The sequence below is a fragment of the Streptomyces sp. CB02923 genome, assembly GCF_001905005.1.
GTDB lineage: Bacteria > Actinomycetota > Actinomycetes > Streptomycetales > Streptomycetaceae > Streptomyces.
The window spans coordinates 290,655-348,325 of record NZ_LWKZ01000024.1 but is presented as its reverse complement, the minus strand read 5'-3'; the positions used below and the strand labels follow the sequence as shown (position 1 = coordinate 348,325).

Here is a 57,671-nt window from a genome sequence, read left to right as displayed (position 1 = left end):
ACATGGACTGGGAAGACCTCGCCGACCACCTGGAAGGAGAGGCCGAGTTCCAGACGCCGCTCCTCGAACAGGCCACGGCCTGGCTGCGGGACCTGCTGACGGAACCGTCCGGCCCCGGCCCCGACGCGGTCCGCCGGGTACTCGACGTCGGCAGCGGCCCCGGCGTCACCACCTGCCTGCTCGCCCACGCCTTCCCGCAGGCCGAGATCGTGGCGGTGGACCCGACCGAGGCGCTCCTCGAACGCGCCCGGGACCGCGCCGCCCGCCTCGGCCTCGGCGACCGGTTCCGTACCCACGTCGCCGAACTGCCCGACGGCATCGACGGCATCGGGGACGCGGACCTCATCTGGTCCAGCAAGGCCCTGCACCACGTCGGCGACCAGGCGGCGGCGGTGGCCGCCCTGGCCCGCCGCCTGCGGCCCGGCGGACTGCTCGTCGTGTCCGAAGGCGGTCTCACGTCCCGGATGCTGCCCCGCGACTTCGGCATCGGCCGCCCCGGCCTCCAGGCCCGTCTCGACGTGCTGCTGGAGGACTGGTTCGCCGAGATGCGCGCCGCGCTGCCCGGCACCCGGGGCCTCGTCGAGGACTGGCCCGCCATCCTGACCTCCGCCGGCCTGCGGTCCCCGCTCAGCCGCAGCTTCCTGCTGGACCTGCCCGCCCCGCTGAACACCTCCCAGCGTGCCCAGGTCACCCGGCAGCTGTCCCGCTTCGCCCAGATGTCGGGCGAGATCCTGGACGAGGAGGACCGCGCGACCCTCGACCGCCTGCTCACCCCGGACGACCCGGCCGGCATCGCCCGCCGCCCGGACCTCTTCTGGCTCTCCGCCCAGACCTTCCACACGGCACGCGCGTCCTGACGGTCCGTACGGCGCGCGTCCTGCCCGTCCGCAACGGGCGCTCTGACCTCCCACACGGCACGCGTGCCCCGGCCATCCGCCCCGTCGTGCCACGCGAAGCGCGCCCGGCCCGCCCTGGGAGGGGCGGACGGGCGACCGCACCGGCCGGCCGCCGCCCCCCGTAGGCCCGTCCGTGCCGTACCGCTTCGCGCCCCCGTCGGCGTGCTCGCGTGCGGTCGGTGGTGTGGACGTGGCCGTGCGGCGGTCGGCCGGTGCCGGGCGGGGTGGTGGCCCTCCCGGGCCGGGAAGGCCCCCCCACCACCCCGCCGTGTGACCAGCTCGCCGGCCCGCGGCGAAGGGCGTGGCCGGGCCGGCGGGCCGGGACTCAGCAGTTCAGGTAGGCGCTGTGGATCCACACCCCGGTACGGCCGCCCCAGAGGTCACCCATGACCCAGGAGCCCTCGCGGCCCTTGGCGTTCATCTTCTGGCCCTTGTTCACCTGGCCCAGGACCGGGTAGCCGGTGCCCGGCCCGCCGCGGTAGTTGACGCCGTTGTCGTTGACGGTGCAGACGACGGCCTGGACCGCGGGCGACGCGGACTGCTGGGTGGCGGCCGGGCCGGCGGCGGTGGCCACCGTGCTGCCGGCGAGTGCGAACACGGCCGCGGTGGCCGCGAGAGCGGCGGCGCGAGGAATGCGGATCATCTGGGTCTCCTCCGTTGTGGTGCTCTTCGGTGCACCGGGGCCGTCGACTGCCCGGACCCGACACCCATGACCTTCGTCCCGCGCCGTACCGCGGGCCAAGGGGTTTCCCGTCCCCCGCGGGGCGCGGGAAACCGGGAAACCGGGCGTGAGCTGGGAGGGAGGAGACAGGAGGGGGAAGAAGAGAACGGCGCCGCCGCCCCGGGTGGGGCGGCGGCGCCGGAAGGTGGCACACCGGACCGGGGTCCGGGCGCGGATTCAGCCGTTCATGGTGTCCGGGTCCGGGCCCAGGCGCGTGCCCGAGTCCAGGCCCGCGAGGGCGGCCATGTCGGCGTCGTCCAGCGCGAAGCCGAAGACGTCGAAGTTCTCCTTGATCCGGGACGGGGTCACGGACTTCGGGATGACGACGTTGCCGAGCTGGAGGTGCCAGCGGAGCACGATCTGCGCGGGGGTGCGCCCGTACTTCTCGGCGAGCCCGGTGACGGTCGCGTCCTTCAGGAGGTCCTTGCCCTGGCCCAGCGGCGACCAGGCCTCGGTCGCGATGCCGTGCCGCGCGTGGAAGGCACGGGCCTCGGACTGCTGGAGCTGCGGGTGCAGCTCGATCTGGTTGACCGCGGGGACGACCGACGTCTCGCCCAGCAGCCGCTCCAGGTGGGCGGGGTGGAAGTTGGAGACGCCGATGGCCTTGGCCCGGCCCTCCTCGTAGATCTTCTCGAACGCCCGGTACGTGTCCACGAACGTGCCCTTGGCGGGCATCGGCCAGTGGATCAGGTACAGGTCGACGTACTCCAGTCCCAGCTTGGCGAGGGACGTGTCGAAGGCGCGCAGGGTCGAGTCGTAGCCCTGGTCGTCGTTCCACAGCTTCGTCGTCACGAAGAGCTCGTCACGAGCGATGCCGGAGGCGGCGAGCGCCTTCCCCGTGCCCTCCTCGTTGCCGTAGATCGCGGCGGTGTCGATGCTGCGGTACCCGGCTTCCAGGGCGGTTCCGACGGCCGAGAAGGCCTCGTCGTCCGGCACCTGCCAGACGCCGTAGCCGAGCTGCGGCATGGCGACACCGTTGTTGAGGGTGATGTGGGGGACCTTGCTCACGAGCGATGCGATCCTTAGGTCGACGTACATGTTCTCCGATGACAACGATCATCCGGTACGACGCATTCCCGCGCATCTTCAGCGATTCCCGTGCACCTTCAGCGAGCGGCGGGAGGGACCTGGGGCAGGCGGGCCGTCTCCGCCGCGAGGGTGAGCGCGCCGAGGCAGAGCACGACCAGCCCGGCGGCCAGTTCCAGGGCCCCCGCCAGGCCGCGGGCGGGGGCCTCGCCGCCGCCGGTCAGGGCGTCGGCCGCGGTCCACGAGAGCCACAGCGTTCCGCCCCACGCGAACACCGCGGCGGAGCCCACCCAGGCCAGGGCGAGCGGCACCCGCGTACGCAGCTGCCGCCAAGGCCCCCGGCGGGGAAAGAGCAGGGCGGTCAGTCCGGCCGCGCCGGCCAGCGACAGCAGGCCCAGGACGACGTCGGACGTGGCGGTGACGGAAGTCCGCGCGGGCAGCGCCGCCGCTCCGGCACCCGCGGGCATACCGAGGCCCCACAGCACGTGGACGGTGCCCAGCACGGCGAGGAGCAGCGCCGACGGGACACCGAGCAGCCGTCGCGCCGACCGTACGCCAGGGGCGGGAGCGGGTTCGGACGCCAGCCGCCGGCGCAGCAGCACGCCCCAGCGCCGGTGCGCGTACACCGAGAAGGCGCCCAGCAGGGTGCAGCCCTCGACGATGAAGGCGCCGTAGACGAGGACGAAGACCCAGGGCTGGAGGGCGTCGCCGGATGTGATCGGGTTGGCCGCGCCGGTGACGGCGGCGACGGCGGAGCCCGCCGGTACGGTCAGCATCAGAGGAGCGAGCAGGCCGGACGCCATCCACAGGGGCAGGGCGAGCAGCCAGGCAGGGGCGCGCAGGCCCGACGGGCGGGTGAGCGTGTACGCGACGGCGGCGGCGACGGCGTCCATCAGGAAGGTGACGGCGTTGACCGCGATCCAGGAGCCCCGGCTGGTCCCTGCCAGGTCCACGACGCCGATGTCGGAGCCCAGTACCCACAGCAGCTTGAGCAGGAGGTACGGGGCGCAGGCCGCGACGGCGATCCGGCCCAGGAGGACCTGGCGGTCCGTGCGTCTGGCGGTGTGCTCGGTGTGCTCAGTGCGCTGAGTGCGCTGAGTGCGCTTAGTGATCTCGGCGGTCCCGGCGGTTCCGGCGGTCTTGGCATTCTCGGTGTCCATGGCATACAAGCCTTCCGGCGGCCCGGGAAAGGCGCCTCCGGCCGGGGGACGAACCGCCTCCGCCGCACGGGGGAAGGGCCGACGGGCCCGCACCCCTCACGCCCGGTACAGCGCGTCCACCTCCGTCGCGTACGCCGCCTCGATGGCCTTGCGCTTCAGCTTGAGCGACGGCGTCAGCAGGCCGTGCTCCTCGCTGAACTGGTGCGCCAGTATCCGGAACGTCCGGATCGACTCGGCCTGTGAGACCAGCGTGTTGGCGGCGACGACGGCCCGCCGGATCTCGGTCTCCAGGTCGGGGTCGTGCACGAGGTCCGTCGGCGGCAGTTCCGGCTTGCCGCGCATGGCGAGCCAGTGCGCGACGGCCTCCGGGTCCAGCGTCACCAGCGCGGCCACGTACGGGCGGTCGTTGCCGACCACGATGCACTGGGCGACCAGCGGGTGCGCCCGTACCCGCTCCTCCAGGACGACCGGTGACAGCGTCTTGCCGCCGGAGGTGACGAGGACTTCCTTCTTCCGGCCGGTGATCGTCAGGTAGCCGTCCTCGTCGAGCGCGCCGAGGTCGCCGGTGGCCAGCCAGCCGTCGCGCAGGACGGCGTCGGTGGCCCGGACGTTGTGCAGATAGCCCTGGAAGATCTGGCCGCCGTGCAGCCAGATCTCGCCGTCCTCGGCGATGTGCACGGTCGTGCCGGGGACGGGGGAGCCGACCGTGCCGAAGCGGGTCCGCTCGGGCGGGTTGGCGGTGGCGGCGGCGGTGGACTCCGTCAGGCCGTACCCCTCGTAGATGGTCACCCCGGCGCCGGCGAAGAACAGTCCGAGCCGGCGCTCCATCGCCGAACCGCCCGACATGGCATGCCGTACCCGGCCGCCCATCGCCTCGCGCACCTTGCCGTAGACCAGCTTGTCGAAGAGCTGGTGCTGCACCCGCAGCGGGGCACTGGGCCCGGACGCGGTGCCGAACGCCCTGTGCTCCAGCGCCTCGGCGTAGCGGACCGCCACCTCGACGGCCTTCTCGAACGGGCCGAGCCGTCCCTCCGCCTCGGCCTTGCGCCGGGCCGCCGCGAAGACCTTCTCGAAGATGTACGGCACGGCGAGGATGAAGCTGGGCCGGAACGACTGGAGGTCGGGGAGCAGGGCGGCGGCCGACAGATCGGGCTGGTGGCCCAGCTTGACCCGCCCGCGTACGGCCGCGACCTGCACCATCCGCCCGAAGACATGGGCGAGCGGCAGGAACAGCAGGGTGGACGCCTCGTCGCCGGGCTTGGAGTGGAAGACCGTCTCGTACCGCTCGACGACGTTGTCGGCCTCCGCCATGAAGTTGGCGTGGCTGATCACGCAGCCCTTGGGGCGGCCGGTGGTGCCGGAGGTGTAGATGACCGTCGCCGTCGCGTCCGGGGTGACCGCCATCCGGTGGCGGTGCACCACGTCGTCCTCCAGATGCGCGCCCGCCGCGGTCAGTTCGGCCACCGGGTCGGCGTCCAGCTGCCACAGGCGGCGCAGTTGCGGCAGCCGGTCGATGACCGAGCCGATGGTCATCGCGTGGTCCTCGTGCTCGACCATGCAGGCCGACACTCCCGCGTCGTGCAGCATCCAGAAGACCTGCTCGGCGGACGAAGTGGGGTACAGCGGTACGGACTGGGCGCCCACGGCCCACAGGGCGAAGTCGAACAGCGTCCACTCGTAGCGGGTACGGGACATGATCCCGACCCGGTCGCCGAAGCGGACACCCTGGGCGAGCAGTCCCTTGGCCAGCGCCATGACCTCGTCGCGGAACTGCGCCGCGGCCACGTCCCGCCACCGGCCGGTGGCGTCCTTACGGGCCAGCGCGGCCCGGCCGGGCTCCGAGTCGGCATGGTCGAACACGGCGTCCGCCAACCCGCCGACGCGGGGCGCCGTCGCCAAAGGTGGGACGGTGAACTCGCGCAATGACCCAGCTCCTCGACGTGCTTCTCACAGGGCCGAGACCGTACCCCAACCGTACGGCGCGCGGGAGGGGCGTCCTGCCCGGCGGCCGGATGGCACAGTCGCTGGTCATCAGGCGAAAACGGGCTACTCCGGAGAAGCCCGGACATCGGCGGCGGCGTCTCGCCCCGACGATCACGACGCCGGGACCGGATCTGCACCAAATCTTTCCGAACACGGCCGGCCCCTGACCGCCCGGGGAGCGGCCGCCACGGCCCCGGCCGCACGAAGAGGCGAACTCCTCCGCCCCTGGCCGGATGAAGAGGTGAACTCCTCCGTCCCCGGCTCCGTATCCCAGACATCGGAGCCGCCGCAGCCCGGCTGCGTGCCGGGACGGCCGCTTCACGTACGAGCAGATGCGAGCAGTTACGGGCAGTACCGATCTGAGCGAACCGTTCGAGGGGGAGAAGGAGCGATGACACAGTCGACGGGGCAGTCCACACGGCGGCCCCGGCAGCCGTCCCGGTACGAGGCGGCCGCCGATCACGTCCGCTGGACGGAGTGCAACCGTGCTCTCTGGGACACCTGGACCGACGTCCACGTGCGCAGCGACCACTACGACGTCCAGGGCTTCCTGGCCGGGCGCGAGAGCCTGCAGTCCTTCGAACCGGAGGAACTGGGCCCCGTGGCGGGCCGTTCGATGCTCCACCTCCAGTGCCACTTCGGCCTGGACACGCTCAGCTGGGCGCGCCGCGGGGCCCATGTGACCGGCGTCGACTTCTCGCCGTCGGCCATCGCGCAGGCCCATGCCATCGCCGGGAAGGCGGAGCTGCCCGCCGAGTTCGTCTGCGCGCAGCTCTACGACCTGCCGCCGGGTTTCGACCACCGTTTCGACATCGTGTACGTCTCGTTCGGCTCGCTCGTCTGGCTGCCGGACATCGACCGGTGGGCGCGCTCGGCGGCTCGCTACCTGGCACCCGGCGGGGTGCTCTACGTCGCCGAGTACCACCCCATGGTGCACGTGCTGGACTTTGACGAGAACGCGGACGGGCCCCGGCTGCGCTACCCGTACTTCCACCGCGACGAGCCCGTCACGCACGACCTCGAAGGCGCGTACGCCGAGCCCGGGACGGACACCGCGGTCGCCGGGTACACCTGGGCGCACTCGCTCGGCGAGATCGTGACCAGTGTGATCCGGGCGGGACTGCGGCCGGAATTCCTCCACGAATTTCCCTCCGCGTGGTTCCCGATGCTGCCCTACCTGGAGCAGCGTGCGGACGGCAGGTACTGGCTGCCCGCCCGGATCCAGGGCGAGTGCCCGCTGCTGTTCACCCTGCGCGCCACCGCTCCGGCCGCCACCTGACCGCCGACGGTCCGATCACCCATGGAGTTGACGATGACCGGCACCACCCACCACCGCGGAACCGCCGACCTCCCCCACCCGACGACCGCTGATGACGCCCACCCCGCGACCACCGAGGATGTCCACCCCGCGACCGCCGAGGGTTCCCATCCCGTGACGGCCGAGGATGTCCACCCCGCGACCGCCGCCGTCCCCGCCCATCCCGGCCTGCGCGCCCTGGAACGCCGTATCGGTCCGGCCCGCGAGCACGTCCTGAGCCACCGCGTCTACGGCGAACTGACCAGCCTGCGCCGGGTCGCCGTCTTCCAGGAGCACCACGTTTTCGCCGTGTGGGACTTCATGTCGCTGCTCAAGAGCCTCCAGCGCGACCTCACGTGCACCGACCTGCCATGGGTACCGCAGGGCCCGTCCGTCAGCCGCCGCCTGATCAACGAGATCACTCTCGCCGAGGAGAGCGACGCCTTCGGGGACGGGTACACCAGCCATTTCGAGCTCTACGTGGACGCTATGCGCCGCACGGGGGCCGACACCGGGCCCATCGAGTCCTTCGTCGCCCTGCTGCGGGACGGCAACTCGGTGACCAAGGCGCTGAAGTACGCGGACGTGCCCCCGGGTGCGGCCGAGTTCACCGCCGCCACCTGGGACGTCATCGCCCACGCGCCGCTCCACTGCCGCGCCGCCGCGTTCGCCTTCGGCCGTGAGGACCTGATCCCCGACATGTTCCAGCGGGTCACCGGCATCGCGGGCGCCCAGGAGCGACTGGCGACGTTCAAGGACTACCTGGTGCGGCACATCGAACTCGACGGGGACGCGCACACGCCGATGGCCCTGCGGATGCTCGTCGAGATCTGCGGGGACGACCGGGAGAAGTGGGCACAGGGCGCGGAGACCGTGGTCGAGGCGCTGAGGGCCCGGCAGGCTCTCTGGGACGCGGTGTCCGCGTCGTCGGCGGGCCGGTGACGGGCGCGCCTCCTACGGAAGCTGCAACCGGTCGCCGCCCGCCAGTATCGCGTCGGCCAGGGCGTCCGCCGGGCCCTTGGCCGCGCCGTCCCGCTCCCCGTACAGCAGGACGAAGTCCACCCCGCCGAGGTCCGGCAGCCCGGCCCGGGACGGCATCCGGACCAGGCCCGGCGGGATCATGCCGAGGCTGTGCGCCATCACGCCCAGACCTGCCCGGGTGGCCGCGACCAGACCGTTGAGGCTGCCGCTGGTGCAGGCGATGCGCCAGTCGCGGCCCTGCCGCTCCAGCGCCTCCAGCGCGCGGGCCCGGGTCACCGCGGGCGGCGGGAACACCACCAGCGGGACCGGCTTGCGGGCGTCCAGACGCAGCCGGTCCGTACCGACCCACACCAGCCGGTCCCGCCAGACGAGCCGGCCGGTGGGCGCCTCGGCCCGGCCGCGCGCGGGGCCGGGGCGGCGTTTGGCCAGGACGAGGTCGAGGCGGCCGGCCGCCAGCAGCTCGTGCAGGGTCCCGGACAGCTCGACCGTCAGCTCCAGATCCACCTCGGGGTGATCGCGCCGGAACTCCTCCAGCACCTCCGGCATCCGGGTCAGCACGAAGTCCTCCGAGGCCCCGAACCGCAGCCGGCCGCGCAGCCGCGTGCCGGTGAAGAAGCCCGCCGCCCGCTCGTTGGCCTCCAGGATCGTGCGCGCGAAGCCGAGCATCGCCTCGCCGTCCTCGGTGAGGTCCACGGCATGGGTGTCCCGGGCGAACAGCCGCCGCCCGGCCGCGTCCTCCAGCTTGCGCACGTGCTGGCTCACGGTGGACTGCCGCAGGCCGAGCCGGTGCGCGGCCTGGGTGAAGCTCAGCGTCTGCGCCACCGCGAGGAACGTACGCAGCTGTACGGGATCGAACATCACCCCAGCCTAGCTGCCCATCACGAACCGTGATGACAGTCACCACGGTAAGAGGGGTTCCCGATGGCTGTGGTGCCAGGCAGGCTGGAGAGGGCACCGTCCGCCCCGGCCACCCGCACCGACCCGAAGAGAGAACATGCGCCGCCCTCAGCTCAAGATCCCCTCCTGGCTCCCCGTGGACGGATTCATTCTGGCCCTGGTCGGCACCGTCGGCCTCGCGGCGCTGCTGCCCGCCCGCGGCACGGCCGCCACCGTCGCCGACGACGCGTCGACCGGAGCCGTCGCGCTGCTCTTCTTCCTCTACGGCGCCCGGCTCTCCACCCGCGAGGCGATGGACGGGATGCGCCAGTGGCGGCTGCATCTGGCGGTGCTGGCCTGCACGTTCGTGATCTTCCCGCTGCTGGGCCTGGCCGCCCGCGGCCTCGTCCCGTACGTCCTGACGCAGCCCCTCTACACCGGTCTGCTCTTCCTGTGCCTGGTGCCCTCCACCGTCCAGTCCTCGATCGCCTTCACCTCGATGGCGCGCGGCAACGTCGCGGCGGCGATCTGCGCCGGGTCCTTCTCCAGCCTCCTCGGGATCGTGGTGACGCCGCTGCTGGCGGCGCTGCTCCTGGGCGGTGACGGCGGCGGGTTCTCGGCCCACTCCCTGGTGTCGATCGTCCTGCAGCTGCTCGTGCCGTTCCTCGCAGGTCAGCTGCTGCGCCGCTGGATCGTCGGCTTCATCACCCGCCACAAGAAGATCCTCGGCTTCGTCGACCGCGGCTCGATACTCCTGGTCGTCTACACCGCCTTCAGCGCGGGCATGGCCGCGGGCATCTGGCACCAGGTCTCCCCGTGGCGCCTGCTGGGTCTGCTGGCCGTCGAGGCCGTCCTGCTGGCCCTGATGCTGACGGTCACGTCCTACGGTTCCCGGAAGGCCGGCTTCGTCCGCGGCGACCGGATCGCCATCACCTTCGCGGGGTCGAAGAAGAGCCTGGCCGCCGGGCTGCCCATGGCCAGCGTCCTGTTCGGCGCCCAGGCCGGGCTGGCCGTACTGCCGCTGATGCTGTTCCACCAGATGCAGCTGATGGTCTGCGCGGTCCTCGCGAAGCGGTACGCCGCGCAGGCACCCGGCGAGCCGGGAACCGGGGGAGGGGACAGGGCAGGGGCAGGGGCAGAGGCTGGGGCTGGGGTCGAGTCCGGGGCGGCGGCGGACCGGGACCGGCTCGGAACCGGCCCGCGGGGAGCGGGCGGGACGCCGCGGCAGCGCGGTGAGAATGTGGGTGCGGGCAACTCGCGCTGAGGAAGGGGACGTTCGCGGCCTCGGCGCGATAGTTCCCTATCCGTTCCCGCCAGTTCCCGTCCGTCCCTGCCAGCTCTCGTCCCTCCTCCTCCCTCCCTGCCCCTCCTCGTCCGTTCCCGCCCGTTCCCGTCAGTCCTCGTCGTGTACGTGGTTCAGCGGCAGGTGCAGGACGACGGGGCCGCGGACGCGCGCGTTGTCCTGGCGTACGCGGGCCAGTTCGTCGTCGTCCAACGCGCGCCCGTACACCCGTACTTCGTCCAGGTCGCCGGACAGCTGCGAGCGGCTGTCGGGTTTCTGGCCCGCGTGGACACCGAAGACCGAGTTCCGGCTCACGGAGCCGGGCACGTCGGGGACCGTGCGGGTCTCGGCGCCGTCGACGGTGAGCGTCAAATGTCCGCCGGTGCGCCGCAGCGCCAGGTGGTGCCACCGGTCGTCGTTGTACGCGGTGCCGGAGGCGACCTCGGCGGTGGCGGGCGGCCGGGCTCCGTCGAGCGCGGTGACGAAGGCGCTGACCCGGTTGCGGGCGGGGTCGCCGCGCAGCGCCACCTGAGGGCTGCGGCTGCCCACCCCGCCCATCCACAGGAAGGGCTGTTCCCCGGAGGTGGCGCGGTAGCGGAACCAGAGGCTGCACGTGAAGTCGCCGCTGCCGAGCGGCAGTGAGCTGCGGAAGGGGAGGCGTACGGCGTCGTCCCGGCCGTCGAAGGAGAGCCCGTCGCCGAAGCGGCCCGGCACCGGCCGGGCGCCGCCCAGGACGAGCGCGGGCCGGGCGTGCCGCCCGTGGTCGGGGGTCGTCGGGTCGGGGGCGCGGCGCGGGCCGAGCCAGCCGTCGGTGAAGCGCGCGAAGCGGATCTCGTCGCGGGCGTCGGCCGCGCCGCCCTCGTAGAGCAGGCCGGTCAGGCCGGGGGAGACGGACACCAGGTCCGAGTAGCCGGACCAGTCGGCGGTGACCCGGGCGCCCCGGTCCACGCCTTCCCAGGTGCGGCCCTCGTCGTAGGAGGAGCGGATGGTCATGGTGCGGCGGCGGTCGGGGTCGGCGGGCGCGGCGAAGAGCGTACGGCCCGGCCCGCGGGAGTCCCGGGGCGGCAGCCGCAGCACGGAACCCTGCACCATCGGCGCGTACAGGCCGGGCAGGGCGCGGAACGGCCGGGCGAAGGACTCGCCGCCGTCGTGGCTGACGGCGGCCGTGCGGTGGCCGAGGTCGGTGCCGTCCTGCTCGCGCCCGTTGACGTACACCGAGCCGTCGGAACGTTCGAGCAGGCTCATCTCGGACGGCTTCTGGCGGAAGGTGCCGTCGGCGGCGGTCGGGTAGCTGTCCACGGCGCCGACCCGCCAGGAGTCACCGCCGTCGTCGCTGAGCATCAGCGCCCCGTGGTTGGCGATTATGCGGCCGCCCCCGTAGCTCTCCGCGTTGACGGTGAAGACCAGCCGTCCGGCGTGCCGTCCCCGGGCCAGCTGGATGCCGTGTACGGGGCCGGTCGCGTACCAGGAGTTCCATCCGGGGGGCCGGAGCTCGGCGGTCAGGTCGCGCGGTGCGGACCAGGTGGCGCCGTCGTCGTCGCTGTACTGGAGGTGCGGGGTGCGGTCGCAGGGGACGTCGCAGTTCCCGGCGTCGGGGCGGCCCTTGTTGTAGGTCTCCGCGAGCAGGACGCGGCCGGTCTCACGGTCGACGACGGGGGCGGGGTTCCCGTGGGTGTCCCCGCCGCCCTCATTGACGACCTGGAGAGGGCCCCACGTACGTCCGCCGTCGGTGGAGCGTTTCAGTACGAGGTCTATGTCGCCGGCGTCGCCGCAGTTGCGCACCCGGCCCTCGGCGAAGGCCAGCAGGGTGCCGCTGGTGGAACGGACGATCGCCGGGATGCGGAAGCACGCGTATCCGTGCTCCTGGGACCCCTTGAACAGCACCTGCTGCTCGAAGCCGGTGGCGGCGGGGGAACCGGCGGACGGGGTGGCCGCGGGGCGGGCCTGGGCGGTGGCCACCGGGACCAGGACAGCGGCGGCCGTGGCGAGTGCGGCCAGTGTGCGGGCCTGTGGCCGGGGGCCGCCGCGGGCAGGGCCGCTGGTCCCGGTGGCGGGTCTGCCGCGGTGGCCGTCGTGCGTGCGGAATCGTGACGTCATGATCCGACCTGCCCTTCGAGGCATCGGCGAGGCGTCGGAGGCGGAAGAGAACGGGACATGACCAGACATCCCACGTCCTACGTAGGATGTCCGATGTCCTTGCTCCGGTGCGCAGGAAGCTACTGGCCCCCCGGCACTGTCACAAGCCACGCGCGGCGCTTCTTCGCGCCCGGCCGGATTTCCCCCGTCCGGAGCACGCCGGGCACACCCGTGCGGGCTGCCTGCCCGGGGAGGCGGTTCAGGGCAGCAGGACGACCTTGCCGAGGTTGGCGCGGGCCTCGATGATCTCGTGGGCGCGGGCGGCCTCCGCCAGCGGGACCTGAGCGTGCACCGCGGCCCGCAGGCGGCCTGCGAAGAAGTGGTCCCACAGCTCGGTGCCGTGCCGCTCGTACAGCTCCGGGCGGGTGGCGGCGAAGCGCGCCATGGTGAGCCCGGTGATCGTCTTCGAGCCCGCGAGGAGGGCGTGAGCCGGAACCGTGCCGCCCCCCGAGTTGAAGAACACCAGACGTCCTCCGGGTACGAGAGCCGCCACCGCCCGCGGCAGCAGGTCCCCGCCTACCCCGTCGAGGACGATGTCGGCGGGCGCGCCCCAGGTCTCGTCGTCGTACGTCACGACCTCGTCGGCGCCGAGCCCGTACAGGAAGTCCGCCTTGGCGGCGGAGCCGACGGCCGCCACCACCCGCGGCACGCCCCGCAGCTTGGCCAGCTGCACCGCGAGGTGCCCGGTGGCGCTGGCAGCACCGGTGATCAGGACCGACTCCGGGCCGGTGGGCGCGGCGGTGGCCAGCGCGGCGAGGGCGACCTGCCCGCCGCGGACCAGGGCGACGGCGTCCACGCCGGTCGCGGCGTCCGGTATGCGGGCGGCCAGTGCGGCCGGCACGGTGGCCGCTTCGGCGTACGAGCCGGTGAAGGAGATCGAGGTGACGCGGTCGCCGACCGCGAAGCCGGTGACGTCCGGGCCCAGGCCGGTGACCTCGCCGGCGACCTCACCGCCGAGTACGGCGGGCAGCGGCACGCCGCCGCCCTTGCCGTCGCCGCGGGTCCGGCGCACGGACGGCAGGCTCACGCCGATGGCCTCCGTGCGGACGAGCAGTTCACCGGGGCCCGGCGCGGGGGCCTCGGCCTCCTCGATGCGCAGCACTTCCGGGCCGCCGTACGTATGGAAGCGGACTCGCCGCATGGGGACCTCCGGGGGAGTGGGCGGGCCTGGGCAAGGCGGGGTCCAGTCCGGTCGGGACCGGACCGGTCAGGGGCCGAGGGACCGTTGGGTGCCCCAACGGTAGCAGCTTTCGTTGGGTGTACCAATGGTTTTCCGGATAGGCTGGTCCCATGGCAGAGACTCCCTACGCCCCCGCCCGCATCCGCGCTCTCCCCAGCTGGCTGCTCGGCCGGGCGGCAGCGCGCGGCCACCGCCTCGTCGCCGAAGCGCTGGCCGAGGAGGGGATGCGGATGACGCACCATGCCGTGCTGTCGGCCGTCGGCGAGCTGGGGCCCGTCTCCCAGGCGGAGCTGGGCCGCAGCGTGGGCATCGACCCCAAGGACATGGTCGCGGCCGTCAACGACCTCCAGGCCGACGGGCTGGTGACCCGCACCCCCGACCCCACGGACCGGCGCAAGAACGCCATCGAGATCTCCGCCGCCGGGGAGCGCAGGCTGCGCCGTACGGAGAAGCTGGGCGACCGGGCGAACGAGGAGCTGACCGCGCGGCTGACTCCGGAGGAACGCGGTCAGCTGATGGCGCTGCTCGCGCGCGTCGTGGAGCCGGGACCGGGGCCGGGGCCGGGATCGAGGCCGGGGTCGAGGCCAGGATCGGGATCAGGACCGGGACCGGGGCCGGGTCGACGGTCTGCTCCGTGACCGGCCGTCAGGCCCGGCCCGCCTCCGCGCCCAGCGCGATCCGCTCCTCGCCCGCGTACACGTTCATCGACGTACCCCGCAGGAACCCCACCAGCGTCAGGCCGCTCTCGACGGCCAGATCGACGGCGAGGGAGGACGGCGCGGAGACGGCGGCGAGCGTCGGGATGCCCGCCATGACCGCCTTCTGGACCAGTTCGAAGGACGCCCGGCCCGAGACCATCAGAACGGTGTCGCGCAACGGCAGCCGGTCCTCCTGGAGGGCGCGGCCGACGACCTTGTCGACGGCGTTGTGGCGGCCCACGTCCTCGCGCACGTCGAGAAGCTCACCGTCGGCACCGAAGAGCGCGGCGGCGTGCAGCCCGCCGGTCCGGTCGAAGACGCGCTGCGCGGCCCGCAGCCTGCCGGGGAGGGCGGCCAGGGTGGCGGGCGTGATGCGGGCCGTGGCCTCGGCGGGCGGGTCCAGGCGCCAGCGGGCGGACGTGCGGACCGCGTCCAGGCTCGCCTTGCCGCACAGCCCGCAGGACGACGTCGTGTAGACGTTGCGTTCCAGCGAGATGTCCGGGACGGGGACACCGGGCGCGAGCTGTACGTCCACCACGTTGTACGTGTTCGAGCCGTCCTCGGTGGCGCCCGCGCAGTACACGATGTTCGCCAGTTCCCCGGCGCTCCCCAGCACGCCCTCGCTGACGAGGAAGCCCGCGGCCAGCGCGAAGTCGTCGCCCGGCGTGCGCATCGTGATGGCGAGCGGCTTGCCGCCGAGGCGGATCTCCAGCGGCTCCTCGCCGACGAGGGTGTCCGGGCGCGTGCTCACGGCTCCGTCGCGGATGCGGATGACGCGGCGTCGCTCGGTGACCCGTCCCATGTCTGATCAGTCCCGTCCGTCCTGGTGTACCGGCCCGTGGCAGCGGTCCGGCCTCGGCCGTTCCATTGTCCGGTACGCGTTCGGCCGATCGGTGCGGCACCCGGCACCCGCCCCCCCTGCCGCCTCCTACCGCTCCGCGACGCCCGCGGCGGGACCGCGCGCGCCCGGCAGTTCGCGCCCGCCGAATGCGCTCGGACCCGCGCCCGACCACAGCGCGTCCAGCTGTCCCTGTTCCACCGTCCGCCAGTCCGGGCTGCGCAGGACGAGGGCATCGCCCAGGCGGCGGCCGAGTTCCACCATCGAGGCGCCCACGGGGCCGCGCGCGGCGTCGTACGCGGCGGGCACCTCGGACCAGTCGGCCGCGGCGGCGAAGGCCGTCTCCAGGGCGGTGGCGTCCTGGAGGGCTTTCACCGCGCCGCCGCCGGTGTGCGGGCGGGCGACCGTGGCCGCGTCTCCGGCGAGCAGCAGGCGGCCCGAGCCGTAGTGGGGCGCTGTGAAGTCGTACATCGGCTGGATGAACAGCTCATCGGGCTGCGTCAGCTGGAGCAGACCGCCCCAGTAGGGCGGCAGGAGTTCGCCCGTGACCTGCGCGAAGGAGGCGTGCAGTGCCTCGCCGAGCGTGCCGGGCGGGAGGCTGGTGGGCGTGTCCAGCCCGAGGTCCAGTTCCGGGGGAGGGACGGTGTACAGCACCCAGTTGACGCGGTGGCCGCCTTCGCCGTCCGGGATGCGGTAGATGACCGCATGGCCGCCGGGGAAGACGGCGAACACGCAGTCCTCGACCGGCCATGCGGTGTCCGGGTCCGGGCCGAGCGCGGTCAGCCGCCCGGCGGGGTACGCGCCGCGCCAGGCGACATAACCGGCGTACGCGGGCCGTACGCCGGGGAAGGCGGCGCCGCGGACCACGGAACGGTAGCCGTCCGCGCCGATGACCAGGTCGGCGCGGTGGGCGGAGCCGTCCTCCAGGCGCACCGCCGCGCCGTCGGGCGAGGTCTCGACCGTACGGACCGGGCTGTTCCCGCGGAACACGGTGGTCGCGGGCAGCCGGTCGCGCAGCTCGCGCCAGAGCGGCCCCCAGGTGTAGGTACGGAACGGTAAGGGCAGTTCGCCCACCTGCCGGCCGAGCGGCAGGGAGCCGTCGCGTGTGTACCAACGGCGGCGGGTGAGCTGGAGGCAGGGCATATCGGCGTCCATGTAGCCCGCCGATTCCAGTTCCGCGTAGCGGGCGTTGTGCATACCCAGCCCGGCGCCGTAGTCCGCCAGGTTGTCGGACCGTTCGTACACCGTGACTTCTCCCGCGCCGCCCCGGTGTGCGGCGAGTGCGGCGGCGCATCCGGCGATGCTCCCGCCCACGACGGCGACCGTTCCTCCGTGCATCGACAACCCGCTTCTGTCGGCGGCTCCCCGGAGAACCGCGGTGGTCTGAGGTGGTTTAAGCGGTTGTAGTCTCGCAGGAGTTGACGCTGACGGGTGTCTGCGCAGAGATTGTCGCTGCTTTCTTGGCGTGTCTCACCTGCCTCCCGGTAGCCGCGGGCACCCGGTCGTCCGGCCGCCCGCGCGGGATCTCCCGTCCGGCCTGCTGCGCGGCGCACGGGCCGCGGACTCGGCGGGCAAGTGCAGGAATCCGCTGTTCAGGTTCATGATCGGCCGTTGGGCGGGCGAAGGGGAAAAATTCGGAAAGGATTTCTTCACGGTCGTGTCGAGAAGCCTCCGACGGCTCCGATGTCTCCTGCGAGAGGCGCCCGGAACGCCGGGAGCCGACGAGATCAGCGAGGGAGCTGAACACCGTGAAGTACCTGGTCATGATCTACGGCACGCAGGCCGACTACGAGGCCATGAGCGGAAAGGCCGCGCCGGGCTCCCCGGCCTGGACGCAGGACGACCTGCGGAAGATGTTCGCGCACATGGAGTCGCTCAACAACGACCTCGCCGAGTCCGGCGAGATCGTCGACGGCCAGGGCCTGAGCGCCCCGAGCCAGGCCATCGTGGTCACCGGCGGCCCGGACGGCTCCACGGTGGTCTCCGACGGCCCGTACGGCGAGACCAAGGAGGTCCTGGCCGGTTACTGGGTGCTGGACTGCGCGAGCGAGGAGCGGGTCGTCGAGATCGCCAAGCGGGTGAACGAGTCTCCGGTGCCCGAGGGCAGCAGGCCCAGCCAGGTCGTCATCCGGCAGATCATGGAAGCCCCGCCCGCGGGTGACTGAACCCGCCCCGCGCGACGACTTCCACGTCCCGCCTCCGGGGGAGGCGTGCCATCCGTCCGAGGACGACACCGTCACGCTGCTGTTCCTGTGCTGCCACCCCGAGCTGAGCCGGACCTCGCGGATCGCGCTGACGCTGCGCGCGGTGGGCGGCCTGACCACCGCGGAGATCTCCCGCGCACTGCTGGTCCCCGAAGCGACCATGGCGCAGCGCATCAGCCGGGCCAAGAAGACGCTCAAGAACGCGGGCGTCGGCTTCACCCGCCCCGAGGGCGAGGAGTACGCCAACCGCCTGACGGCCGTCCTCCAGGTCCTCTACCTGATCTTCAACGAGGGCTACACCGCCACCTCCGGCACCGCCCTGCACCGCGCCGACCTGGCCGCCGAGGCCATCCGCCTCACCCGCGCCGCGCACGCGCTGCTCCCCGGTGACGGCGAGACGGCGGGCCTGCTCGCGCTGATGCTGCTCACCGACGCCCGCCGCCCGGCCCGCACCGGCCCCGGCGGCGAACTGATCCCGCTCGCCGAGCAGAACCGCACCCTGTGGGACCACGAGCGCGTCAACGAGGGCATCGCCCTGATCAGCCGGGCGCTCACCACGGCCCCGGTCGGCCCGTACCAGGTCCAGGCCGCCATCGCCGCGGTCCACGACGAGGCCGGCGAAGCCGCGACCACGGACTGGCCGCAGATCCTCGGCCTGTACAACCTGCTCCAGCGCCTGTCCCCGGGACCGGTGGTCACCCTCAACCGGGCGGTCGCCGTCGGCATGGTGGACGGCCCCCGGGCGGGCCTCGCCGAGCTGGACCCGCTGGCGGACGACCCGCGGATCGCGGACCACCACCGCCTGGAGGCCGTGCGCGCCCACCTCCTGGAACCGGCGGGAGAGCGAGACGCCGCCCGCGTCGCGTACCGGGCGGCGGCGAGCCGCACCCTGAGCGCGCCGGAGCAGCGGTATCTACGGCTGCGGGCGGCGCGGTTGGCGTGACACAACGGGTGCGAGGCGAACCTGGACCGAAGCCGGGCTGGGCGCCGGAACGCCGGTGGTCTGCGTAGCGGTCTTCTGCGCACCGGCGGCCCGTGGTCGGTAGACTGTAGACGATAACCAATCGGTCGCCCGCGGGCCGGCCGCCGCGTGCGGACACCGTCCCGGTCGCGTCCACGGAGGGGATCTCGATGCTGTCCACAGGGCTGCCGCAGGGCGCCGTACCGAAGCTGGAACGCCCCGGCCCGCTGCGCGAGCGCGTCTACGAAGCGCTCCTCGAACTGATCACCACGCGTACGCTGCGCCCCGGCCAGCACCTGGTCGAGAGCGAGCTTGCGGGCCACCTCGGCGTCTCCCGGCAACCGGTCCGCGAGGCACTCCAGCGGCTCAACACCGAGGGCTGGGTCGACCTGCGCCCGGCGCAGGGCGCGTTCGTGCACGAGCCCACCGAAGAGGAGGCCGACCAGCTGTTCACCGTACGGACGCTCCTGGAGGCGGAGGCCGCCCGGCTCGCCGCCGCCAACGCCGGATCAGCCGGCATCGCGGAGCTGGAAGCGCTGTGCGACAAGGGCGAACAGGCGGTACGGGACGACGCGGTGGAGACCGCGGTCGCCACGAACGCCGAATTCCACGCCAAGGTGATGGCGCTGGCCGGCAACGCCGTGCTGACCGGCCTGGCCGCGCAGGTCGGGCGACGGGTGCGCTGGTACTACACACCCGTCGCCCGGCAGCGCGGCAAGCAGTCCTGGGCCGAGCACCGCGAGCTGATCGCGGCGATCACCGACCGGGACGAGGCGCGGGCGACCGCGGTCATGCGGGCGCACACCGAGCACACCCGGCGTACGTATCACGAGCGCGACCGGGACTGACGCCGCGCGGCGCGGACCGCGGACTCAGTCGGCCGCCACCGCGTTCAACGGGCTCATCGCCACGTCGTTCACCGGGTCGACCGCGGGGTCGACTGCGGGGTCATTCACGGGGCGGGTGGTGACGGCAGGCGTCTCGCCTTGAGTGGTGGTGGGGCGCTGGTTGTGCGTGGTGGTGGGGCGCTGGCCCTGAGCGGTGGTGGGCTGCTGGGCTTGAGTGGTGGTGGGGCGCTGGTTGTGCGTGGTGGTGGGGGTCTGCTTCTGGGGGGTGCCCGGAGTCTGCTTCTGAGCGGTGCCCTGGGGCTGCTTCTGAGCGGTGGTCGGAGTCTGCTTCTGGGGGGTGCCCTGGGTCTGCTTCTTGGGGGTGCCCGGGTTCTGCTTCTGAGGGGTCGGGGTTCCGGGGGTCTGCTTCTCTGTGGTGGCCGGGGGCTGCTTCTGTGCGGTGGCCGGGGTCTGCTTCTGCGCGGTGCCGGTACCGGGTGACGTGCTGCCGGCTGCCTGGTTGGCGAGCCGTGCCGTGCCGTCCCCGTCGAACACCCGCTGGCCCGCGGCGAGCGGCGAGCGCCCTTGGAAGGTGCCGCGGAAGGCGGCGGCGCCGCGCTCGGTGAGGGTGAAGGACATCCGGGCCCGTACCTGCCCACCGCCCATCTTGATCCGGTTCGGGTCCACGCGGAACGCCAGGAAGTCGGCCCGGCGCGCCTTGGAGCCGCCCACGTTCGCGGTGAGGCGCGAGGTGGCGAGTTCGCCCCGCAGCGCGTCGACCCTCAGGTGGCGCTTGTCCTTGCGTACGAAGTCGAAGCCGCCCCCGAAGGCGAGGTGCCCGGAGGTGAAGCGGGTGTTGAACGCGCCGCCCGAGATCGGCGCGGACACGCACCGGCGCCCGGCCGGGCCGGTGAGCTTCGCCGGGGCGACCGCGGTGAGGCGGATTCCGGCCTTGGTGAGCGCGCGGGTGGCGTCGGGGGTGAGGCAGAAGTCGGCGGTGCCGGTCCCCACCCGCACCGTCGATTCGCGGGGGTCCTGCGGCGCGGTGGTGTGCGCGCGCCCGGAGGCGGTCGCGGGGGAGGCGGCGAGGGCGGCTCCGGCGCCCAGTGCGGCGGCGAGGGCCAGGGCGCTCGCCGAGGCGACGGGGAGCAGACGGCAGCGGTCCGTGGGCAGGGGCATGGTGTGGTGATCCGTTCTCGTGCGGGACCGGCCGCGGCCGGCGGCACCGGCCGCGGCCGGTGCGGGCTCTTCCTGTCAGCAGACGTATTGACGGTGGAGCGTCTGCTGTTACGGCCGCGCGGGCGAATCACCCGGATAGCTGGGCCGCGGCAGCGACCGGCCCCGCGCGAGCGGAGCGGGCGTACGGCGGATCGTGTGTGCGCAGCGCGCGCGGACGGCGGACCGGGCTCAGCTGCGGGTATGGCTGTGCAAGTGGGATGCAGGCGGGATGTAGGCGGCGTGTAGGAGGCGGCTGCGACGGTCGTGTCACTGTCCCGCACAGCGCGCGCCGGGGCCCTGCGCGCGCTGTGCGTCCCTCGCGCCACCGCCGTAGTCGGCCGGTGGCCGGTCCCAGGAGACGCGATGCAGCAGCAGACATCCCAGTCGGCACCCGAGCAGACCCCCGAGCAGACATCTCAGCCGACATCCGCGCAGACCTCCGCCCCGACACCCCAGCCGACCCCCGAGCCGGCCCCCCTGCCGGTCCGGTACATCCGAACCACCGCGGTCCGGCGGCTCTCACCGCACATGGTCCGCGTCACCTTCGGCGGCCCCGGCCTCGCCGGATTCCGCCTCGACGCGCCGGACCAGCAGGTGAAGCTGTACTTCCCCCGGCACGGGCGGAGCGCCCCGCGCCTCCCGGAGCCGTCCGCCGACGGCGACCTGATGCGGTGGTACCAGGCGTTCCAGGCGATCCCCGAGGACGAACGGCCGTGGATGCGCAGCTACACCGTCCGCGCGCACCACCCAGCGGACGGCACGATCGACATCGACTTCGTCCTGCACGGTACGGCCCCGGCGAGTGGCGGCCCGGCGACCCGCTGGGCCCGCGCCGCCGCGCCCGGGGACACGCTCGGCATGTTCGGCCCCTCGGCGTACTTCGCCCGCCCCGTCCCCCTCGACGCGGCCGACTGGACGCTGCTCGCCGGGGACGAGACCGCGCTCCCGGCCATCGGCACCCTCGCCGAGTGGCTGCCGGCGGGGGCCCGCGCGGTGGCGTACATCGAGGTCGCGGACGCGGCGGAGGAGCAGACCTTCGACACCCGCGGTGACCTGACCGTGCACTGGCTGCACCGCGGACCGGACCGGGCCCGGCCCGGCGAGCTGCTCGTCGACGCGGTGCGCGGGGCCCGTTTCCCCGCCGGGTCGGTCTTCGCCTGGCTGGCCGGGGAAGCGGGCGCGGTGCGCGCGTTGCGCCGGCACTTGGTCGACGACCGGGGCCTGGACAAGCGGGCCATCGACTTCACCGGCTACTGGCGCCGCTCCCTGTCCCAGGACGACGCGCCGACGGAGGAGGACCTGGCGGAGGCCCGGGAACGGCTGGCCGAGGGGCGGTGAGGCGGATACCGGTCAGTTGATGGGCGGCGAGGCGGACCGGTCAGTTGATGGGTGGTGAGGTGTACCGGTCAGATGAGGGGCGCTGAGGCGGGTACCGGTCAGATGAGGGCGGCGGCCTCGCGCACCGAGAGGCCGCGGCCCCCGGCGTGCGCGCTCTCGTACGCGTCCGCCGCCAGCACCGCCCGCAGTGCCGCCTCGGCCCGCCGCCGTACCAGGGCCTCGGCCGCGGGTGGCAGCGGCTGGAGGCCGAAGCCCTCGGACGAGGGCGCATGCCGGTCGTACGCCCCCAGCAGGCGCGCCCCCTCCTCGGCCGCCCCCAGGTGGGCCATCGCCCAGGCCGCGGCGAGGAACTGGTGGGCGATCAGGTACGGAGCCACCAGATGGGCGAGGCTGTCGAGCTGCCGGACGGCCCGGCGAGCGTGTTTCCGGGCGCCCGGGAAGTCCCCGTCAAGGCAGTCCAGCCAGCCGTGGAGGCCTGTCACCAGGCCCGTGAAGAGGGCCGGCGTGCTGGTGGTGAACGCCTGCTGAGCTTCGTGCAGCTGCTCCCGGGCGAGACCGGTGCGCCCGGTCCGCCCGTAGTGGCGGGCCAGCAGCAGCCGCGCCGTGCTCAGCGTCTCGCCGGAGGAGGGCCGGGACTGCGCCACGGCCTCCAGCAGCAGCTGCTCGGCCTCCTGCACCCGGAGAGAGAGGGGTGAGCCGCCCGCCGCGGCCTCGTCGTCTCCGCGCTCGTCCGTGCCGTACGTACCTTCCAGCCGTACGGCCGCCAGCCTCGCCTTGAACTCCGGTACCTGCGCGTGCGCGCCGATCCGCGCAGACGTATGCATGGCGCGCTCGAAGTCCGCGTCCGCCAGTGCGTACTGCCCGCGCTGCTCGTACGTTCCGCCGCGCGCGGACAGGGACTCGGCGATGCCCCACAGGTCCCCGGCGGCCTCGAACAGTTCCAGCGCCTCCTGTGCGTCACGCGCGGACCGGTCCAGCCTGGCGGGCCGGCTGTCGAGCAGCTTGGTGCGCAGCAGCAGCGCCAGGCCCAGGTCCCAGCCGTCACCCAGTTCCCGGCAGTGGTGCACCACGGCGTCGACGGCCTCGTCGAGCCCGGCGAAGTCTCCGGTCATCAGCCGGGCGAAGAACCACATGACGCCCGGCTGCCGCACGGTCTGCGGCAGCCCCGTACGGTACGCGGCCACCACCGACTCAGGGCGCACCGGGCCGGACGGCCCCGCCTCGTCGCTCGCCAGCACCAGCAGCCGTACCCCGCGCCGGGCTTCGCGCAGCCGCTCCCCGGCCCAGGGCAGCGGGGCCGCCGTGCACCGCTCCGCCAACGGTTCGGCGGGCCGTACGGGGGCCGCGAAGGGGTCGGGGCCGAGGCCCGCGACGGCTACGGACCAGTGCCGGGCGTCCGCCTGATGGTTGCGCAGCTGCCAGAACCAGCTCATGGACAGCGCCAGGCACAGCCCTTCCTGCTCTTCCGCCCGGCCGACCGCCGTGCGCAGCGCGGACCGTACGTTGTCGTGCTCGGTCTCCAGGCGTTCCAGCCACTGCGCCTGTCGCGGTCCGCGCAGTCCGGGCTCGCCGGTACGGGCCAGCTCCCGGTACGCCGTCAGGTGCCGCAGCTCCACGGCCGCCCGCTCCCCGGAGTCCGTCAGCCGCTCCCCGGCGTACTCGGCGACCGTTTCGAGCAGCCGGTAGCGCATCCCGCGCGGGCTCTCCGGGGCCGCGGTGACCAGGGACTTGTCGACGAGGGAGGCGAGGACGTCCAGGACGTCGGCGGGGGTACGGGGGCTGTCGGCCGGTGCCGGGACGGCGCACACGCTCTCCGCCTCCGCCGCCTCGCAGCCGCCGGAGAACACGGACAGCCGGCGCAGCACCGCGCGCTCGTCCGCCGTGAGCAGGTCCCAGGACCAGTCCACCACCGCGCGCAGTGTCTGCTGGCGGGGCAGCGCCGTCCGGCTGCCGCCGTTCAGGAGCCGGAACCGGTCGTCCAGCCGGTCCGCGATCTGCCGTGGGGTCAGTGCCCGCAGCCGTGCCGCCGCCAGCTCGACGGCGAGCGGCAGCCCGTCGAGCCTGCGGCAGATCTCCGCGCACGCTGCCGGGTCGTCCTCCGTACGGAACCCGGGACGCGCGGCGGCGCCCCGCTCGGCCAGCAGCCTGAGGGCGGCCTGCGTCGGCAGCGGCTCGACGGGGTGTACGGACTCGCCGGGGACGCCGAGCGGTTCGCGGCTGGTGGCCAGTACCGTCACACCCGGACAGCGGGCCAGTACGGTGTGCGCCAGCTCCGCCGCCGCGCCGATCACGTGCTCGCAGTTGTCGAGCACCAGCAGCATCCGCCGCTGCCCGCAGTGCTCCACGAGCCGGCCGAGGGAAGTGGCGGGGCCTTCGGCGGTGCGCAGTTCATCGGCGCCGGGCCCCCGCACCTGTGTCGTACGCCCGCCGAGCGCCGTCAGCACGGCTTCCGTCACGTTCTCATCGCCCCGTACGGGGGCCAGCTCGGCGACCCAGACGCCGTCGGGCCACTGCCCGCTCTGCCCGGCCTGCTGGCTTTGTCTGACCTGCTCGCTTTGGCCGGTCTGCTGGCTCTGCCCGGCCTGCCAGCTCTGCCCGGCCTGCTGGCTCTGGCCGACCTGTCCGCTCTGCCTGACCTGTGCGCGGGCGTTGTCCGCGGCCTCCAGGGCCAGCCGGGTTTTTCCGACGCCGCCGGTGCCCAGCAGCGTCACGAGGCGTTGCGCGGACAACTCCGCTGTGAGGGCCGCGAGTTCGGTGGACCGGCCCACGAAAGAGGTGATGCGGGCGCGAAGGTTCCCGGGCGGTGCGGACGCGGCGGGGACCGGTGCCGTGGACGGTTCCGCTGTCCCGGCCAGCAGGTGCGCGTGGAGGGCGCGCAGTTCGGTGCCGGGGTCCGTGCCCAGCCGATCGGCGAGCCCGGCCCGTACCTCCTCGTACGCCTGCAACGCCTCGGCCTGCCGCCCCGCCGCCCACAGCGCCCGGACGTGCAGCGCTTGCAGGGGCTCGTCCAGGGGCTCCGCCGCGGCCAGCGACGCCAGCTCGGCCAGTGCGTCCGCTGCCCGGCCCGCCGCCACCTCGGCCGCCAGCCGGGTACGGCGTGCTTCGCCGTGCCGCCGTTCGGCCCGTACGGCGAGCGGGTCGCCGTCCCGCCCCGGCAGGTCGGCGAGCGCGGGACCCTGCCAGAGTGCGAGGGCCTCGTCCAGCAGGCGGGCCGCGGTCGCGGGGTCGCCCGCGCGCAGAGCGGCCGTCCCCTCGGCCGCCAGCCGTTCGAAGCGGAAGAGGTCGACGGCGTCCGGTCCGGCCGCCAGTCCGTAGCCACCGGGCGACGAAGTGACCGCCGGGCCGCCGAGCGCCCGGCGCAGGCGGCCGACCAGCGCCTGGAGCGCGGCCGAGGCGTCCGCGGGCGGCTCCTCGCCCTCGCCCCACACCTGGGCGATCAGCTGAGCCGCGGGCACCGGCCGCCCGCCGCCCGCCGCGAGCGCCACCAGCAGGGCACGCAGTCGAGCCCCCTTCAGAGGCACTTCGGTGCCGTCGGGGCGGCGCGCCTGTACGGCGCCGAGCACGCGGTAGCGGTAGTTCACCGGCCCATTCTCTCCGGACCGCCGCTGGATGCCTGCGGCCGGATGCCTGTCACTGGATGCCTGTCGCTGGATGCCTGTCGCTGGATGCCTGCGGCTGGATGCCTGCGGCCGGACGTCTGCCGCTGGATGCTTGCCGCCGGATGCCTGCCCGAAGGCTTTGTCCTCGTACAGGAGAAAGTCGGTACGGATCCGGTCCGAACTTCTTCCCCGCCCGGACAAGCGCTGCTACGTTCCCTTCGAAAGCCCCGGCGCCGCTCGGTGCCGGACCACGTACGGCCGACGACGGCTGGAGGGGTGGCGTGAGGCGGATGACGGCGAGGCCGGCCAACGCGCACCAGGCGCGGCTCCTCCGCCTGCTCCGCGACCACGGCCCCAACTCCCGAGCCCAGCTCGGCGACCGGGTCGACCTCTCGCGCTCCAAACTGGCGGTGGAGGTGGACCGGCTACTGGAGACCGGGCTGGTCGTCGCCGACGGCCTCGCCGCCTCCCGCGGCGGCCGCCGCTCGCACAACGTCCGTCTCGCGCCCGCGCTGCGCTTCCTGGGCATCGACATCGGCGCCACCTCGGTCGACGTGGCCGTCACCAACGCCGAACTGGAGGTGCTGGGCCACCTGACCCAGCCCATGGACGTCCGCGAGGGGCCGGTCGCCGTCTTCGAGCAGGCCCTCGCACTGGCGGGCAAGCTGAAGGCGAGCGGGGTGGCCGAAGGGTTCGACGGCGCGGGCATCGGCGTGCCGGGGCCGGTCCGCTTCCCCGAAGGCGTGCCGGTCGCGCCGCCGATCATGCCGGGCTGGGACGGCTTTCCCGTACGGGAGGCGCTCAGCCAGGAACTGGGCTGCCCCGTCATGGTCGACAACGACGTCAACCTGATGGCGGTCGGGGAGCAGCACGCGGGCGTCGCCCGCACCGTCCAGGACTTCCTCTTCGTCAAGATCGGTACGGGCATCGGCTGCGGCATCGTCGTGGGCGGCGAGGTCTACCGCGGTACGACGGGCAGCGCCGGCGACATCGGCCACATCCAGGTCGAACCGGACGGCCGCCCCTGCGCCTGCGGCAACCGCGGCTGCCTGGAGGCCTACTTCGGCGGCGCCTCCCTCGCGCGCGACGCGGAGACCGCCGCGCGCGGGGGCACCTCGCCGGAGCTGGCGGCACGGCTGGCGGCGGCCGGCTCCCTCGGCGCGCCCGACGTGGCCGCCGCTGCCGCCGCCGGGGACCCCGTCGCGCTGGACCTGATCCGGTCCGGCGGCACCCGGACCGGCCAGGTCATCGCCGGGCTCGTCAGCTTCTTCAACCCGGGGCTGGTGGTGATCGGGGGCGGGGTGACCGGCCTCGGCCACACCCTCCTCGCCGCGATCCGCACCCAGGTCTACCGCCAGTCGCTGCCGCTGGCGACGAACAACCTGCCCATCGTGCTGGGGGAGCTGGGACAGGTGGCCGGTGTCACCGGCGCCGCCCGCCTCATCAGCGACCACCTCTTCTCACCCGCCTGACCGCACCGGCGCCACCCGCCGCATCACCGCACGCACCCCATCAAGCGCCCGCTTCCGCACACCACCCGAGCCGCGCGCCGAGCATGCCGTATGTCCGTACCGCAGCGACTTCGCAGCCAGAGGCCGTCGTTCCGCCCCTGTTGCGCCGTACCGCTGTCGTTTCGTCGTTCCGCCTGCGTTCCGTCGTTCCGCGCCCGTCCCGTCGTACCGCTGTCGTTCCGTCGTACCGCCCCGTTTCGTCGTACGTCCCGCACGCGTCACGTCCGCCCGTGGCGCCCGCACCGCACCGCACCGCGCCCGCTCAGCCGGTCCGCTCACCGACGTCGTCGAGGAGGCTGCCCGCCATGGCACCAGAGCGCCACCCGGACCCGCCGGCCCCGGCCGGTGCGGCGGCCTCGTCCGGCCCGCCGCGATCCGGCGAACCCCTGCTCCCCCTGCTCAGCCTGCACGGCATCACCAAGACCTTCCCCGGCGTACGGGCCCTCGACGGCGTCGACCTCGACCTGACGGCCGGCGAGACGCACTGCCTCCTCGGCCAGAACGGAGCCGGGAAATCCACCCTGATCAAGGTGCTGGCCGGGGCCCATCAGCCCGACGCGGGAGAGATCCGCTGGCAGGGCGCGCCGGTCGTGCTGAAGTCCCCGGCCGCCGCCGTACGACTCGGCATCGCGACCATCTACCAGGAACTCGACCTGGTGGAACACCTGTCGGTGGCCGAGAACGTCTTTCTCGGGCACGAGCGGGCCACCGTCGGCTTCGTCCGCTCCCGCGAGGCGCGGACCGCGACCGCCGCGATCCTCGGCCGCCTCGGCCACCCGGAGATCGACCCGTCCGCGCCGGTCGGCTCGCTCTCCGCCGCCGGGCAGCAGATCGCTTCCATGGCACGCGCCCTCTCCCACGACGTACGGCTGATCGTCATGGACGAGCCGTCCGCCGCCCTCGATCCGGACGAGGTGGGCAACCTCTTCCGCATCGTCACCGACCTGACCGGCGCGGGCGTCGCCGTCGTGTACATCTCCCACCGGCTGGAGGAGATCCGCCACATCGGCGACCGCGTCACCGTCCTCAAGGACGGCCGGGCCGTGGCGCGCGGACTGGACGCGCGGACGACGCCCACCCGCGACATCGTCACCCTGATGACGGGCCGCACCGTCGAACACCCCTTTCCCGCCCGGCGGAACGCGGCCACCAACACCGCAGCTACCGACACTGCCGCCACCGCCACCGCGGCCACCGCCACTGCCGCCGCCGCGGCCCCCGTCCTCACCGTCCGAGGGCTCGCCCGCCGCGGCGAGTTCGCGCCCCTGGACTTCGATCTGTACCCGGGCGAGATCCTCGGGCTCGCCGGGCTCGTCGGGTCAGGGCGCTCGGAGATCCTGGAGACCGTCTTCGGCGCCCGCCGCCCCACCGCGGGCCGCGTCCTCGTCGACGGGCGTCCGCTGCGCCCCGGCAGCGTCCCCGCCGCCGTACGCGCGGGACTCGGCCTCGCCCCGGAGGAGCGCAAGTCCCAGGCGCTGCTGCTCCTGGAATCCGTCAACCGCAACGTCTCGGTCTCCTCGCTGCCGCGCTTCTCCCGCGCCGGATGGCTGGACCGCGCGGCGGAACGATCCGCCACCCGCGCCGCCGCCCGGGACCTGTCGCTGCGCCCCGACGACCCGGACCGGCCGGTACGGACCCTGTCGGGCGGCAACCAGCAGAAAGCCGTCCTGGCCCGCTGGCTGCTGCGCGGCTGCCGGGTGCTGCTGCTCGACGAGCCGACCCGCGGAGTGGACGTCGGCGCGCGTGCCGAGCTGTACGCGCTGGTCCGGCGGCTCGCCGACGACGGCGTGGCGGTGCTGCTGGTGTCCAGCGAGATCCCCGAAGTCCTGGGCCTGGCGGACCGCGTGCTCGTCCTGCGCGAGGGCCGGGTCGTCCACGAAGACAACGCGGCGGCGCTGGACGAACACCGGGTGCTCGACCTCGTCATGGCGGGCAGCGCCACCCAAGGCACCCGGAGCGCCATGAGCACCGGGCGGCCCGGCGACGTAGAGCGGCCCGGCGACGTCGAGCGGTCCGGAGGGCCTGGGCAGTCCGGAGAAGCCGGGCGGTCCGGAGGCGCCGAGCCGTCCGGAGAAGCCGGGCGGCCCCGCATCGCCGGACGGCCCCGAAGCGCCGACACCTCGCGAGGAGACCGACCGTGAACACCTCCGGAGAGAAAGTGCCCCGCCGCCCCGGACCGCCGGACGCCGCCCGGCCCCCGGCGCCTTCCCCTTCCCCTTCCCCTTCCCCTTCCCCGCCTCCGTCTCCGTCCCCGTCCCCTTCCCCCGTCCCGGAAGCGCCCGGCGCCCGGCCGTCCCGCACGCCCGGCGTACGCCACCGGTTGCGCGTCCGTGCCGACGTACGCAACCTCTCCCTGCTCGGCGTGCTCGCCGCGCTCGTGGCCGTCGGCGCCCTCACCCGGCCCGAGCAGTTCCTGAGCGTGCAGAACCTGCAACTGGTCCTCACCCAGGCGTCGGTGATCGGCGTGGTGACCGTCGGCGTCACCTTCGTGATCATCGGGGGCGGCATCGACCTGTCCGTAGGCGCGATGGTCGCGCTCGCGACCGTCTGGGCGACCACGGTGGCCACGCAGGAGTACGGCCTCGGCGGCATCCTGCTCTGCACGCTGCTCGTCGGCCTCGGCTGCGGGCTGGTCAACGGGCTGCTGGTCTCCTTCGGCGGCATGGTGCCGTTCGTCGCCACGCTCGCCATGCTCGCGGCGGCCCGCGGCCTGGCCCTCCAGATCAGCCAGGGCGGGACACAGATCGTGTCGGTCGCGCCCGTACTGGAACTGGGCCGCCGCGACGCGTACGTCCTGGGCGTCCCGCCGATCGTGCTGGTCTTCGCCGCCGTCACCGTCACCGGCCTGCTGCTGCTGAACCGTACGACCTTCGGGCGGCGCACCGTGGCCGTCGGCGGCAACCCGGAGGCGGCGCGGCTGGCGGGCATCGACGTACGGCGGCAGCGGCTGCTGCTGTACCTGCTGTCCGGGCTGTGCTGCGGCATCGCCGCCTTCCTGCTGATCGTACTGACCGGATCGGGCCAGAACACCAACGGCAACCTCTACGAACTCGACGCCATCGCCGCCGCGATCATCGGCGGCACCCTCCTCAGCGGCGGCCGCGGCACCGTCACCGGCTCGGTGCTCGGCGTCCTCGTCTTCACCACGATCACCAACCTGTTCGCCCTGAACAACCTGGAGACCGCCGTCCAGCAGATCGCCAAGGGCGCCATCATCGTCGTCGCCGTACTGGTCCAGAAGGGGCACAAGCCATGACCGACAGCACGCCAGGTCCGTACGGCACGCAGGCGGGTGCCCCGGCCACCCGCCGGAACATGCTCTTCGGCGCGGCAGCCGTCTCGGCCGGCGCCCTGCTCACCGCCTGTACGAGCAACCAGCGCGGCGACGCCTCCGCCGGCGCCACGCGGCAACAGGCGGGCGGCGCGGACGACCGGCCCGGCAAGAGGGTCACCATCGGCTTCGCCGGACCGCAGGCCGACCACGGCTGGCTCAACGCCATCAACCAGAACGCCAGAACCCGCGCGAAGCGCTACCAGGACGTCACCCTCGACATCACCGAGGGCTCCAACGACACCGCCCAGCAGATCGGGCAGATCGAGACCCTCATCAACAAGAAGGTCGACGTCCTGGTGATCCTCCCGGCCGATGGCAAGGCCCTCACCCAGGTCGGGCTGAAGGCCATGCGGGCCGGCATCCCCGTCGTCAACCTCGACCGGGTCTTCGCCTCCCCGCAGGCGTACCGCTGCTGGATCGGCGGCGACAACTACGGGATGGGACTGAACGCCGGGCGCTACATCGGCGAGCAGCTCAAGGACAAGCCGCACGCGACGGTCGTCGAACTGGCCGGCATCGACACCCTCGAACTGACCCGGGAACGCACCAGAGGCTTCGACGACGCCCTGAAGAACTACCCCAACATCCGCAAGGTGGGGCGGCAGGCCGCCGAGTTCACCGTGGAGTCGGGGCAGGCGAAGATGGCCGGACTGCTCCAGGCGCACCCCTCCTTCGACGCGGTGTGGAACCACGACGACGACCAGGGAGTGGGCGCCGAACGTGCCATCGACCAGGCCGGGCGCGACGGCTTCCTGATGGTCGGCGGCGCCGGCTCCCGCCGCGTCATGGAGACCATCAAAGCCGGCCACTCCGTGCTGCGGGCGACGGTCCTCTACCCGCCGACCATGTCCGCCTCCGCCATCGACCTGGCCCGCGCCCTCGCCCAGGGCCGGGGCATCTCCGGCACCGCCGAGCTGGAGATCCCCGCCTCGGTGACCCTCTACTCCGCCGTCGTCACCAAGGAGAACGTCGACGACTACCTCTCCACCGGCTTCAACTGAGCAACACGACTGCGCAGTTCCGCAGTTCCGCAGTTCCCCGGAAGACCGCCGACCACGGCCGACCGACGAGGTGATGCATGGATGACCACGGCGACCCCGACAGCCACGATGTCCCCGACAGCTCCGATGACCACCAGGACCACGACGACCACGCGCAGGAACCGGCACCGCACTCCGCGCGCCTGGTTACGGAGGTGACCCCGCCGCCCCGGCAGCCCCCGCCGCCCGGCCCGCGAGCGGAACTGGGCATCGGCATGGTCGGATACGCGTTCATGGGCGCCGCCCACTCCCAGGGCTGGCGCACCGCGGGCCGGGTCTTCGACCTGCCGCTGCGCCCCGCGATGAACGCGGTGTGCGGCCGGGACCGTGACGCCGTCGCCGCGGCCGCCGCCCGGCACGGCTGGGCCGCCGCCGAGACCGACTGGCGGCGGCTGCTCGACCGCGACGACGTGCAGCTCGTCGACATCTGCACGCCGGGCGACAGTCATGCCGAGATCGCCGTCGCCGCGCTGGCCGTGGGCAAGCACGTACTGTGCGAGAAACCCCTGGCCAACTCCGTGGCGGAGGCGGAGGCGATGGCCGCCGCCGCCGAGTCCGCCCGCGCCCGCGGACGGCTCGCCATGGTCGGCTTCAACTACCGCCGTACACCCGCCGTCGCGCTCGCCCGCCGTATGGTCCGCGACGGCCGGATCGGCGCTCTGCGGCACGTGCGTGCCAGCTACCTCCAGGACTGGCTGGTCGACCCCGAGGCGCCCCTGACCTGGCGGCTGTGCCGGGAACGGGCGGGTTCGGGCGCGCTCGGCGACCTCGGCGCGCATATCGTCGACCTCGCCCAGCACCTGGCGGGGGAGCGGCTGGCGGGCGTGTCCGCGGTCACCGGCACGTTCGTACGGCGACGGCCGCTGCCCACGGGCGGCCGGGGCACGGTCACCGTTGACGACGCCGCGCTGTTCACCGGCCGCTTCGCCTCCGGCGCGCTCGCCTCCTTCGAGGCCAGCCGGGTCGCCGCGGGCCGCAAGAACGCGCTGCGCATCGAGCTGAACGGGGAGCACGGCTCGCTCGCCTTCGACCTGGAACGGCTCAACGAACTGTCCTTCCACGACCACACCGAACCGGCCGTGGCGGCCGGGTTCCGCCGGATCCTGGTCACCGAACCCGGCCATCCGTACCTGGAGGCCTGGTGGCCGCCCGGCCACGGCCTCGGCTACGAGCACACCTTCACCCACCAGGCCCGTGACCTCGTGCACGCCATCGCCGCCGGTACCGAGCCCGAACCGTCCTTCGCGGACGGGCTGCAGGTGCAGCGGGTGCTGGCGGCCGTCGAGGACAGCGCGGCCGGGAACTGCGCGTACACGCCCGTACCCGTGGCGGTGGCCTGACTTCCCCACCTGACGCACCCCTCCCTCTTGTCAGCCGCGGCCACCGGCCGGATCGTTTCCTCGCGGCCGTCCGCCGCTCCATCCCGCTCTGTTCCATTCCGCGCAGCTCCGCACCCTCGTACCTCCCCGCACCCCGTACCTCTCCGCCCCCCTGTACCTCTCCGCCCGCCCGTACCGAGGAGACCCGTATGGCCAGACCGTTCACGCTCTTCACCGGACAGTGGGCGGACCTGCCCCTGGAGGAGGTCTGCCGGCTCGCCCGCGACTTCGGGTACGACGGTCTGGAACTCGCCTGCTGGGGCGACCACTTCGAGGTGGACCGGGCGCTGGCCGAACCCGGCTATCTCGCCACCCGCGGGCAGCTGCTCGACAAGTACGGCCTGAAGTGCTGGGCCATCTCCAACCACCTGGTGGGCCAGGCCGTCTGCGACGCGATCATCGACGAGCGGCACCGCGCCATCCTGCCCGCCCGGGTGTGGGGCGACGGCGAGCCGGAGGGCGTGCGGCGCCGGGCCGCCGCCGAGATGGCGGACACCGCACGCGCCGCCGCGGCCTTCGGCGTACGGACCGTCGTCGGTTTCACCGGCTCCGCCATCTGGCATCTGGTCGCCATGTTCCCGCCCGTACCGCCCTCGATGACCGAAGCGGGCTACGCGGACTTCGCCGAGCGCTGGGGGCCGGTCCTGGACGTCTTCGACGCGGAAGGCGTGCGCTTCGCCCACGAGGTGCACCCCGGCGAGATCGCGTACGACTACTGGACCACCCGCCGCGCCCTGGAGGCGGTCGGCGACCGGCCCGCCTTCGGCCTCAACTTCGACCCCAGCCACTTCGTCTGGCAGGACCTCGATCCGGTCGGATTCCTGTACGACTTCCGGGACCGGATCTACCACGTGGACTGCAAGGAGGCGCGGCGCCGGCTGGACGGCCGCAACGGCCGCCTCGGCTCCCACCTGCCCTGGGGCGACCCGCGCCGCGGCTGGGACTTCGTCTCGGCCGGGCACGGCGAGGTGCCCTGGGAGGACATCTTCCGGATGCTGCGCTCGATCGGCTACGAGGGCCCGGTGTCGGTCGAGTGGGAGGACCCGGGCATGGACCGCCTCCAAGGCGCGCCCGAAGCCCTCGCGCACCTCAAGTCGTACGACTACGAGCCGCCCGCCGCCGCGTTCGACGCGGCCTTCGGCACCGGCCCGTCTGGCCCGTCCAGCCCGTCTGGCCCGTCCGCCCCGTCCGGGAGTTGAGAACGCGCCGGGCCGCGTGGCCGGGCGGCATCCCTTCGCCCATCCACCCGCAAGGGAGGCATCATGCACCGAAGATCATGCCGGGGCGGACCGCGCCCGGCGCTCACACTGTTCGCGAGCGCGCTGCTGGCGGCCACGTCCCTGTCCCTGGCCGGCGTACCGGACGCCGCGGCAGCACCGGTCGCGGAGGCACGGGTCGCGGCGGTACCGCCCGTATCGGTACCGCCCGTATCGAAACCGAACGCGTCAGCACCGGCCGCCGCCGAGGACTTCCAGCAGGTCACCCTCGCCAAAGGCGAGCCCGAAACGGGCGAGCCGATGACGCTCGCCGTGCTGCCGGACCGGTCCGTGCTGCACACCTCGCGCGACGGCACGGTCCGCCTGACCGACGCGGGCGGCACCACGAAGGTCGCGGGCAAGCTGTCCGTCTACAGCCACGACGAGGAGGGCCTCCAGGGCGTCGGCATCGACCCCGGCTTCACCGCCAACCGCTTCGTCTACCTCTACTACGCGCCCCGGCTCGACACCCCGCCGGGCGACGCCCCCGACGAGGGCACCGCGGCGGACTTCGCGAAGTTCGACGGCGTCAACCGGCTCTCCCGCTTCGTGCTGAAGCCCGACGGCACCCTGGATGCGGCCGGCGAGAAGAAGATCCTGGACGTGCCCGCCTCGCGCGGTACCTGCTGCCACGTGGGCGGCGACATCGACTTCGACGCGCAGGGCAACCTCTACCTGTCCACCGGGGACGACTCCAACCCCTTCGCCTCCGACGGCTACACGCCCATCGACGAACGCGCGGACCGCAACCCCGCCTACGACGCCCAGCGCAGCGCGGGCAACACCAACGACCTGCGCGGCAAGATCCTGCGCATCAAGGTCGCCGCGGACGGCTCGTACACCGTCCCCGACGGCAACCTCTTCCCGGCCGGCACGGCGAAGACCCGCCCGGAGATCTACGCGATGGGCTTCCGCAACCCCTTCCGGATGAGCGTCGACCGGCCCACCGGCACCGTCCACGTCGGCGATTACGGCCCGGACGCGGGCGCCGCCGACCCGAAGCGGGGCCCGTCGGGACAGGTCGAGTTCACGCGCGTCACCAAGCCCGGCAACTACGGCTGGCCGTACTGCACCGGCGCCAACGACGCCTACGTCGACTACGACTTCACCACCGAAACCTCCGGCGCCGCCTTCGACTGCGCCGCGCCCCGGAACACCTCGCCGCGCAACACCGGACTGACCGACCTGCCCGCCGCCCAGGCAGCGTGGATCCCGTACGACGGCGGATCGGTACCCGAATTCGGCACCGGATCCGAGTCCCCGATGGCCGGACCCGTCTACCGCTACGACGCCGCCTCCACCTCGCAGGTCAAGTTCCCGCAGGCGTACGACGGGAACTTCTTCGCCGGGGAGTTCGGGCGCCGCTGGATCAAACGCATCGAGCAGGCCGCCGACGGCACGGGCCGGACCATCAACGCCTTCCCCTGGAAGGGCACCCAGGTCATGGACATGGCCTTCGGCCCGGACGGCGCGCTGTACGTCCTGGACTACGGCACCGGCTACTTCAACGGCGACGAGAACTCCGCCCTCTACCGCATCGAGAACGCCACCGGCGGCCACTCGCCGGTCGCCGAAGCCAAGGCCGACCGGACCTCCGGCCAGGCGCCCCTGCGGGCGGGATTCAGCGCCTCGGCCACGGACGCGGACGGCGACGCGCTGACGTACACCTGGGACTTCGGCGACGGCGCGACCTCCACCCAGCAGAACCCCGCCCACACGTACCGCAGGAACGGCACCTACACCGCGACCGTGACCGCCAAGGACCCGGGCGGCCGGACCGGTACGGCGAGCGTGTACCTGACCGTCGGCAACACCGCGCCGAAGGTCACCCTGCGACTCCCCGGCGACGGAGAACTGTTCACCTTCGGTGACAAGGTGCCGTTCCAGGTCGAGGTCACCGACCCCGAGGACAAGACCATCGACTGCGCCAAGGTCAAGGTCACCCACATCCTCGGCCACGACAGCCACGGCCACCCCGTCACCTCCGCCACCGGCTGCTCCGGCACCCTCCAGACGTCGGCGGACCACGAGCACGACCCCAACGCCAACATCTTCGGAGTCTTCGACGCCGAGTACACCGACCGCGGGGCCAACGGCCAGCCGCCGCTGACCACCCACGACCAGGCGGTCACCCAGCCCCGGCACCGCCAGGCCGAGCACTTCGGCACTTCCCGGGGTGTACGGATCGTCACCCACACACCGGCGCACGGCGGCCGGACCGTGGGCGACATCCACCACGGCGACTGGATCGCATTCAAGCCGTACCTCGTCAAGAACGCGAAGAACTTCACCGCACGGGTGTCCTCCGCCGGAACCGGCGGCACGCTGGAAATCCGTACCGGCCGGGCGGACGGACGGCTGCTCGGCAGTGTCAAGGTGCCGGTGACCGGCGGCTGGGAGACCTTCGTCGACGTCGGCACCGCCCTGAACGGCAGCCCGCCGGGCGGCACCACCACGCTGTACCTGGTCTTCAAGGGCAGCGGCACGGGCGCCCTCTTCGACGTGGACGACTTCACCTTCACCACCGGCTGACCCTAGGTGGCCACCGGAGCGGGCGGTCGGCGGTACCGCGTCCGGTCGTCCCGGGCGTCGCCCGCCCGCCCCGTGGCCGCTCCCGAAGCCGGCCCCGGGGCCGGAGCGAGGAGGACCGACATGCCGCACGTCGAGGGCGAACGGCTGCGCGTCCACCTCAACGGACGCAAGATCAACGACTTCACGAACACGGCCCCGGCGCGCAGCCCGCGTCAGGGCCACATCGGCATCCAGAACCACGGTGACGAGGACCGGGACTCCTTCCGCGACATCCGGGTGAAGGAGTACGAGGCAGCGGCGAAGGGCGGCAGACGATGACGGGGCCGGAGCGGGCGGCGATGGGGCGGACGGATGAGTCAGGGGTGGCACGTGGAGATGGGGATGGGCGTGGGGATGGTGGGCGTGGGGACGGTGGGCCTGGGGATGGTGGGCGTACGGGGGTGTGGTTGATCGGGGCGCGTGGTTCGGTCGCGACGACCGTGATCGCGGGCTGTGCCGCCGTCGCCGCCGGGCTGCACCCGCCGACCGGCATGGTCACCGAGACCGCGCCGTTCGACGGCGTCCCGCTGCCGCCACTGTCCTCCCTCGTCTTCGGCGGTCATGACACCGCGACGTACCCGCTGCTCAAACGGGCCGAGGAACTCGCGGCGGGCGGCGTACTCCCGTACGGCCTACCGCACGCCGTACGCGCCGAACTGGCCGCGGCGGACGAGGAGATCCGGCCCGGTGGCCCGCTCCCCGGCGACGGCCGCGGCGACCGGGAACTCGTCACCGCTTTCACCGCCGACCTGCGCGCCTTCGTAGAGACGCATGCCTTGGACCGCACTGTTGTCGTCAATGTCGCTTCGACCGAGGCGTGGGTGGAGGGCACGGGGGCCGGGGGCCCGGATCCGGGCGTGGGTGTGGGTGTAGGCGTGGGTGTGGACGAGGGCGGAACCGGGGGTGACCGTCTCCCCGCCAGTTCCCTCTACGCGCACGCGGCGCTGCGCGCGGGCTGCCCGTACGTCAACTTCACGCCGTCCGCCGGCCTGCACCACCCGCTGATCCAGCAGATGGCCGTGTGCAGCGGCCTGCCGTACGCGGGCCGCGACGGCAAGACCGGCCAGACCCTCCTGCGCTCCGTACTCGCCCCGATGTTCGCCCAACGCGCCCTCCCCGTACGCGCCTGGTCGGGCACCAATCTGCTCGGCGGCGGCGACGGCGCCACTCTGACCGCCCCGGGGGCCGCCGCCGCCAAGAACGCGGGCAAGGCACGCGTCCTCGCCGACAACCTCGGCGCCACTCCGCCCGGCGAGGTGCACATCGACAACGTCCCGGCCCTCGGCGACTGGAAGACCGCCTGGGACCACGTCGCCTTCGAAGGGTTCCTCGGCAACCGCATGATCCTCCAGACCGTCTGGCAGGGCTGCGACTCGGCGCTCGCCGCGCCGCTGGTCCTCGACCTCGTGCGCTGGATCGCAGCCGCGCACGCGGCCGGCCTCTCCGGGCCCCTCCCCCTCGGCTTCTACTTCAAGGACCCCGACGGCGGCCCCGCCGCACTGGCCGGCCAGTACGCCGAACTCCTCACGCTCGCGCACGCCCTCCGGACCCGCCGATGACCCACACACCGCCCCCGGACCCGGCCCCGGCTACCGCCTCGGCCACCACCGCACCCGGCCGCCCGAACACCCCTGAAACCGCCGTCTCTTCTGCCTCCTCTACCCCTTCTATCCCCTCTACCCCCTCTGCCTCTCCTGGCTCTCCCTGGCTTCAGCTTCTCCGTGTATCGGCCGTGCTCAGTGTCCCGGGGGACCTGCTGGCGGGGGCCGCGGCTGCCGGATTCCGGCCCGGCCGCCGTACCCTCCTCGCCACCGGCTCGTCCCTCTGCCTTTACGAGGCGGGCATGGCGCTCAACGACTGGGCCGACCGCGACATCGACGCCGTCGAACGCCCCGGGCGGCCCATCCCGTCCGGCCGCATCTCACCGGCCGCAGCCCTCGGCGCGGCCGCCGGACTGACGGCGGCGGGCCTCGCCCTGGCGCGAGCAGCGGGTCGCCCGTCCTTCGCCACCGCCACGGCGCTCGCCGCCACAGTCTGGGCCTACGACCTCCACCTCAAGAACACCCCGGCGGGCCCGCTCGCCATGGCCTGCGCCCGCACCCTCGACGTGCTGCAGGGCGCCGCGTCGACGCTACCCGCGCGGGGTCGGGCGCGGGGCGAGGGGCGGGAGCAGGGACTGGAGCCGGGACGGGGATGGGCGTGGGGGCGGGCGATGGGGAGGGCATTGCCGTCGGCGGCGCTGCTCGGCGCCCACACGCTCGCGGTCACCACCGTCTCGCGCCGCGAAGCCCAAGGCAGCTCCCCGGCGTTACCACTGGCTGCGCTGGGGATTGTGGCAGCGATCGGCGGGACGGTCGGCTCGACCGCATCCGCCGCATCCGCCGCATCCGCCGCATCCGCCGCATCCGCCGTGCCTGCCACATCCGCCACATCCACTACACCCGCAGTTCCTGCCACATCCACTACACCCGCGGTTCCTGCCACATCCACTACACCCGCCGCAGCCATTGCCAGGGTGGCCGCCGCCAGGGCCGCCACCGGTACGGCCGTCGCCGGGGCAGCCCCTGGTACGGCCGTCACCGCTGTCACCAGCAACAGCCCCGCTGCCCCTGCCCCCGCTGCCGCTGCCGCCGTCGCCAGGGCTGCCGCGGTGGCCTACGCCGGGGCCGTCGCGCGCCCGCTTTTCCACGCGGCCCTCAACCCCTCGCCCTACCTGCTCCAGCGCGCGGTCGGCAGCGGGATCCGCGCCATGATCCCGCTCCAGGCGGCCCTCAGCGCACGCGCCGGCGCGCCCGGAACGGGCGCCGCGCTCCTGGCCCTGATGCCCGCCGCCCGGCGGCTGTCCCGGAAGGTCAGCCCGACATGACCACGACGAGTCCGCTGCGCCTGGCCTACGGCACCAACGGCCTGACCGACCTCCGGCTGACCGACGCGCTGGCCCTCCTCGCCGACCTCGGCTACGACGGTGTCGCCCTCACCCTCGACCACATGCACCTCGACCCCCGTGCCCCGGACCTCCCGTCACAGACCGCCCGACTGGCGCGCCGCATACACACCTTGGGCCTGTCGGTCGCCATCGAAACCGGCGCCCGGTACATCCTCGATCCCCGGCGCAAACACCACCCGTCCCTCCTCGACCTCGACCCGGACGCCCGCGCGGCCCGCATCGACCTGCTGCGCACCGCGGTCCGCGTCGGTGCCGACCTGGGCGCCACGGCAGTCCACTGCTTCAGCGGGGCCCGTCCGCCCAGCACGCCGGAACCCATCGCCTGGCAACGTCTCGCCGGTGCCCTCACCCCCGTACTCGACGCGGCCACCACCGCCCGTATCCCGATCGCCATCGAACCCGAACCGGGCCACCTCCTCTCCGACCTCGCCGGCTTCCACCACCTGCGCTCCACACTCGCCGCCCCCAACAGCCGGCCCACCCCGGACCGGCCGGACGTGACAGCGTCGGCCACCCCCGCCACCCCCGCCACCCCCGCCATCCCGGCCATCCCGGCCATCCCGGCCATCCCGGCCATCCCTGCCATCCCTGCCGCACCGGGCGCCCCGCCCTCCGATGTCCTCGGCCTGACCCTGGACATCGGCCACTGCCAGTGCCTGGAACCCGACCCGCCCGCCGCGTGTGTCCGCGCGGCCGCGCCCTGGCTGCGGCACGTCCAGATCGAGGACATGCGGCGCGGCGTGCATGAACATCTCCCGTTCGGAGCAGGAGAGATCGACTTCCCGCCGGTCCTGGCAGCGCTCCGGGACATCGGCTACCAGGGCCTGGTCAGCGTCGAACTGCCCCGCCACTCCCACGCGGGCCCAGCCCTCGCCCGCACCTCCCTCTCCTTCCTCCGCACCGCCCAACCGGCACCCCCGCCCACCGCCCCACCTCACCCGCCCCCCGAACCGGCGCGCCCCACCGCCCCATTGCCCCCATCCGCCCCGAGTGCAGGAGGCCCCCGATGCTGACGCCGGAGGACTGGATGGCCCAGCTCGACGCGGCCCTGCGCGACCGGCTCGGTGGCGCCGCACGTGCCTGGCTCGACGTGGCGCTGGACGAAGCGCACGCCGAAGCCGTCCTCACCGCCCGCCACGCCCCCGGCACGCCTGAGCAGCCCTCCACGAACTCCGATACGCCCTGGGCGCCCCCAGCCCCCGTGGACACCGCGAACAGCGGAGCCCGCTCCTACACCGCTTACGCCCTGCCCGTGTGGGAGATGCGCTTCGCCTCGGCGGGCCGGTACTGCATCCGCCGTGAGCCGCCGCACGCGCGGGACCAGGAAGCGGCCGAGGCCGCCCGCATCCTGCTCCTGCACACGGCCCGTGCCGACGCCCGGACCGTCACCCGGCTCTACGAGCACGGCACCGCCGCCGAACGCCGGGCCGTGCTCATGGCGCTGCCCCACCTGGGCCTCGGCCCGAGCGCCCGGCCGCTCGTCGAGGACGCGCTGCGCACCAACGACACCCGGCTGGTGGCCGCCGCCGTGGGCCCGTATGCCGCCCGTCACCTCGACGCGCACGCCTGGCGGCACGCCGTACTGAAGTGCCTGTTCACCGGCGTCCCGGTGACCGCGGTGGCCGGCCTGGCCGAACGTGCCCGCGGTGATACGGAGCTGGCCCACATGCTCGCCGAGTACGCCCGTGAGCGCACCGCTGCGTACCGCCCCGTACCCGCCGACGTTCAGCGCGTCCTGGACCTCACCGCACCGACCGCATCCGCCACCGCCCCATCCGCATCCCCCTTCCCAGCCGATTCCCCAGCCGATTCCCCAGACGCAGGTACAGCCGCCCCCGCGCCCCGATCTGCACCCACGCCCCCGTCCGTACCCCCACCCGCACCCCCATCCGCACCTGCGCCCTCACCCACACCCTCACCTGCGCCCGCGTCCCCCTTCCGCCCCCCGCCCGCTACTTGACCCCCGTCGACACCGAGCCCGGCACCTGCCTCCCCCCCCCGGCACCTGCCTCCCCCCGGCACCGGGGCCCTAGGCATCTGTCTCTCCCCCCCCGGCACGCGAGGAGCCCCGATTGATGCGCATCTTCGACCCGCACATCCACATGACCTCCCGCACCACGGACGACTACGAAGCCATGCACGCCGCGGGTGTCCGCGCCGTCGTCGAGCCCTCCTTCTGGCTGGGGCAGCCCCGTACCTCACCGGCCAGCTTCTTCGACTACTTCGACTCCCTTCTGGGCTGGGAACCCTTCCGCGCCGCGCAGTACGGCATCGCCCATCACTGCACGCTCGCCCTCAATCCCAAGGAGGCGAACGACCCCCGCTGTACCCCCGTCCTCGAAGCTCTGCCCCGCTACCTCGCAAAAGACCCGGTCGTCGCCGTCGGCGAGATCGGCTACGACTCCATGACCCCCGCCGAGGACACCGCCCTCGCCGCCCAGCTCCAGCTCGCCGTGGACCACGGCCTGCCGGCCCTCGTCCACACCCCCCACCGCGACAAGGCGGCGGGCCTCAGGCGCACCCTCGACGTCCTGCGTGAATCAGCCCTGCCCCCCGATCACGTCGTCCTGGACCATCTCAATGAGACAACGGTAGGGGAGGCCACTGACAGTGGCTGCTGGCTGGGCTTTTCCCTCTACCCGGACACCAAGATGGACCCCGACCGCATGGTGCGCATCCTGCGCCTGCACGGCACCGGCCGCGTGCTGGTCAACTCCGCCGCGGACTGGGGCCGCAGCAACCCGCTGACGACACGGCGCGTCGGCGAGGCGATGCTGGCCGCCGGGTTCACCGAGGACGACGTGGACCAGGTCCTGTGGCGCAACCCCGTCGAGTTCTACGGCCTCAGCGGCCGGCTGGATCTCAGCACACATTCGCCGGGAACCCTGCACGAGGGCAACTCCATCCTCCGCGGCGGGGAATGAGGAGGCCGACGGGACATGCGCTTCCGGCACCCCGACGGCTCGACCGTCCACCTCGCGTACTGCACCAACGTCCACCCGGCCGAGACCCTGGAGGGAGTACTCGCCCAACTCCGCGACCATTGCGAACCGGTACGCAAACGCCTCGGCCGGGACCGCCTCGGCATCGGCCTGTGGCTGGCCCGCGACGCCGCCCGCGCGCTCGTGCGCGACCCCGCCGCGCTGCGCGGACTGCGCCGCGAACTCGACGCCCGCGGACTGGAAGTCGTCACCCTCAACGGATTCCCGTACCGGGGCTTCGGCGACAGTCACGTCAAGTACCGCGTCTACCGGCCCGACTGGACCGAGCCCGCGCGCCTGGACCACACCGCCGACCTCGCCCGCCTGCTGGCCGCCCTCCTCCCCGACGACGTGACCGTAGGAACCGTCTCCACCCTGCCTCTCGCCTGGCGCACCGACTTCGACGGGGTACGCGACGCCGCCACCCGGCGGGCCACCGCCCTCGCCGCCCTGCACACCCTCGCCGGCCGGCTCGACGCCCTCGAAGAACTCACCGGCCGCTCCCTCCGCGTCGGCCTGGAACCCGAACCCGGCTGCCTCGTCGAAACCACCGCCGACGCCATCGACGCTCTGGGGCACGGGCCGGGCGAGCCGTCCGGGCCTGTCCCGCCCCCGGCCCATCGCATCGGCGTCTGCGTCGACACCTGCCATCTCGCCACCTCCTTCGAGGACCCGCACACGGCCCTCGAAGCCCTCGACCGGGCACGGGTTCCCGTCGTCAAGGCCCAGCTCTCCGCCGCGCTGCACGCCGAACACCCCGGCCACCTGGACGTACGCGCCGCCCTGGCCACCTTCGCCGAGCCGCGGTTCCTCCATCAGACGCGCACCCGGCCCCCCGGCGGGCGGCTGTGTGCCACGGACGACCTCGACGAAGCCCTGGCAGGGGAGGCCGGTGGCGGTCTGCCGGTCACGGCACCCTGGCGCGCGCACTTCCACGTACCACTGCACGCCCCGCCCGAGCCACCGCTCACCTCCACACTCTCCGTCCTCCGGGACACGCTGGCCCTCCTCGTCGGCGGGCCCGTACCGCGTACCCACCACCTCGAAGTGGAGACCTACACCTGGCAGGCCCTCCCGCCGGGCCTGCGCCCCCGCAGCCGGAGCCGCCTCGCCGACGGCATCGCTGCCGAACTCGCCCTCGCCCGCGACCTGCTGGCCGACCTCGGACTCAAGGAACTCCCATGAGCGCAGCACCGAACCGCCTGCTCGTCCTCGACGTCGTCGGCCTCACCCCCCGTCTCCTCGCCCACATGCCGCACCTCACCGCGCTCGCCGAATCCGGTACGTACACACCCCTGCAAACGGTTCTGCCCGCCGTGACGTGCACGGTCCAGTCCACCTTCCTCACCGGCGCGACGCCCGCCCAGCACGGAGTCGTCGGCAACGGCTGGTATTTCCGGGACACCGGCGAGGTCCACTTCTGGCGCCAGCACAACGCCCTCGTCGAAGGCGACAAGATCTGGGACGCCGCCCGCCGCGAACACCCGGACTACACGGTCGCCAACGTCTGCTGGTGGTACGCCATGGGCGCCGGCACCGACTGGACCGTCACCCCGCGGCCCGTCTACTACGCCGACGGCCGCAAGGAACCCGACTGCTACACCCGGCCGCCGTCCCTCCACGACGAACTCACCAGCCGCTTCGGCACCTTCCCCCTCTTCACCTACTGGGGCCCCACCGCTTCCCTCACCTCCTCACAATGGATCACCGACGCGACCCGCCACCTGCTGCGGACCCGACGCCCCGACCTCACCCTCTGCTACCTCCCGCACCTCGACTACGACGTGCAGCGGTACGGCCCCGACGATCCCCGCGCGGCCGCGGCCGCCGCCGCGCTCGACACCGTCGTCGGCCCCCTCCTGGCCGACGCCCGCAGCGAGGGCGTCACGGTCGTCGCCCTGTCCGAATACGGCATCCGGCCGGTCCGCCGCCCCGTGGACGTCAACCGCGCCCTGCGCCGCGCCGGCCTGCTGGAAGTCCACACGCAGGACGGGATGGAATACCTGGACCCCACCGCCTCCCGTGCCTTCGCCGTCGCCGACCACCAGATCGCCCACATCTACGTACGCAGCCCCGAAGACCTCGACGCGACCCGCGCGGCCCTGACCGGACTGCCCGGCCTGCACCGGCTGCTCGACGACGAGGGAAAGAAGGCGCACGCCCTCGACCACCCCCGCTCCGGCGAACTCGTCGCCCTCGCCGACTCCGACGCCTGGTTCACGTACTACTACTGGCTCGACGACGCCCGCGCCCCCGACTTCGCGCGCCTCGTCGACATCCACCGCAAACCCGGCTACGACCCGGCCGAACTCTTCATGGACCCCCGCGACCCGTACGTACGGCTGCGCGCGGCAACCGCCCTGGCCCGCAAAAAGGCCGGGATGCGCTACCGCATGGCAGTCGTCCCGCTGGACCCCGCGCCCGTACGCGGCAGCCACGGTCTGCTCCCCGCGACCGGCGCCGACCCCGCCGACGGCCCGGTCCTCATCTGCTCCGCACCGAACGCACCACTGCCCACCCCCTTCGCCGCCACCGACGTGAAGTCCCTGCTCCTTCATCTTGCCCGCACCCACTGACAACGCCCCCTGAGCACCCCCAACACCCCCAACACCCCGAACACCCACGGGTCTGCCCCATCCGACCCCACGCCATCCCACCCCAGGTCGCCCCACCCCACCCCACCCCTCCATCAAGGAGCCCACCCACCATGCCTGTTCACCACCACGACGACCCCCGACGAGCCGCCCTCAGACGGACCCTCCACCGCCGCGGATTCCTCGGTGTGGCCGCCGGTGCCTCAGCGGCCGCCCTCCTCGGCACCGAGTCCGGCCCCGCGCACGCGGCCCAGCCCGGCCCGCGGCCCGCCACACCGGCGACTCCCGCCTGTCACCCCCACCACCGCCCCGTACTCCCGCCATGCCGCCTCGGCATCCAGCTCTACACGCTCCGCGACCAGACCTCGTCCCTCGGCTTCGCCCGCGTCTTCGAGGAACTCGCCCGCTATGGCTACGACGAGGTCGAGTTCGCCGGTTACACCCAGGGCTCCGCCGGCGCGATCACCCTGTCCCGGCTCAAGCGGCTCCTCGGGGACAACGGTCTGCGCGGCATCGGCAGTCACGTCGGGTACGCCTCGGCCGACCCCGGCGCGTACACGTTCGCCACCAGCCTGACCAAGGTCCTCGACGACGCCGAAGCCCTGGGGCTGCCGTACGTAGGCACTCCTTCCATCCCCGACCGGTACGGCAATACCGTCGACGCCTGGAAACGGGCCGCCGCCGAATTCAACGCGTACGGAGCTGCCGCCAGGGCCCGCGGTATGCGTTTCTACCACCACAACCACGCCGAGGAATTCGCTTTCGCCACCGACGATCCGCGCGTCCGCCTTTACGACGTCCTGCTCGCGGAGACCGACCCGCGTCTCGTCTTCTTCGAGATGGACATCTTCTGGGCCTATGTGGCGCAGTATCGTTTTTCCCGGCGTCCGGACGGTTCCCCCGCCCCCTTCGAACCCCTCGACTACGTCCTGAAGGCGCCCGCCCGCTACCCCCTCTTCCACGTCAAGGACGGCGAGCACGACACCGCCACCCAGGACGGCTACCGCATGGTGGACGTCGGCGACGGCGACATCGACTACCGCCGCTTCATCGCCGCGGTGGAGCGCCGTCGCGGCCGCCGCTCCGCCCACTGGATCGTCGAGCGGGACGACGCCGTGGACCCGGCCGCCAACCCGGCGGGTTCCCTCGCGACCGCCTGCCGTTCCGCCCGCCATCTGCGGAGCCTTCGCGCACCGCGTGGCTGAGGTGCCTCTGCAGCGCGCCACGTGTGCCCCGCGTGCCCGCGCGGTTAATCCGTACGCCCGTGGCCGGGTAGTGTGCACAGGATCAGCACTGCCCGACCGGGGTGACCGGTACGACCAGATTGGCGAGACGTACATGAGCGAGGGGACCGCACCACTGGCGGGCGACGCGACCTCCGTCGCCGACGAGGAGGCGCGTGAGCGCCTGATCTTCCTGCGCGGCAGCATCGACAACCTGGACGCCGCCCTGGTGCACCTGCTCGCCGAGCGTTTCAAGTGCACCCAGCAGGTCGGTGAACTCAAGGCCCGCCACAATCTCCCGCCCGCCGACCCGGCCCGGGAGGCCACGCAGATCGCCCGCCTGCGGAAATTGGCCGAGGACGCCAAATTGGACCCGGCTTTCGCCGAGAAATTCCTGAATTTCATCATCGGAGAAGTGGTCCGCCACCACAAGGCCATCGCGGACCAGGGAATGGGCGCGGAAGACGGCGGGGACCGGCGCGACGCGCCCATCGTCTGACGATTCCGGAATGCCCCGGGCTGACTGAAGCGGCGGGTGCCGCGCGGCACCCGCCGCTTCAGTCAGCCACCCGTCAGCCGCTGGCCGACGGGCTGCCGCTGCTCTTCGGCTTGGCCGGATACCGGGACACGTCCACCATGCGGCACACGGGCTTGCCCGATGCCGGTGTCCGTCCCCGTGCGGTCGCCAGCCCACGGTGCCCGGCCGCGAGGGCGGACTTCATCGTGGTGCCCGCCCCCAGCGATGTGCCGTCCGCGCTGACGAACTCGACGGCCAGCATGTAAGTGGCCTCCCGCTCGCCGTGGTTGCTGATCTCCAGCTCGGCGACCGGCCTGCCCGTCAGCTTGTCCACCGAGCAGGAAGTGATCTTCACGTCCTTCTCGGGCGGCGCTTCGAACGGCAACTCCTCGGACGTCGCCGACGCCGCGGCGCCACGGTCCGGTGTGTCCGTCCCGCTCGGAGCGCAGCCGGTGAACGCGACGGCGCCCATGATCAATACGGGCGTCAGGAAGCGTAAGCGCATGTTCCCCCCACGGGAAGTCGATGTGTGCGCAACCGTACGATCACGAACCCGGATTCAGGGCCCCGGTGGCCATTTCGTGATCAAGTAACCCGCAGGCCCGGCGGCATGACCCTCCGAGAAACCCGCGAACAGGATTTCCCCCTGCGCCCCGTACAACCCTTGCCGGTGATCGGCGGTCTCTGTCACCGTCACGGCCCGTCACGGCGCCATTCCGTACGGGCAGCCCTTCCCGTACTGGGGGAACCATGCACCGCGCCACCACTACCGCCGCCACCCTCGCGGCGCTCTGCCTCGGGCTCGCCGCCTGTCAGCCCGCAGGGAGTGCCGGCGGCAGCGGTGCCTCGCCCACGAAAGCCGCGGCGGAGCCGAGTGTCGCCGCGGAAACCACGCCGGGCCCCGCCCCGGGCGGTGCGGCCGCGCTGCCCGACCTGGTGGGCAAGGGGCTCCAGAGCGCGCAGGACGCCGCCCAGGCAGCCGGGTTCCGGTCGCTGCGCAGCCACGACGCGCTCGGGCGCGGTCGTATGCAGGCGCTGGACCGGAACTGGAAGGTCTGTACGCAGACTCCCGGGCCCGGTGTGACCGACACCCGCAAGACGGTGGACTTCGGCGCGGTGAAGCTGACGGAGTCCTGCCCCGCATCCGATGGCGGGGCGGGGGCCGACGTATCCGCCCCGGCCGGTTCGGCCATGCCGGACTTCCGTGACAAGTCGGTGAAGGTGGCCCGGCGCGCGCTTGACGCCGCCACCGGCCTCACGGTGAAGGACGCTTCGGGCCGCGGCCGGATGGTGCTCGTGGAATCCCACTGGAAGGTGTGCCGCCAGGACCCGGCTGCGGGTACGAAGCTGGACGGACAGCCGGTGACGCTGGAGGCGGTGAAGTTCGAGGAAGGGTGTTAGAAGGGGTTGCTGAGCTTGTCGGTGTGGTGTCTTCAGGGTGTGTGTCGCCTGGGGCCGCTCGGAGTCCGGGGCTGGGAGATATCCGTCGATGGGGCCGAGGGAGGAGAGAGCGCGTGCCAGGTGCGGTCTCTACCGTGTTGCGAGCGGAATCGCGGGCCACTCGACGGGCGTGGCGGGTAGACCCGCCTGGACGGTCCAGACGCGGCCGGTGTGTTCGTCGGCGAGGAGGGACTCGATGGTGGCGGCGACCTCGTCGGGATCAGCCAGCAGTAATCCACGTGTGAGCAGGGCGGTGCGTACCGACGCGAGGGCGGGTGTGTCCACGAGGCCGGGGCAGACGGCGTTGAGGCGGATGTGGTCCGCTTCCAGTAGTGGTGCGGCTGAGCGGACCAGTCCGATGAGGGCGTGTTTGGCGGTGGCGTAGAACACGTCGGGCGAGCCGGTCAGTCCCGCAATGCTGCCGGTGACGACGATGTGCCCGCCGCCTTGCTGCCGCAGCCGTGGCAGGGCGGCGTGCAGGCCGTAGACGACGCCGTCCAGATCGGTGCGCATCGTGTCCCGGTAGCGTTGCGGTGTGAAGTCATCCAACCGACATCGGCCCGCGACCGCGGCGTTGAGCACGACCGCGTCCAGTCGGCCGAACTCCTCGACAGTACGCGCCACGACGTGCTCGTTGTCGTCGGGCGAGGCGACATCGGTGGCGACGAAGAGTCCGCCGCACTCTTCGGCGACAGCTGCGGCGCGGGTGGCGTCGGTGTCGGCGACGATCACACGCCATCCCCGGCCGGCCAGCCGCCGCGCGGTGGCGGCTCCGATGCCCGAGGCGCCGCCGGTGATCAGCGCGACCGTGCCCTCGGCCTGACCAGTCGTCACGCCACCTGCCCGGGGGCGGCGATGGGCGTGATCGTCAGGCCCCGGCTACGCAGTCCGTTGCGGCGCAGGTACGCACGCCCGAAGAACCGCTGGAAGGCCAGGATCGCCAGCAGGGTCACCCCCAGCAGCACATCGTCGAGGAACGGCACCAGGTCGACCGGCAGGGTCATCGCCAAGATGATCCGCACCGCGCTGTCGATCAGGCAGGCGACGCCCCAGAACGCGCTGCAGATCCAGAGCATCCGGCGGAACGCCGGATACCGGTCCCAATTGACCTTCAGTGTCTGCAGCTTGCCCTCATCCACAACGATCCGGGTCGCCTCGTAGAGGAACGGCCGCCGGGCCGGCAGGGTGCACAGCATCCACACGCCGATCGCGGCCATACCCCAGCCGTTGCGGATCAGCAGCAGCCTCGGGCTGCCGGTGACGAACGACATCGCAACGGTCAGGCCCATCATGCCGAGCATGAAGAGCTGTAATCCACCGATCCGACGCTCGGTGACGAGACCACGGACCATCCCGGCCGCCGGGATCACGGCACCGGCCAGCAGCGCGAGAAACTGGTTCACTCCCAGCCAGCGCAGACCGTAGAAGAGGATGAGCGGAATGATCACATGGACCAGCAGGACGCGGCTCAAGCCCCCGCCGGACCGTGCGGGGCGCTGCGCGCCTGGGCTCTCTGCCACAACACAACCTTCCTGAGTGCGGATTCTTGCGGGTGGGTGTCGGGCGACGGGGTCAGCCGGATCGGGTGGCCAGCGTGAACGCGGTGACCAGCTCGCGGGTGTACGCGTCGAAGTCCAGCCCCGGCTCCCCGCGCAGCCGTTGGGCCGCAGCGTCGACAGCACCGCGGATCATGACCGCCATCGAACGGAGGTCGAAGTCGCGGAACTCGCCGTTGCGCTGCCCTGCCGACAGCAGTTCCTCCAGTCCGCGTACGCTCGGTTCCTGCGCGCCCTGCGACGTGTACGGCTGTCCGCTCGCGTCACGCGCATGCGATCCGATCTCGGTGAGCGCCACGATCTCTCGCGGGTGCTCGCGCAGGAATTGCAGGTTGGCCTCCAGATACGCGCGCAGCTTGTCGGCCACCGTCTGCTCATCCGCCATCCGGGCGACGATGAACTCCGTCCCGGCCGTGAACACTTCCCGCACGATCTGGTGCATCAGATCGTCCCTGTCGGCGAAGTGGTACGAGATCATCCGTGGGCTGCTCAGCTCGGCCCGCTCAGTGATCTTGGCGAACGATGCCTTGGCGTAGCCGAGTTCGGCGATCGTCTCGATCGCCGCCGCCACGATCTGCGCCCTTCGCGCCGCGTTGGTGAACGTCCGCTCCGTCTTCCCCGTATGCGCCATGGGCCTTCCCAGCTCGAATTTATCTATGCAGATAAACTCTACCTCACCTGAATCAGTGGCTGCCGGATGCGTGGCCCGTTCGGAGTCCGGCGGCGGCCGGACATCCGTCGATGAGGCCGCTGCGGTACTGGCCTCGAACCCGGGTCACGGGGTACGTCCGGCGTCGCCCAGATGCCACGGCCGCCCAGCTTCGGCGCTTCCCGATCACCGCGTTGTCCTGCTCGTTTGCAGAGCCCTGGCTCACCCCAGGCGTTGTGCTCGCAGGACCGTGTCGTGTGTGTGGTGGGTGCCGGCGGGTGCGGTGGCGGTGCGGGGGCGGGTTTCGTTGCGGAGTACGGTCCAGTCGGGGCCGAGGAGCCGGGCGACCTCGTCGGGCTGGTAGAAGTCGCCGGGGTCGATGTCGTGCTCCAGCCGTGGGGGCAGATCGGCGAGGTCGTGGCCCGCGAAGAGCAGGGTGCCGCCGGGCGCGACGGCGTTCAGGATGCCGCGCAGCGCGGTGTGATCCGGCTGGTGCGGGAGCGGGAAGTACTGGAGGGTCACCAGGTCGAACGCGCAGGCCGGGGGCGGCATGACGGCCAGGTCGGCCCTGGCCCACGCGACGCGGTCGGAGAGGCCCGAGGCCGCTTCGGCGGCGCGCCGCAGGGCGACTTCGGAGATGTCGACCCCGGTGACCTGCCAGCCCTGCCGGGCGAGCCACAGTGCGTCGGCGCCCTCACCGCAGCCCACGTCGAGGGCCTGCCCCGGCGGGAGACCGGTCACCTCGGTGACGAGCACTCCGTTGGGTCTGCCGCTGAAAAGCCGGTCGCGGCTGCCGTACCGCTCGTCCCAGAATCGGGCGTCCATGAAGATCTCCTGTCGGGTGGTCGGTGGGGGAGCGGGGGTGGGATCTGGTTACTGGTTGCCGGTTACAGGCCGTGGCGCCGGTTGCCTGCGACCAGTTCGCAGACGCGGGCTTCCATGGCGGCCGAGAAGGGGGCCCGGCGGGCCCGTACCGCGCGGGACGTGTCCTCGGCGACGAGGTCCGCGTTGATCGCTCCGGCGGCGGCCGAGCCGGAGGCGGCGGATGCGAGGACGTTGGCGGCGAGGTCGGCGAGGTTGCCCGCGACCCACACGCCCGGTACCGGGGTGAGCCCCGTCGGACCTGCGGCGATGTATGAGCCGAGGCCGTTCGGGTGCGCGGTGGGGACCAGTCCGAGGGAGTCCAGGAGCGCGGCGCGCGGGACGGCGCGGGGTGCCACGGCCAGTGCTCGCAGCGGGATCAGCTCGCCGGTACGCAGGCGGACGCCGGTGAGGCAGTCCTCGGCGGTCTCCAGACCGGTCACCTCGCCGGGTACGACGGTGATGTCGCGTGCGGCCAGTTGCTCGGACTCCTCCGCGGTGGGGCGGGGGCCGGTGTGCAGCAGCAGGGTGAGCCGGTCGGTCCACTGGCGGAACAGGAGCGCCTGGTGCACGGCCATCGGGCCGGTGGCCAGGACGCCGATCGGCTGGTCGTGGACCTTCCAGCCGTGGCAGTACGGGCAGTGCAGGATGTCCCGCCCCCACCGGGGGCCGAGTCCGGGGATGTCGGGCAGTTCATCGGTGATCCCGGTGGTCACCAGCAGCCGCCGCGCCCGTACGGTGCGACCAGAGTCGGCGACGCGATCGGAGACGGCCGTACGACCGGAGTCGGCGGTGCGGCCGGAACCGGCGGTCCGACCGGAGTCGGCGACGTGACCGGAACCGGCGGTCCGACCGGAGTCGGCGACGTGACCGGAACCGGCGGTCCGACCGGAGTCAGCCGTACAACCGAAGCCGACCGTACGACCGAAGCCGTCCACCCCGCCCGAATCGACAGTAACCGCGAACCGCTCGCCGTCCCGCCCCGCCGACCGCACCCGGCCGGCGAGGACCTCGACGCCGTAGCCGGCCGCTTCCCGGCGACCCGCCTCCAGCAGGTCGCCGGGTGGCGCGCCGTCGCGGGAGAGGAAGCCGTGCAGGTGCGCGGCCGGTGCGTTACGGGGCTCACCGGCGTCGACCACCAGCACCGACCGCCGGGCACGCCCCAGCATCAGTGCCGCGCTCAAGCCTGCCGGGCCGCCGCCGACGATCACTACGTCGTACCGGCCGGTGCCGTCGGGGACGGGTTCTCGGGTCATCGTGACCACCTCCGGCCCCCAACCTGCCCCCGCCCCCGCCGCGCTGACAAAGTTCTTTGCGGAAACCGCAAAGTGGGCACAGCGGCCGGGCCTGGAACTGCTGCTGCCCCGGGCCCGCCAGGGCGCGCGGCCGGGCCCGGCCGCTGTCAGTCCGCAGGCCGGGCCCGGCGACCGTCAGCGCCCCGCCCTCACCCCCACTCCCTTCCCCGTCGGCCGCCGCAGCAGCAGTGACAGGCCCGCCGCCAGCAGGCCCACGCACCCCGCCACCGCGTACGCGCCCTCGTAGCCCCACGCGACCACCACGGCCGCGCCGAGGCCGCCGCCCAGGAGGCCGGAGATCAGTTTGGAGCTGTAGACCAGGCCGTAGTTCGACGCGTTGTTGTTCTCGCCGAAGTAGTCCGGGACGAGGGCCGCGAAGAGCGGGAAGAACGCGCCGCCGCCGAAGCCGGACAGGAAGGCGAAGACGAGGAACAGGGGCTGGTTGGCGCTTTCCCCCGCCCACAGGACGCCGAACTGGGCCAGTCCGAGGACCAGGCACACATACGTCAGCGTCACCCGCCGGCCCAGCCGGTCCGAGAGCCAGCCGACCACGCCCCGGCCCGTGCCGTTGACCACCGACATGATGCCCATGGAGGACGCCGCCACCAGCGGTCCGAATCCGGCGTCCTTGGCGTACGGCACCTGGAAGGAGATGCCGAAGATGGAGACTCCGGCGGTGCACAGGAGGCAGACCCACATCAGGGGCAGCATGCCTGTACGGACGGCCTCGCGCGGCGTGAACTGGGCCGCCGCGGGCGGGTTCCTGCGCAGTGCCGCGGAGGCGCGGGCGTCGCGTGGCGCGGCCAGCGGGTCGATGTGCGCGGGCCACCAGTTCTTCGGCGGGTCCTTGAAGAACAGGCCCGCCACGCCGGTCAGCAGCAGGACGTACAGGCCGACCAGGTCGAGGACGGCCTGGTAGTCGTCGGCGTCGAAGCCGTAGGAGAACAGGAAGATGAAGGGCACGGCGCCGTACGCGAAACCGCCGTTGACGAAACCCGTCTTGCCCCCGCGCCGTTCCGGATACCACTTGCCGACCGTGTTGATGCAGGTCGCGTAGACCAGCCCGGCGCCGGTGCCGCCCAGCACGCCGAAGCCGGCGACTGCCCACAAGATGTCCGGGGCGTGGCTCAGGCTCAGAAAGCCCGCCAGGGACAGTACGGACCCGCAGAGCATCGCGGCCCGGCTGCTGAACAGGCCCTTCTCCCGCAGTCTGCCCGCGGGGAAGGCCACCGCCGCCTGGAAGAAGATCCAGACGCTCAGCACCCAGAAGGTATCGGTGTGTGTCCAGTGGTGTGCCGCGGAGAGGGTGGACTCGGCGGCCCCGAAGGCGTACTCGAAGATGCTGATGCCGAGCATCGCCGCCCAGGGCAGCAGGACCATGGTCCACCGTGGATGGCCGAGCACCTGCCGGTCCGTCTCGCCCAGGCGGTAGACCCGCCCGTGCACGTCGCGGACCTCGGTGACCGTGGTGCCGCCCGCGCGCTCGACGCCCTGAGCCGTCACCTCGCACCGCCTCCCAACATCACGTCTCCCGTCATCACGCCGCCCGGATCACAGCAGGCCGGCGGCCCGCGCCCACCGGTACTTCGCGCCCAGTGCCGCCACCGGCTTCTCGGTCGTGTACGGGTACGCCACCACGCCCCGCCCGAAGAGGTACGCACTCGCCTCCGCCACCTCGGTGTCCCCGGCCAGCGACGCCACCACCGGCTTCTCGACGCCCGCCGAGCGGAACTCGGCCACCACCCGCGCCGTCAGTTCCGCGAACACCATCGGCGGCGTGACGAGGGTGTGCCAGTAGCCGAGGACCAGGGCGTGGACGCGCGGGTCGCGCAGGGCGAGCCGGATGGTGGCCTCGTAGGTGGCGGGCGGTTCGCCGCCGGTGATGTCCACGGGGTTGCCGGACGCCCCGAAGGGCGGGATGAACCGCTGGAAGGCGGCCTCCAGGTCGTCCGGGAGGTCCATCAGACGCAGCCCGTGATCGACGGCCGCGTCCGAGAGGAGGACGCCGGAGCCGCCCGCTCCCGTGATGATGACGACGTTCTCGCCCTTCGGCGTGGGCAGCACCGGCAGGGAACGCGCGTACTCCAGCATCTCGTCGAGCCCCGGCGCCCGGATGACCCCGGCCTGCCGCAGGATGTCGTCGTAGACCGCGTCGTCACCGGCCAGCGCACCCGTGTGCGACCCGGCGGCCCTGGCGCCCGCGCCGGTCCTGCCCGCCTTCAGCACCACGACGGGCTTCTCGCGCACGGTCTCCCGCGCGGCCGCCACGAACGCGCGGCCGTCCTTCAGGTCCTCCAGGTGCATCGCGATGCTCCGGGTGTGCGGGTCCCGGGCGAAGTACGTGAGGAGGTCGCTCTCGTCGACGTCCGCCTTGTTGCCCAGCCCGACGATCGCCGAGACGCCCGTCCCGGTGGCGCGCGCGAAGCCGAGGACGGCCATGCCGATGCCACCGGACTGCGAGGTCAGCGCGACCGGGCCGGTGACGTCGTACGGGGTGCAGAACGTGGCGCACAGGCGGTGCCAGGGCGCGTAGTAGCCGTAGATGTTCGGGCCGAGCAGCCGGGTCCCGTACTTCTCGGCGATGGCCACGAGCCGTTCCTGGAGGGCGTGTTCGCCGGTCTCGGCGAATCCGGAGGGGATCAGTACGGCGTTCGGGATGCCCTTGCGTCCCACTTCCTCCAGGGCCGCGGGCACCAGCGGCGCCGGAACGGCGAAGACCGCCACGTCGGCTCCGTCCGGTACGTCCGCGACGGACCGGTACGCCGTACGGCCGAGGATGTCGCCGCCCTTCGGATTCACCGGGTGGACCGCGCCGCCGAAGCCGCCGTCGAGCAGGTTGCGCAGCACCGAGTGCCCGATCTTCCCCGGCTGCCCGGACGCGCCGATGACGACCACCGAGCGAGGCCGCATCAGCCGCTCCATCGAGGCGAGGACCTCCTCTTCGGAGTACCGGCGGCGCTCCGGGGTCGACTCGTCGCCGAGCACGATGCGCACGTCGGCGGCCAGCACCCCGTCCGGTGAGGCGAACACCGGGTTCAGGTCGACTTCCGCGATGCCGGGGAAGTCGGCCGCCAGCCGGGACACCCGTACGATCAGGTCGGCGAGCGCCGCGCGGTCCACAGCGGGCCCGCCGCGCACGCCGCGCAGCACCTCGGCCGCGCGGATGCCGTCCAGCATGGACTCCGCGTCCGCGGCCGACGCGGGGGCGAGGCGGAAGGTGACGTCCTTGAGCACCTCCACCAGCACCCCGCCGAGCCCGAAGGCGACGACCTTCCCGAAGGCCGGGTCGGTGACCGCGCCGACCAGTACCTCCAGGCCGCCCTCCGGCACCATTTCCTGTACGAGTACGCCCTCGACACGGGCCTCGGGGGCGTACGCGACGGCGTTCCGCACGATCGCCGCGAACGCGCTCCGCACCTCCGCGGCGGAGGACAGCCCCACCTGTACGCCGCCCGCATCCGTCTTGTGCGGGATGTCCGGCGAGACGATCTTCAGTGCGACCGGCCCGCCGATCCGGGCGGCGAGCGCCACCGCCGCGTCGGCCGTCTCCGCCAGCCCTTCGGCCGGAGTGGGAATGCCGTACGCGTCCGCGAGCAGCCTGCCCTCGGGAGCCGTCAGCGTCGTACGCCCCGCCGCGCGGGCAGCCCGTAGCACCGCCGCCGCATCCGCCTGTCGGTCCGCCATCAGATGACTCCGTTCGCCTTGAGCAGCCGCAGTTCGTCGGCGCCGAGCCCCAGCTCGTCGCCGTACACCTCGTCGTTGTGCTCACCGAGCAGCGGTGAGCGGTCGATGTCCACGGGGGAGTCGGACAGCTTCAGCGGCGATCCGACGGTGGTGAACGTGCCGCGCCGCGGATGCCGGACCCGGACGATCATTCCGTCGGCGGCCAGCGACGCGTCGTGCACGATCTCCTTGGTGGACAGGACCGGGCCGCAGGGAATGTCGTGCGCGGTCAGCCGCTCCAGCACCGCCCACTTGGGCAGCGTGCCGCTCCACTCCTCGATGAGCTGGAAGACCTTCGCCAGCTTGGGGAGCCGGGCGGCCGGTGTCGCCCACTCGGGATCGCGGGCCAGCTCGGGGCGGCCGATGAGCCGGGTGAGCGGCTCCCAGCCGGCCGGCTGCACGATGACGTACACATAGTCGTTGGGGCCGCCGGGCGCGCACCTGACCGCCCAGCCGGGCTGCCCGCCGCCGCTCGCGTTGCCGCTGCGCGGCACCTCGTCCCCGAAGTCGTCGTTCGGGTACTCCGGCAGCGGGCCGTGCTCCAGGCGCTGCTGGTCCCGGAGTTTGACCCGGCACAGGTTGAGCACCGCGTGCTGCATCGCGACCTGGACCCGCTGCCCGCGGCCGGTGCGCTCGCGCTGGTAGAGCGCGGCGAGGATGCCGGCCACGCAGTGCACGCCGGTCCCCGAGTCGCCGATCTGCGCCCCGGTCGCCAGCGGCGGGCCGTCCGCGAACCCGGTGGTCGACATCGACCCGCCCATGGCCTGCGCGACGACCTCGTACGCCTTGAACCGGGTGTACGGGCCCTCGCCGAAACCCTTGATCGAGGCGTACACGATCCGCGGGTTGATCTCCTGGACGCGCTCCCAGGGAAAGCCCATCCGGTCCACGGCGCCGGGCCCGAAGTTCTCCACCAGCACGTCCGAGCGGCGGATCAGTTCGGTCAGCAGCTCCTTGCCGCGGGCGGTCTTCGTGTTCAGGGTGATGCTGCGCTTGTTGCAGTTGAGCATCGTGAAATAGAGGGAATCCACATCCGGGATGTCGCGCAGCTGGCCGCGGGTGACGTCGCCGGTGACCGCCTCCAGCTTGACGACGTCCGCGCCGAGCCAGGCGAGCAGCTGGGTGGCGGACGGACCCGACTGCACATGCGTCATGTCCAGGACCCGTACGCCGCTGAGTGCCTTGGCGCCGGGACCGGTCTCGTGAACGGTGCTCATCAGCGGCTCCTCACTTGTACATGGTCTGGTTGACGGTCCCGGGGGCGTACACGTCCGGATCGACCCAGACGTTGATCAGCGACGGCTTGCCGGACTCCCGGGCGCGCTCCAGCGCCGGCCGGAGCTGCGCGGGGTCGCGGACCTCCTCGCCGTGGCCGCCGAGCATCCGCGCGAACGCGTCGTACGGCACGTCGCCCAGCGTGTTGCCGAGCCGCTCGCGCGCCGCGCCGTACTTGGCGCGCTGGCCGTAACGGATCTGGTTCATCGAGGAGTTGTTGCCGACGATCCCCACGAACGGCAGGCCGAAGCGCACCAGCGTCTCGAAGTCCCACCCCGTCAGCGAGAACGCCCCGTCC

General features: G+C 72.9%; 45 protein-coding genes and 3 pseudogenes (2 of these 48 cut by a window edge). 27 read left to right on the top strand and 21 right to left on the bottom strand.

Annotated elements, in window-relative coordinates:
* Positions 1–857: the 3' portion of a class I SAM-dependent methyltransferase gene (locus A6A06_RS24800; protein WP_073764546.1), read on the top strand. Its footprint begins 115 nt before the window's first position; the window shows 857 of its 972 coding nt (coding positions 116–972); its start codon lies beyond the left edge, outside the window; its stop codon occupies positions 855–857.
* Between the two features lie 364 nt (positions 858–1,221).
* Here A6A06_RS24800 and A6A06_RS24795 read toward each other — a convergent pair whose 3' ends face one another.
* The 4 genes from A6A06_RS24795 to A6A06_RS24780 form a co-directional block, all read right to left on the bottom strand.
* Positions 1,222–1,539 carry an SH3 domain-containing protein gene (locus A6A06_RS24795; RefSeq protein ID WP_073763543.1) on the bottom strand — a complete coding sequence of 106 codons (318 nt, stop codon included), beginning with the start codon at positions 1,537–1,539 and terminating at the stop codon, positions 1,222–1,224.
* A gap of 255 nt (positions 1,540–1,794) precedes the next feature.
* Positions 1,795–2,625, bottom strand: a complete 831-nt coding sequence (locus A6A06_RS24790; RefSeq protein ID WP_073763542.1) for an aldo/keto reductase — start codon at positions 2,623–2,625, stop codon at positions 1,795–1,797.
* 98 nt (positions 2,626–2,723) lie between these two features.
* On the bottom strand, positions 2,724–3,803 hold the full coding sequence (locus tag A6A06_RS24785) for a hypothetical protein (protein WP_242440923.1): 1,080 nt from the start codon (positions 3,801–3,803) through the stop codon (positions 2,724–2,726).
* A gap of 96 nt (positions 3,804–3,899) precedes the next feature.
* Positions 3,900–5,726 carry an AMP-dependent synthetase/ligase gene (locus A6A06_RS24780; protein WP_199931124.1) on the bottom strand — a complete coding sequence of 609 codons (1,827 nt, stop codon included), beginning with the start codon at positions 5,724–5,726 and terminating at the stop codon, positions 3,900–3,902.
* 451 nt (positions 5,727–6,177) lie between these two features.
* On the opposite strand from A6A06_RS24780, the gene A6A06_RS24775 reads away from it, so the two are divergent.
* Positions 6,178–7,065 (top strand): class I SAM-dependent methyltransferase, encoded by an 888-nt coding sequence (locus A6A06_RS24775; RefSeq protein WP_079194313.1) that lies wholly within the window; start codon positions 6,178–6,180, stop codon positions 7,063–7,065.
* A gap of 33 nt (positions 7,066–7,098) precedes the next feature.
* On the top strand, positions 7,099–8,025 hold the full coding sequence (locus tag A6A06_RS24770; protein ID WP_079194312.1) for a DUF3050 domain-containing protein: 927 nt from the start codon (positions 7,099–7,101) through the stop codon (positions 8,023–8,025).
* Positions 8,026–8,037: 12 nt separating this feature from the next.
* Here the strand turns inward: A6A06_RS24770 and A6A06_RS24765 are convergent, their stop codons facing one another.
* Positions 8,038–8,922, bottom strand: coding sequence for a LysR family transcriptional regulator (locus tag A6A06_RS24765; RefSeq protein WP_073763540.1), 885 nt, complete (start codon positions 8,920–8,922; stop codon positions 8,038–8,040).
* A 136-nt stretch (positions 8,923–9,058) separates the two neighbouring features.
* On the opposite strand from A6A06_RS24765, the gene A6A06_RS24760 reads away from it, so the two are divergent.
* Positions 9,059–10,204 carry a bile acid:sodium symporter family protein gene (locus tag A6A06_RS24760; protein ID WP_073763539.1) on the top strand — a complete coding sequence of 382 codons (1,146 nt, stop codon included), beginning with the start codon at positions 9,059–9,061 and terminating at the stop codon, positions 10,202–10,204.
* A gap of 129 nt (positions 10,205–10,333) precedes the next feature.
* Here A6A06_RS24760 and A6A06_RS24755 read toward each other — a convergent pair whose 3' ends face one another.
* Entirely contained in the window at positions 10,334–12,319 is a 1,986-nt protein-coding gene (locus A6A06_RS24755) for a sialidase family protein (RefSeq protein WP_073763538.1), read from the bottom strand.
* A 238-nt stretch (positions 12,320–12,557) separates the two neighbouring features.
* Positions 12,558–13,499, bottom strand: coding sequence for a quinone oxidoreductase family protein (locus A6A06_RS24750; RefSeq protein WP_073763537.1), 942 nt, complete (start codon positions 13,497–13,499; stop codon positions 12,558–12,560).
* Positions 13,500–13,648: 149 nt separating this feature from the next.
* Here A6A06_RS24750 and A6A06_RS24745 point away from each other — a divergent pair.
* Positions 13,649–14,083, top strand: a pseudogene (locus A6A06_RS24745) (MarR family winged helix-turn-helix transcriptional regulator); the annotation flags it as partial.
* Positions 14,084–14,183: 100 nt separating this feature from the next.
* On the opposite strand, the gene fdhD reads toward A6A06_RS24745, so the two are convergent.
* Positions 14,184–15,038, bottom strand: coding sequence for a formate dehydrogenase accessory sulfurtransferase FdhD (gene fdhD / locus A6A06_RS24740; protein WP_073763536.1), 855 nt, complete (start codon positions 15,036–15,038; stop codon positions 14,184–14,186).
* Between the two features lie 126 nt (positions 15,039–15,164).
* Positions 15,165–16,412, bottom strand: coding sequence for an FAD-dependent monooxygenase (locus tag A6A06_RS24735; protein WP_073763535.1), 1,248 nt, complete (start codon positions 16,410–16,412; stop codon positions 15,165–15,167).
* A gap of 410 nt (positions 16,413–16,822) precedes the next feature.
* On the opposite strand from A6A06_RS24735, the gene A6A06_RS24730 reads away from it, so the two are divergent.
* From A6A06_RS24730 to A6A06_RS24720, 3 genes and pseudogenes are all read left to right on the top strand, one after another.
* Positions 16,823–17,239 carry a YciI family protein gene (locus tag A6A06_RS24730; protein WP_073763534.1) on the top strand — a complete coding sequence of 139 codons (417 nt, stop codon included), beginning with the start codon at positions 16,823–16,825 and terminating at the stop codon, positions 17,237–17,239.
* A pseudogene (locus A6A06_RS24725) lies at positions 17,208–18,221 on the top strand (RNA polymerase sigma factor); the annotation flags it as partial. The gene A6A06_RS24730 and the pseudogene A6A06_RS24725, both read left to right, overlap by 32 nt.
* Before the next feature lie 188 nt (positions 18,222–18,409).
* Positions 18,410–19,087 carry a GntR family transcriptional regulator gene (locus tag A6A06_RS24720; RefSeq protein ID WP_073763533.1) on the top strand — a complete coding sequence of 226 codons (678 nt, stop codon included), beginning with the start codon at positions 18,410–18,412 and terminating at the stop codon, positions 19,085–19,087.
* Between the two features lie 24 nt (positions 19,088–19,111).
* Here the strand turns inward: A6A06_RS24720 and A6A06_RS24715 are convergent, their stop codons facing one another.
* Entirely contained in the window at positions 19,112–20,245 is a 1,134-nt protein-coding gene (locus tag A6A06_RS24715) for a hypothetical protein (RefSeq protein ID WP_073763532.1), read from the bottom strand.
* Between the two features lie 402 nt (positions 20,246–20,647).
* Here A6A06_RS24715 and A6A06_RS24710 point away from each other — a divergent pair, with 402 nt between their 5' ends.
* A complete protein-coding gene (locus A6A06_RS24710) occupies positions 20,648–21,622 on the top strand; it encodes a siderophore-interacting protein (protein WP_079194310.1) in 975 nt (324 codons plus the stop codon).
* 98 nt (positions 21,623–21,720) lie between these two features.
* Here the strand turns inward: A6A06_RS24710 and A6A06_RS24705 are convergent, their stop codons facing one another.
* Positions 21,721–25,203 carry an ATP-binding protein gene (locus A6A06_RS24705; protein WP_073763531.1) on the bottom strand — a complete coding sequence of 1,161 codons (3,483 nt, stop codon included), beginning with the start codon at positions 25,201–25,203 and terminating at the stop codon, positions 21,721–21,723.
* A 308-nt stretch (positions 25,204–25,511) separates the two neighbouring features.
* Here A6A06_RS24705 and A6A06_RS24700 point away from each other — a divergent pair, with 308 nt between their 5' ends.
* The 17 genes and pseudogenes from A6A06_RS24700 (at position 25,512) to A6A06_RS24615 (ending at position 46,556) form a co-directional block, all read left to right on the top strand.
* Positions 25,512–26,693, top strand: a complete 1,182-nt coding sequence (locus A6A06_RS24700; protein ID WP_073763530.1) for an ROK family transcriptional regulator — start codon at positions 25,512–25,514, stop codon at positions 26,691–26,693.
* 344 nt (positions 26,694–27,037) lie between these two features.
* The gene (locus A6A06_RS24695; protein ID WP_443333776.1) at positions 27,038–28,873 is read left to right on the top strand and encodes a sugar ABC transporter ATP-binding protein; all 1,836 of its coding nucleotides are present in this window, start codon (positions 27,038–27,040) and stop codon (positions 28,871–28,873) included.
* A gap of 17 nt (positions 28,874–28,890) precedes the next feature.
* A complete protein-coding gene (locus A6A06_RS24690; RefSeq protein ID WP_073764536.1) occupies positions 28,891–29,988 on the top strand; it encodes an ABC transporter permease in 1,098 nt (365 codons plus the stop codon).
* Positions 29,985–31,067: a substrate-binding domain-containing protein gene (locus A6A06_RS24685; RefSeq protein ID WP_073763529.1), complete on the top strand. Its 1,083-nt coding sequence runs from the start codon at positions 29,985–29,987 to the stop codon at positions 31,065–31,067. Before A6A06_RS24690 ends, A6A06_RS24685 begins: the two co-directional genes overlap by 4 nt.
* A gap of 254 nt (positions 31,068–31,321) precedes the next feature.
* Positions 31,322–32,446: a Gfo/Idh/MocA family protein gene (locus A6A06_RS24680; protein WP_199931209.1), complete on the top strand. Its 1,125-nt coding sequence runs from the start codon at positions 31,322–31,324 to the stop codon at positions 32,444–32,446.
* Positions 32,447–32,634: 188 nt separating this feature from the next.
* Positions 32,635–33,684 carry a sugar phosphate isomerase/epimerase family protein gene (locus tag A6A06_RS24675; protein ID WP_073763528.1) on the top strand — a complete coding sequence of 350 codons (1,050 nt, stop codon included), beginning with the start codon at positions 32,635–32,637 and terminating at the stop codon, positions 33,682–33,684.
* A gap of 63 nt (positions 33,685–33,747) precedes the next feature.
* Positions 33,748–36,273, top strand: coding sequence for a PQQ-dependent sugar dehydrogenase (locus A6A06_RS24670; RefSeq protein ID WP_079194307.1), 2,526 nt, complete (start codon positions 33,748–33,750; stop codon positions 36,271–36,273).
* A gap of 129 nt (positions 36,274–36,402) precedes the next feature.
* Positions 36,403–36,591 (top strand): annotated as a pseudogene (locus tag A6A06_RS24665) (family 16 glycoside hydrolase); the annotation flags it as partial.
* Between the two features lie 20 nt (positions 36,592–36,611).
* Complete coding sequence (locus A6A06_RS24660; RefSeq protein ID WP_079194398.1) at positions 36,612–37,871, top strand: inositol-3-phosphate synthase; 1,260 nt, start codon at positions 36,612–36,614, stop codon at positions 37,869–37,871.
* The gene (locus tag A6A06_RS24655) at positions 37,868–39,178 is read left to right on the top strand and encodes an SCO3242 family prenyltransferase (RefSeq protein WP_079194305.1); all 1,311 of its coding nucleotides are present in this window, start codon (positions 37,868–37,870) and stop codon (positions 39,176–39,178) included. The genes A6A06_RS24660 and A6A06_RS24655 overlap by 4 nt, the downstream gene beginning before the upstream one ends.
* On the top strand, positions 39,175–40,272 hold the full coding sequence (locus tag A6A06_RS42020; protein WP_199931123.1) for a sugar phosphate isomerase/epimerase family protein: 1,098 nt from the start codon (positions 39,175–39,177) through the stop codon (positions 40,270–40,272). The genes A6A06_RS24655 and A6A06_RS42020 overlap by 4 nt, the downstream gene beginning before the upstream one ends.
* Positions 40,273–40,286: 14 nt before the next feature.
* Positions 40,287–41,219 carry an EboA domain-containing protein gene (locus A6A06_RS24640; protein WP_073764528.1) on the top strand — a complete coding sequence of 311 codons (933 nt, stop codon included), beginning with the start codon at positions 40,287–40,289 and terminating at the stop codon, positions 41,217–41,219.
* Positions 41,220–41,334: 115 nt separating this feature from the next.
* Positions 41,335–42,183 carry a TatD family hydrolase gene (locus tag A6A06_RS24635; RefSeq protein ID WP_073763526.1) on the top strand — a complete coding sequence of 283 codons (849 nt, stop codon included), beginning with the start codon at positions 41,335–41,337 and terminating at the stop codon, positions 42,181–42,183.
* A 15-nt stretch (positions 42,184–42,198) separates the two neighbouring features.
* Entirely contained in the window at positions 42,199–43,425 is a 1,227-nt protein-coding gene (eboE, locus tag A6A06_RS24630) for a metabolite traffic protein EboE (RefSeq protein ID WP_073763525.1), read from the top strand.
* Positions 43,422–44,816 carry an alkaline phosphatase family protein gene (locus A6A06_RS24625; protein WP_073763524.1) on the top strand — a complete coding sequence of 465 codons (1,395 nt, stop codon included), beginning with the start codon at positions 43,422–43,424 and terminating at the stop codon, positions 44,814–44,816. The genes eboE and A6A06_RS24625 overlap by 4 nt, the downstream gene beginning before the upstream one ends.
* 131 nt (positions 44,817–44,947) lie before the next feature.
* Positions 44,948–46,039 carry a sugar phosphate isomerase/epimerase family protein gene (locus tag A6A06_RS24620; RefSeq protein ID WP_073763523.1) on the top strand — a complete coding sequence of 364 codons (1,092 nt, stop codon included), beginning with the start codon at positions 44,948–44,950 and terminating at the stop codon, positions 46,037–46,039.
* Positions 46,040–46,172: 133 nt separating this feature from the next.
* Entirely contained in the window at positions 46,173–46,556 is a 384-nt protein-coding gene (locus A6A06_RS24615) for a chorismate mutase (RefSeq protein WP_073763522.1), read from the top strand.
* Between the two features lie 73 nt (positions 46,557–46,629).
* Here A6A06_RS24615 and A6A06_RS24610 read toward each other — a convergent pair whose 3' ends face one another.
* Positions 46,630–47,079, bottom strand: coding sequence for a hypothetical protein (locus A6A06_RS24610; protein WP_199931122.1), 450 nt, complete (start codon positions 47,077–47,079; stop codon positions 46,630–46,632).
* 245 nt (positions 47,080–47,324) lie between these two features.
* Between A6A06_RS24610 and A6A06_RS24605 the strand changes: the two genes are divergently transcribed.
* The gene (locus A6A06_RS24605; RefSeq protein ID WP_073763520.1) at positions 47,325–47,975 is read left to right on the top strand and encodes a PASTA domain-containing protein; all 651 of its coding nucleotides are present in this window, start codon (positions 47,325–47,327) and stop codon (positions 47,973–47,975) included.
* Positions 47,976–48,104: 129 nt separating this feature from the next.
* On the opposite strand, the gene A6A06_RS24600 is transcribed toward A6A06_RS24605, so the two are convergent.
* The 9 genes from A6A06_RS24600 to A6A06_RS24560 all read right to left on the bottom strand — a co-directional run.
* Positions 48,105–48,848 (bottom strand): SDR family NAD(P)-dependent oxidoreductase, encoded by a 744-nt coding sequence (locus tag A6A06_RS24600; protein ID WP_073763519.1) that lies wholly within the window; start codon positions 48,846–48,848, stop codon positions 48,105–48,107.
* Positions 48,845–49,486 carry a VC0807 family protein gene (locus tag A6A06_RS24595; protein ID WP_242440922.1) on the bottom strand — a complete coding sequence of 214 codons (642 nt, stop codon included), beginning with the start codon at positions 49,484–49,486 and terminating at the stop codon, positions 48,845–48,847. The genes A6A06_RS24600 and A6A06_RS24595 overlap by 4 nt, the downstream gene beginning before the upstream one ends.
* A gap of 100 nt (positions 49,487–49,586) precedes the next feature.
* On the bottom strand, positions 49,587–50,201 hold the full coding sequence (locus tag A6A06_RS24590) for a TetR/AcrR family transcriptional regulator (RefSeq protein ID WP_073763518.1): 615 nt from the start codon (positions 50,199–50,201) through the stop codon (positions 49,587–49,589).
* A gap of 240 nt (positions 50,202–50,441) precedes the next feature.
* The gene (locus A6A06_RS24585) at positions 50,442–51,044 is read right to left on the bottom strand and encodes a class I SAM-dependent methyltransferase (protein ID WP_073763517.1); all 603 of its coding nucleotides are present in this window, start codon (positions 51,042–51,044) and stop codon (positions 50,442–50,444) included.
* Between the two features lie 62 nt (positions 51,045–51,106).
* Positions 51,107–52,336 carry an NAD(P)/FAD-dependent oxidoreductase gene (locus A6A06_RS24580; RefSeq protein WP_073763516.1) on the bottom strand — a complete coding sequence of 410 codons (1,230 nt, stop codon included), beginning with the start codon at positions 52,334–52,336 and terminating at the stop codon, positions 51,107–51,109.
* Positions 52,337–52,510: 174 nt separating this feature from the next.
* Positions 52,511–53,878, bottom strand: coding sequence for an OFA family MFS transporter (locus A6A06_RS24575; protein WP_073763515.1), 1,368 nt, complete (start codon positions 53,876–53,878; stop codon positions 52,511–52,513).
* A 48-nt stretch (positions 53,879–53,926) separates the two neighbouring features.
* Positions 53,927–56,059 (bottom strand): acetate--CoA ligase family protein, encoded by a 2,133-nt coding sequence (locus A6A06_RS24570; protein WP_073763514.1) that lies wholly within the window; start codon positions 56,057–56,059, stop codon positions 53,927–53,929.
* A complete protein-coding gene (gene frc, locus A6A06_RS24565; protein WP_073763513.1) occupies positions 56,059–57,315 on the bottom strand; it encodes a formyl-CoA transferase in 1,257 nt (418 codons plus the stop codon). Before frc ends, A6A06_RS24570 begins: the two co-directional genes overlap by 1 nt.
* Before the next feature lie 10 nt (positions 57,316–57,325).
* Positions 57,326–57,671 carry the 3' end of a thiamine pyrophosphate-binding protein gene (locus A6A06_RS24560; protein WP_073764524.1) on the bottom strand. The gene runs 1,313 nt beyond the window's last position, so 346 of the gene's 1,659 nt are visible here — the last part of the coding sequence; the start codon falls outside the window, past its right edge; the stop codon is at positions 57,326–57,328.

Excerpts from the sequence above, each read along its gene's own strand:
- A6A06_RS24700 (WP_073763530.1), top strand. The coding sequence starts at position 25,512 with ATGACGGCGAGGCCGGCCAACGCGCACCAGGCGCGGCTCCTCCGCCTG.
- A6A06_RS24580 (WP_073763516.1), bottom strand. The coding sequence starts at position 52,336 with ATGACCCGAGAACCCGTCCCCGACGGCACCGGCCGGTACGACGTAGTG.
- A6A06_RS24640 (WP_073764528.1), top strand. The coding sequence starts at position 40,287 with ATGGCCCAGCTCGACGCGGCCCTGCGCGACCGGCTCGGTGGCGCCGCA.
- A6A06_RS24680 (WP_199931209.1), top strand. The coding sequence starts at position 31,322 with ATGGTCGGATACGCGTTCATGGGCGCCGCCCACTCCCAGGGCTGGCGC.
- A6A06_RS24760 (WP_073763539.1), top strand. The coding sequence starts at position 9,059 with ATGCGCCGCCCTCAGCTCAAGATCCCCTCCTGGCTCCCCGTGGACGGA.
- A6A06_RS24590 (WP_073763518.1), bottom strand. The coding sequence starts at position 50,201 with ATGGCGCATACGGGGAAGACGGAGCGGACGTTCACCAACGCGGCGCGA.
- A6A06_RS24775 (WP_079194313.1), top strand. The coding sequence starts at position 6,178 with ATGACACAGTCGACGGGGCAGTCCACACGGCGGCCCCGGCAGCCGTCC.
- fdhD (WP_073763536.1), bottom strand. The coding sequence starts at position 15,038 with ATGGGACGGGTCACCGAGCGACGCCGCGTCATCCGCATCCGCGACGGA.
- A6A06_RS24660 (WP_079194398.1), top strand. The coding sequence starts at position 36,612 with ATGGGGCGGACGGATGAGTCAGGGGTGGCACGTGGAGATGGGGATGGG.
- A6A06_RS24685 (WP_073763529.1), top strand. The coding sequence starts at position 29,985 with ATGACCGACAGCACGCCAGGTCCGTACGGCACGCAGGCGGGTGCCCCG.
- A6A06_RS24675 (WP_073763528.1), top strand. The coding sequence starts at position 32,635 with ATGGCCAGACCGTTCACGCTCTTCACCGGACAGTGGGCGGACCTGCCC.
- A6A06_RS24615 (WP_073763522.1), top strand. The coding sequence starts at position 46,173 with ATGAGCGAGGGGACCGCACCACTGGCGGGCGACGCGACCTCCGTCGCC.
- A6A06_RS42020 (WP_199931123.1), top strand. The coding sequence starts at position 39,175 with ATGACCACGACGAGTCCGCTGCGCCTGGCCTACGGCACCAACGGCCTG.
- A6A06_RS24710 (WP_079194310.1), top strand. The coding sequence starts at position 20,648 with ATGCAGCAGCAGACATCCCAGTCGGCACCCGAGCAGACCCCCGAGCAG.
- A6A06_RS24755 (WP_073763538.1), bottom strand. The coding sequence starts at position 12,319 with ATGACGTCACGATTCCGCACGCACGACGGCCACCGCGGCAGACCCGCC.
- A6A06_RS24750 (WP_073763537.1), bottom strand. The coding sequence starts at position 13,499 with ATGCGGCGAGTCCGCTTCCATACGTACGGCGGCCCGGAAGTGCTGCGC.
- A6A06_RS24670 (WP_079194307.1), top strand. The coding sequence starts at position 33,748 with ATGCACCGAAGATCATGCCGGGGCGGACCGCGCCCGGCGCTCACACTG.
- A6A06_RS24720 (WP_073763533.1), top strand. The coding sequence starts at position 18,410 with ATGCTGTCCACAGGGCTGCCGCAGGGCGCCGTACCGAAGCTGGAACGC.
- A6A06_RS24605 (WP_073763520.1), top strand. The coding sequence starts at position 47,325 with ATGCACCGCGCCACCACTACCGCCGCCACCCTCGCGGCGCTCTGCCTC.
- A6A06_RS24770 (WP_079194312.1), top strand. The coding sequence starts at position 7,099 with ATGACCGGCACCACCCACCACCGCGGAACCGCCGACCTCCCCCACCCG.
- eboE (WP_073763525.1), top strand. The coding sequence starts at position 42,199 with ATGCGCTTCCGGCACCCCGACGGCTCGACCGTCCACCTCGCGTACTGC.
- A6A06_RS24795 (WP_073763543.1), bottom strand. The coding sequence starts at position 1,539 with ATGATCCGCATTCCTCGCGCCGCCGCTCTCGCGGCCACCGCGGCCGTG.
- A6A06_RS24715 (WP_073763532.1), bottom strand. The coding sequence starts at position 20,245 with ATGCCCCTGCCCACGGACCGCTGCCGTCTGCTCCCCGTCGCCTCGGCG.
- A6A06_RS24785 (WP_242440923.1), bottom strand. The coding sequence starts at position 3,803 with ATGGACACCGAGAATGCCAAGACCGCCGGAACCGCCGGGACCGCCGAG.
- A6A06_RS24585 (WP_073763517.1), bottom strand. The coding sequence starts at position 51,044 with ATGGACGCCCGATTCTGGGACGAGCGGTACGGCAGCCGCGACCGGCTT.
- frc (WP_073763513.1), bottom strand. The coding sequence starts at position 57,315 with ATGAGCACCGTTCACGAGACCGGTCCCGGCGCCAAGGCACTCAGCGGC.
- A6A06_RS24695 (WP_443333776.1), top strand. The coding sequence starts at position 27,038 with ATGGCACCAGAGCGCCACCCGGACCCGCCGGCCCCGGCCGGTGCGGCG.
- A6A06_RS24735 (WP_073763535.1), bottom strand. The coding sequence starts at position 16,412 with ATGCACGGAGGAACGGTCGCCGTCGTGGGCGGGAGCATCGCCGGATGC.
- A6A06_RS24570 (WP_073763514.1), bottom strand. The coding sequence starts at position 56,059 with ATGGCGGACCGACAGGCGGATGCGGCGGCGGTGCTACGGGCTGCCCGC.
- A6A06_RS24765 (WP_073763540.1), bottom strand. The coding sequence starts at position 8,922 with ATGTTCGATCCCGTACAGCTGCGTACGTTCCTCGCGGTGGCGCAGACG.
- A6A06_RS24620 (WP_073763523.1), top strand. The coding sequence starts at position 44,948 with ATGCCTGTTCACCACCACGACGACCCCCGACGAGCCGCCCTCAGACGG.
- A6A06_RS24625 (WP_073763524.1), top strand. The coding sequence starts at position 43,422 with ATGAGCGCAGCACCGAACCGCCTGCTCGTCCTCGACGTCGTCGGCCTC.
- A6A06_RS24610 (WP_199931122.1), bottom strand. The coding sequence starts at position 47,079 with ATGCGCTTACGCTTCCTGACGCCCGTATTGATCATGGGCGCCGTCGCG.
- A6A06_RS24635 (WP_073763526.1), top strand. The coding sequence starts at position 41,335 with ATGCGCATCTTCGACCCGCACATCCACATGACCTCCCGCACCACGGAC.
- A6A06_RS24655 (WP_079194305.1), top strand. The coding sequence starts at position 37,868 with ATGACCCACACACCGCCCCCGGACCCGGCCCCGGCTACCGCCTCGGCC.